A 54,563-nucleotide genomic window follows, 5' to 3' on the forward strand; every position below is an offset into this window, starting at 1 on the left:
GTCGTGGCACTGACCAGCACGGCCAGCGGCATGCACTGGCTCTGCACGCTTCTGGCGATCTAGGGGAGAGACGATGGAGATCAAAGAACTGCTGGCGCGGATCCGCCGGCTGACCGCTCCCGGTGCCGAGGCCGACCCGGCCGTGCTCGGCGACCTGGCCGCGCTGACCGACCTCCCGGCGTTGCTCGAGGCGGGCCGGCTGCTCGCCAAGGTACCCGCGGAGCTGCTCGGCACGCTCAAGCCGCTGAAGGTCGCGATCACCGGCACCTTCACCGCGTCCGGCGTGGCGCCGCTGCTGCGGGTCGCCCTGCTGGGCAAGGGGATCGCGCCGCAGATCCACGTGTCCGGCTTCGACCAGCTGGCCGTCGACCTCAGCAGCCCGGACTCGCCGCTCGCGTCGTTCGAGCCGCAGGTGACGCTCTGCCTGCTGCACGACGACTGGTTCGTCCCGGCGGAGTGGGACGACGCGGAGGCATTCGAGAGCGCCGTTCGCGGCCGTTGGGGCATGTTCGACACCCTCGTCGGCGCCTTCACCGAACGCTCCGGCAGCGCGGTCCTCGTGCACACCGTGCCCCTGTCGCCGGTCGAGATGCGCGGCGTCGTGGCGTTCGACGGCAGGGCGGCGCTGGGCCGCGCGTGGCGCGAGCTGAACAGCGACCTGCTCGGCATGGCGCTGCGCCGCGACCAGGTGCACGCCCTGGACCTGGAGGCGTACCTGGTCGACGCGCCGGCCCGGCTGCGCGACGAGAGGCTCTACCGGTTCGCGAGCGCCGCCTGGACGCCCGAGGTCGAGCAGGTCTACGCGACCGAGGCCGCGCACTTCTGCCGCGCGTTCCTCGGCCTGGCCAAGAAGGTCCTCGTGCTCGACCTGGACAACACGCTGTGGGGCGGCGTCGTCGGCGACGACGGCCCGAGCGGCATCCAGATCGGCTCGATGTACCCCGGCAACGCCTTCCGCGAGATGCAGCGCCGTGCCGTGCAGTTGCGCAAGCAGGGCGTGGTCCTCGCGCTGGCCAGCAAGAACGAGGCGGCGATCGTCGACGAGGTCCTGAACGACCACCCGGACCTGGTGATCCGCCCGGCCGACATCGCGGCCCGCGCGGTCAACTGGCAGCCCAAGGACCACAACATCCGCGGGCTCGCGGCCCAGCTCAACCTCGGCCTCGACAGCTTCGTCTTCGCCGACGACAGCACGTTCGAGACCCAGCTCGTGCGCGGCTCGATCCCCGAGGTCACCGTGGTGCACCTCGACGGCGACCCGGCCGACCACGTCACGGCGTTGCAGCGCGGCGGTTCCTTCGACGTGCTGACGACCACGGCGACCGACCGCGAGCGCACCAGGCTCTACAAGGCCCGCGCCGAACGCACCGAGTTCGCCGACTCGTTCAGCTCGGTGCAGGACTACCTGCGCAGCCTGGAGATCACCGTGTCGGTGCGGGAGGCCGACGAGTTCAGCCTGCCGCGGCTCGTGCAGCTCGGGCAGCGCACCAACCAGTTCAACATGATCGGCACCTCCCACGCGGAGGCCCGCACGCGGGAGATGGCCGCGTCCGGCGACCACGTCGTGCTGGTCTTCGAGGTCGCGGACCGGTTCGGCGCCGAGGGGATCGTCGGCGGCGTCTGGGTGTCGAAGCACGACGACCACTGGCTCGTCGAGAACTTCGTGATGAGCTGCCGCGTCTTCACCCGCGGCGTCGAGCACACCGTCGTCCAGCACCTCGCCGACCGGGCCCTCTCGGCGGGTGCCGTGCGGCTGGAGGCCGACTTCAGGGCCACCGACCGCAACAAGGCCGCCGCCGCGTTCTACCCCGACGCCGGGTTCGAGCAGGTGTCGGAAGGCCGCTTCACCCTGCCGCTGCTGCCGCGGCCGCAGATCAGTCCCGAGTGGACCACACTCGTCGTGGAAAGGGAGTCCGCCGATGTCTGAGGTTTTCGTCGACGTGGTCGACCTGGTCGGTCAGGTGACGGACCTGCCGGCCGAGGACATCTCGGCCGACGCGCGGTTCGAGGCGCTCGGCAACTGGACGAGCTACGACGCGCTGCGCCTGCTCACCGGCATCGAGCAGAAGTTCGCGGTGCGCCTCGACCTGCAGGAGTACTTCGCCATCAAGGACGTCGGCGGCCTCGTCGCCGCCGTGGCGACCGCGCAGGGGAAGTCGGGATGATCCTGCGCATCGACCACGTCGGTGTCGTCACCGGCGACCTCGCCGCCGCCGGGATCGGCCTCGGCCTGATGGACATGAAGAACACCTACGCCGACGACGTGAACGCCTACGGCGTGGCCACCTCGTTCTGGCAGTGCCCCGGTGACACGACCTCGATCGAGCTCGTGGCTCCGGTGCGCCCCGACGCCGCCGTGCACGGGCACCTCGCGCGGCTGGGGCCGGGCCTCAACCACGTGGCGTTCGAGGTCGACGACATCGACGCGGACCTGCTGGCGTTGCAGGACCGCGGCGCGGTCCTCGTCGACGAGAAGCCCTGCCAGGGCGGACGGCCCGGTCTGCGGGTGGCGTTCGCCCACCTCGGGCCGGCGACGGGACTGCTGGTCGAGCTCGTGGACTACGGCAACCGCGCCTGAGTCGGCTGGGAGGCCCCCGGCGCCGCCTGGGGCCTCTCGCTCTTGCGGCGGGTCAGCACGAGCGGCCCGTCCTCGGTGATCGCGACGGTGTGCTCGGAGTGGGCGGTGCGCGAGCCGTCGGCCGAGCGCAGCGTCCAGCCGTCCTCGTCGTAGATGATCTTGTCCGTCGTCGCGGCGAGCCACGGTTCGATGGCGATGGTCAGGCCGGGCTTGAGCTTCATGCCGTGACGGCGGCGGCCGTTGTTCGACACGTGCGGCGCCTCGTGCATGGTGCGGCCGATGCCGTGGCCGCCGAACTCCAGGTTGGGCGTGTAGCCGAGCTCGGTGCAGACCTCGCCGATCGCCGCCGAGATGTCCCCGATGCGGTTGCCCGGCTGCGCGGCCTCGATCGCGGCCGCCAGCGCGACCTCGGTGGCCCTGACCAGGCGCAGGTCCTCCTCGCGGGGCGTGCCGACGATGACCGTCATGGCCGAGTCGGCCGCCCAGCCGTCGATGAGCGCCGCGATGTCCATCGTCAGCACGTCGCCGTCCTGCAGCACGTAGCTCTTCGGCAGGCCGTGCAGCACCGCGTCGTTGACCGCGAGGCACGTGACGTTGCGGAACGGGCCGCGGCCGAACGACGGCGAGTAGTCCCAGTAGCAGGACACCGCGCCGCGCTCCTCGAGCATGCGCCGGGCGTGGTGCTCGAGGTCGAGCAGGTTCACCCCCACGGCGGCCCGGGAGGAGAGCTCGTCGAGCACCTCCGCGATGAACTGGCCGGTGACGTGCATGCGCTCGATCTCGGCGGGGGACTTGAGCTCGATCAACGTGTTCCTCCATCAGCGGGTGCCGGTATAACTATACCGGCTTCGCGGAGACGGCTGAACAACACCACCCAGGAGGGGGACGGGCGTTGCGCTCCCGGGATCGCGCAACCACAGTGCGTGGTCATGAAGCAGGTGCTGCAGCACAGGATCGACTCGACCTTCGCCCACTACGACGTCAACCGCAACGGCGTCATCGAACTGGCGGACGTCTACGCGCTGGCCAACCGGCTGCTGCGGGCGTACGGCGAGCCCGCGTCCTCCGAGCGGGGCCGCGAGCTGGTCGAGGCCTACGACAGGTTCTGGGAGATGCTCGCCGGGCACTGCGACACCGACCGCGACGGCAAGATCGGGCCTGCGGAGTACCGCGAGGCGATGATCGAGGCGTTCGTCGAGGGCGGCCCGATCAACATGGACTTCCTCGAGGTCGTCCACTCGCTGCTCGAGATCATGGACACCAACTCCGACGGCCGGGTCGACGCCTCCGAGTTCGCGGTGCTGCTGAAGGCGCGCGGGCTGTCCGAGCAGGAGTGCGGGACGGCGTTCGCGCACCTCGACACCGACGGTGACGGGGCGATCAGCGTGCACGAGTACATCACGGCCGTGCGGGACTTCTACACGAACCCGGCGGAGGACACCCCCGGCAGCTGGCTGTACCCCAGCGCTCTGCAGCGCACCTGACCTGCGCGGATGGTCCTCGAGGCCGACCGGCCGGGAATCCGCTGTCACATTCTCGCCGGCTGCGCTGTCATGTCTGCAGCAGCCGACGAACAGGGGAACAGCACATGTCCTACCCGGAAGAGGTCTACTCCGGCGACTCGGGCGAGGTCAGCGCCCGGTACCGCCCGGTGACCACCGCGCCTGAGCTCGGCCGAGAGGGCGACGGCATCCACTACCTCGCCACCACCGAGACCACGCGCGGCGAGTTCGGGCTCTACCGCGTGATGATGCGGCCGAAGGCGCCCGGTCCGAGCACGCACTTCCACCGCACGATCTCGGAGTCGTTCTTCATCCTCGACGGCGTCGTCAGCCTCTTCGACGGCGAGAGGTGGATCGAGGCGGGGAAGGGCGACTTCCTGCACGTGCCGCAGGGCGGGCTGCACGCCTTCCACAACGCCTCCGACGAGCCGGCGGAGATGCTGCTGCTCTTCACGCCCGGCGCGCCGCGCGAGGAGTACTTCGAGAAGCTCGGTGAGGTCGCGAAGGAGGACCTCACCGCGTTCCGCGTCAAGCACGACTCGTACTTCGTCTGACGGGCCGGGGGTGCCGGAACGGTCCGGCACCCCCGGGAGGTCACTCCTCGACCGTGATGGCCGAGGCCGGGCACACCGCCGCCGCGTGCCGCACGTCCGCCAGCCGCTCGGCGGGCGGGTTCGCGTCGAGCAGGTCCACCAGGCCGTCGTCGTCGCGCTGGTCGAACACGTCGTCCGCGGCCAGCACGCACTGCCCGGCGCCGACGCACCTCCCCTGGTCCACCACGACCTTCACGCCGACCTCCAGGTGACGGGCAGCTCCGCGACGCCGCCGGTGAGGGTGGCGCGGACCTGCAGCTGGTCGAGCTCCTTGGCCAGGCGCAGTCCCGGCAGGCGCTTGGCCAGGGCGGCGAAGACCACGCGCAGCTCGGTGCGGGCGAGCGACGCGCCGATGCAGAAGTGCGCGCCGTGGCCGAAACCGAGGTGTGTCCTCTCGGGACGGTCGGGGTCGAACTCCTCGGCGTTGCCGTAGACGTCCGCGTCGCGGTTGGCCGCGTTGATCGAGAGCACGAGCGCGTCCCCGGCGCGGATGGTGACGCCCGCGAGCTCGACGTCCTCCTTCGCGTACCGGAGCAGGCCGAGGTCGCCGGGCGCGCCCAGGCGCATGACCTCCTCGACCACCGCGTCGACGCGGCCGTCCGGGTCGGCGACGAGGGCGTCCCAGCGCGAGCGCTCGGTGAGCAGGAACAGCACGCCGAGACCGATGCGGTTCACCGTCGTCTCGTGGCCCGCGAACAGCAGCCCGACGCACAGCCGGACCATCTGGACGTAGTCGAACGCCTCGTCCTCGGCCTGCGCGCGCACGAGGTCGGAGATCACGTCCTCCCCGAGCGCCCCGCGCTTCGACTCGACGAGCCCGACCATGTAGTGGAAGAACTCCTCGCGCGCCCTGTGCGCGTCCTCGCCGATCTCCGTGCCCGCCATGCGCTCCGACAGCGACGCGAACTTCTCGTTGTCCTCGTGCGGCACGCCCAGCAGCCGGCAGATCATCGCCACCGGCAGTGGGAACGCGAGTCCGTGGTGCAGGTCGACGACGCCGGTCTTCTCGTGCTCGGCGATCAACCGGTCGATGCAGTCGTCGACCAGTTCCTCCATGCTGTCGCCCAGCATCCGCATCCGCTTGGCGGAGAACGCGGGCGTCAGCAGGCGCCGCATGCGCGCGTGGTCGGCCTCCTCCGTGGCGTACTCGCCGGTCGGGCCGTCCTGCACGGCGGAGGTCGAGATGCGGGACGCCTTGTCCGGTTCCGGGTGCGACCGGCCGAAGCGCTTGTCGCCCAGCAGCAGGCGGACCTCGTCGTACCGGGTCACCAGCCAGGCGGGATCTCCCGCGGGTGTCGTCACGGGCGCGATCGGCGCCTCGCGCCGCAGCACCTCGTAGAGCGGAGCGAGATCGAGGACGTTCGGCCTCGGCAGCGGCAGCTTCAGGCGCTCTGCGTCAATGCTCATGCACCGACCGTAGCGCTTGTTGGCAGACGGTGCCAATAAATCTTTCCAGGTGGGTGACGTGCTTAAATCGGCCGATGACGGACGTAGCGACCGAAAAGCCGCGCCGGGGCCGGCCGCCGGTGAGCGACGAGCAGCGCCGCCGCCAGCGGCTCGACATCTCGCGCCACGCCGTCCGCCTGTTCGCCGAGCAGGGCGTCGCCGCGACGTCGGGGGAGCAGATCGCCCAGGCCGCGGGCGTGTCCGAACGGACGTTCTGGCGCCACTTCCCGCACAAGGAGAGCTGCGTCGAGCCGCTGCTCACCAAGATGGTCGACGCCTTCTGCGCCGTGCTGCGCGCCTGGCCGTCCGAACTCGAGCTGATCGAACACCTGCGCGGGGCCTACACCCCGCTGCTCGACGCGGCCACCGACGACGACATCGAGGCGGTCCTCGCCGTCGTGCGCCTGACCCACGGCGAACGGGCGCTGCGCGCCGCGTACCTGATGCTCCGCGAACGGGCGGAGGAGGCGATGGCCGAGGTCCTCGCCGCCCGCATGCGCCTGCCGCAGGACACCATCGAGATCCGCGTGCAGGCCGCGGCCATGAGCGCCGTGCTCAAGGTGGCCACGGACGACGTGGCCAGGGCGGCGGCCGGCGGGGTCACGCGGGCGACGCTGGACGGGCACCGCGAGCAGATCGCCGCGGCGTTGCGCGGCCTGTCGCGGATGCTCTAGACCGGCAGGGTCGACAGCGCCCGGACGAACGCCACGGCGCGGACGGCCACCTCGACCACGACGCCGGCGAGGGCCGAGCCCAGGGCGGTCCGGACGAACGAGCAGGCGGGTTCGCCGCCCCGCCGGCCGAACGGCTCCAGGACGTCGCCGAGGAACGCGACGACGGTCAGCACGGGCAGGACGGCGGTGGCGAACCCGGCCGGTGCGGCGAGGCGGCCACGGTCGATCCCGGTCCCACGTCGAGGGTGCTCCCGGCCCCGCGGGGTGGCATCGGTACGACTGCTCACGTTCACGCCCGCAGCAGCGCCACCCTGTCCACCAGGGCGTGGGCCACCGAGTCGAAGCCCTTCTTCACGTACTCGCCCTGCGCCGCGAAGACCGCGCCGGCGTACTCGCCCGTGAAGGTCTCGAAGGTGCGGTAGCTGCACCGTCGCGCGCCCAGCGGCGTGATCAGCTGGTCGCGCACGCCGAGCAGACCGGGGAACGTGTCCCCGGTGTCGTAGCGCAGCAGGCGCGGCGGCTCGACCACGCGGACGAACTCGCGGCTCACGAACGTCCCCTCGGAACCGTCGGGTCGCGGCAGCGTGAGGTCGATCGGCGAGCCGACGGCCAGCGTCGTGGCCACCGCCAGCGTGTAGGGGTTCCACTGCGGATAGTGCGGGTAGTCGAGCAGGACGTCCCACACGAACGCGGCGGGCGCGTCGACCTCCACGACCACGGACTCGATCACGTGTGCGCTCATGCCGGCATGTACTCCCCGCCGTTGACGTCCAGCACGGCTCCGGTCACCTCGGAGGCGTGGCGGGACAACAGGAACAGCACCGCGCCCGCGCACGCGTCGTCGGCCGGGATGCGGCGCAGCGGGTTGCGGGCGGCGATCTCGTCGTAGACGTCCTGCTCGGTGACGCCCCGCGCCTCGGCGGTCATCTTGAGGTAGAAGCGGACGCCCGGTCCGTCCAGCCAGCCCATCACCGCCTGGTTCGCGCGGATGCCGTGCTCGCCCAGTTCCAGGGCCAGGAACTGCGTTGCCGTCGCCATCGCGGCCTTCGCCGCCGCGTACCCGCCCTCGCCGCGCATCGGCTTGCGGGTCGTCATCGTGCCGATGTTCACGATCGAGCCCCGGCCGGCGGCCTTCATGTGCGGCACGACCTCGCGGGTCACGTTCAGGGCGCCGAACAGGACGATGTCGATCGACCGCCGGATCGCCTTCTCCGGCGTGTCCAGCAGGTCGGCGAAGCCCGCGTGCCCGAACGCCGAGTTCACGAGACCGGTGATCGTGCCGAACCGGTCGGCGGCGGTGGCGACCAGGCGCGCCACCTCGTCGGGCCTGCGCACGTCGCACCGCACGCCGACGGCCTCGCCACCGGCGGCGGCGACGTCCTGCTCCACCCGCTTCATCACGTCGGCGGACCGGGCGGCCATCACGACCTTCGCGCCCTCGGCGGCCGCCCGCAGGGCGAGCTTCGAGCCGAGGCCGGGGCCGACGCCGGTGATCAGCACGACCTCGTCACGCAGCATCACAGGTAGACCTCCGCGTAGAAGGCGAAGTCGCGGCGCAGCTGCTCCTCGGACAGGCCGAAGTCCTGGGGCGCGTAGGAGTGCGAGCCGTGCCGCTCGGTGCGGTTGCGCTCCAGGTAGGCCTCGAACGCCGCGTCGTCGGCGGGACCGGGCGGCAGGCCGAGGGCGTCGAGGACCCGGCGGGCGACCTCGGCGGGTCTGCTCACGGTGTCGGCGAACCGCACGTCCACGAACCGGTCGGGGCGCGCGGACCTCGCCGCGGCGAACCCCCGCAGCGTCTCGGAGAACCGGCCGGACCAGTACCGTCCGATCCGGACCGGATCGACGTCCTCGCTGTACTGCGCGGACATCGTGCTCACCATCGAGGCGTACGACGGCACCGCCTGGACCGGGGACCGGTGCGTCATCACGATCCTGCAGCCGGCGAACTCGTCCAGCACGGTGTCGACGGCGGTCAGGTGGTGCGGTGACTTGAGCACCCACGGCAGCGAGCGCGACTCGTTCTGCCACTGCAGCACCTGCAGCCACTCCCGCAGCTCGCGGTAGGCGGGGCGCTGGTCGGCCGAACGCAGCCAGTCGCCGTAGGACGGGACCCGGTAGAACGAGTCGAAGCTCATCGACACGAACGTCCGGTCGAGCAGGATCACGTCCTCCTCCGGTCCGTCCCACACGACGGTGTGCAGGTCGCCGAAGTCGGGGGAGAGCTGCGAGAACACCTGCATGCGTTCCCGCGCGCGGCGTTTGCGCACCGCGGCGTCCGGGCCCTCGCCGGGGAACGGCAGCGGGTAGGCGACCTCCCACGACAGCGTGGACGTGACCTGGGGCGAGGCCGCGAGGAGGCGGTGCAGCAGCGTCGACCCGGTGCGCGGCAGGCCGCAGATCTCCGCGGCCACCCGCACCTCGACGTCGAGCACCTCGGGGTGCGTGCGTTGCAGCTCGCGCAGCCGCAACCGGTCGCACAGCAGTGCCGTGAGCCGGTGCCGGGTGAGCTCGAAGCCCAGCGGGGAGAGCGCCGCCTCGGTGTTGAGGCTGTGGACGAGCACGTCGAGCGGTTCGCGGAACCAGTCGTCGCCGAAGTCGGCCAGGCCGGTCTTCGCGCGGGCCTTCTCCAGCAGTTCCGGCACGTCCAGCGCCGTCGTGACCGTCATCGGACCTCCCCCAGGGGCACCACGCGGCACTTCGGGATCGGATGGGTGCGCGCGCCGAGCCAGCGCAGCAACGCGGTGCCGGAGCTGTGGCCGCAGGTGTCGATCCAGTTGCCCGCACCGGGATCCGCGGCGGCCACGACGATCGTCAGGCGCCCGTCGGGGGACAGCGTCGCGGTGTGCTTGTTGACGGTGGTCCGGCGCCGGTGGTCGAGCGACTCCATCCACCAGTTGTCCAGCTGGAAGTTCCAGTACGGGCAGTCCGGCACGTCGGTCTCGACGACCCACGCCTCGCCGGGGCGCAGCGTCCAGTACCCGTGCAGGTAGAAGATCCCGGGATCGCCGCCCGCCCGCTGGAACACCTCCTGGCCGAAGTCCGGCAGCTCGTTGGGACGTGCCATGAACGTCCGCGTCCAGTGCGCGAACGTGGCCGCGGTGCCGTGCACGGACAAGGCCGCGCGCTGCAACGCTTTCGCGACGAACTCCGGTGTCAGCGCAGCGGGCTCGGCCGGTCCGCCGACCCGCTCGACGGACCACCGCCCCGGCACCTCGCGGGACCGGTCGAGGTAGGTCTGGCGCACCACCAGGCCGGTGGAGTCGGGCGCGAGCGGCAGCCAGTTCCCCGGCTGCTCGGCGGCGCTCGCGATGATCTCGACCGTGCCGTCCGGCGCGACCTCCAGGTCGGCGTCGGACAGCTCGCCGGTCGACGCCATGGTGCCGTCCTTGGCGTACCGGTTGGCCTTGGAGCCGATGCTGAAGTACGAGATGGTGCCGCGGGTCCCGGTGATCCGGTAGGTGCGGTCACCGCGGATGTTCGCGGACAGGTAGACGTTGTCGGGGTTGTCCGCGCCGATCTTCACGAGGTCGAGCTCGTGGAACCGCGGGAAGTCGGGATCGGCGTTGTCGAGGCAGGAGTAGAGCATCTCGCGGGTCAGCCGGGCGAGGTAGCGGTAGCCCTCCGCGCGGTCGAGCGGGGTGTCCGGCGCGCGATCGGACAGGACCACCTCACCGGCCTTCTCCAGCGCCCGGCAGAACTGCGTCCACGTCTGGTCCCGCACGGAAAGCCTCCCCGGATCTAGAACGTGTTCTAGTCGAAGCTACACCATTCCGAACAACGTTCAACAGACCCCGAGAGTGCGGAGCCGGTCCAGCACCACCTCGGCGGCGGCCTGCGGGCTCAGCGCCGTCGTGTCGAGCCTGACCTCCGGGGCGACCGGCGGTTCGTAGGGGGAGTCGATGCCGGTGAAGTTCGCGAGCTCGCCCCGCCTGGCCCTGCGGTACAGGCCTTTCGGGTCGCGCTGCTCGGCCACGGCCAGCGGTGTGTCCACGAAGACCTCGCAGAACTCGTCCTCGCCCACCAGGTCGCGCGCCAGCGCCCGTTCCGCCCGGAACGGCGAGATGAACGAGACCAGCACGATCAGCCCCGCGTCGACCATCAGTGCCGCGACCTCGGCGATGCGCCGGATGTTCTCGACCCGGTCGGCGTCGGTGAACCCGAGGTCGGAGTTCAGCCCGTGCCGCACGTTGTCGCCGTCCAGCAGGAACGTGTGCCTGCCTTCGGCGTGCAGCGCCTTCTCGACCAGGTCGGCGATCGTGGACTTGCCCGCGCCGGACAGCCCGGTCAGCCACACCACGCACGGCCGGTGCCCGTTGCGGGCGATCCGCGCCTGCTTGTCGACGGTCATCGTCCGCCAGCGCACGTCGTTCGGGCTCAGCGCGAAGTCGATCATCCCGGCGCCGACGGTGGCGTTGGAGAGCCGGTCGAGCACCACGAACGAGCCGAGGTCCCGGTTCGTGCGGTAGGCCTCGAACGGCACGGGCGTGTCGAAGTGCACGTTGTCGACGCCGATCTCGTTGAGCCGCAACGCCTTCGTTGCGGTGAACCCGACCGTGCGCGCCCCGATCTTGGCGAGGTACTGCCTGCCCGGCAGCAACCCGTTCTCGTGCAACCAGACCAGCCGGGCCTGGAACGAGCGGGCGAGCACCGGCGGGTTCCCGGCGGCGCCCAGCACGTCACCGCGGCTCGCGTCCACCTCGTCGGCGAGCACGACCGTGACCGACGCGCCGTCCGGCGCCTCGTCCAGGTCGCCGTCCATCGTGACGATCCTCGCCACGGTGGTGGTGCGGCTTCCGAGGCTGACGGCCTCGCCCCTCTCCAGCGTCCCGCCCAGCACGCGTCCGGACAGGCCGCGGAACGTCGCGTCCGGCCGGTTGACCCACTGCACGAGGAAGCGGGACGGACCTTCCCGCCTCGTCGGCGGGGAGACGGTCTCCAGCCATCGCAACACAGTCGGTCCGCCGTACCAGGGCGTCAGCTCGCTGCGCCCGACGACGTTGACGCCCTCGGTGGCCGACATCGGCACGCAGGTGATCTCGTCGAAGTCGAGCTCCGCCGCGAACCGGGTGAACGACGAGGCGACCGAGTCGAACGCCTCCCGCGACCAGCCCAGGAGGTCGAGCTTGTTGACCGCCACGGCCACGTGGCGGATCCCCAGCAACGACACGATCCGCGCATGCCGCCGCGTCTGCGCGAGCACGCCCTTGCGGGCGTCGAGCAGGATCACCGCGGCATCGGCGGTGGAGGCGCCGGTGACCATGTTGCGGGTGTACTGCTCGTGCCCCGGGGTGTCCGCGACGATGAACCGCCGCGCCTCGGTCGCGAAGAACCGGTACGCCACGTCGATCGTGATGCCCTGCTCGCGTTCCGCCGCCAGCCCGTCCACCAGCAGCGCGAAGTCCAGCTCGCCGCCCCGCGTCCCCACGCGCCGGGAGTCGGCCTCCAGGGCCGCGAGGTGGTCGGCGTAGAGCAGTTTCGACTCGTACAGCAGCCGGCCGATCAGCGTGCTCTTGCCGTCGTCGACGCTGCCGCAGGTGATGAACCGCAGGAGCTCCATCAGAAGTACCCCTCCCGCTTCTTGCGCTCCATCGACCCGCTGCGGTCGTGGTCGATCACCCGCCCCTGCCGCTCGGACGTCGTCGCCGTCCGCATCTCCTCGACGACCTCCGCCACCGTCCGCGCCTCGCTGCGCACCGCGCCGGTCAGCGGGTAGCAGCCCAGCGTCCGGAACCGCACCAGCTCGTGCCGCGGCTTGTCGTGCAACGGCATCCGCCCGTCGTCGACCATGATCAGCATGCCGTCGCGGTCGACCACCGGACGCGGCGCGGCGAAGTACAGCGGCACCACGGGAATCCGCTCGCGCTCGACGTAGCGCCACACGTCGAGCTCGGTCCAGTTCGACAGCGGGAAGACCCGGATGCTCTCGCCGGGCGCGACCCGCGTGTTGTAGAGCCGCCACAGCTCCGGCCGCTGGTCCTTCGGGTCCCACCGGTGCTGCGCGGTCCGGAACGAGAACACCCTTTCCTTGGCGCGCGAGGCTTCCTCGTCCCGGCGCGCGCCGCCGAACGCCACGTCGAACCGGTGCTCGTCGAGCGCCTGCCGCAGGCCCTGGGTCTTCCACAGGTCGGTGTGCCGCGCCGAACCGTGGTCGAACGGGTTGATGCCCGCGGCCACGCAGTCGGGGTTGCGGTGCACGATCAGCTCCAGGCCGAGCTCGGCGGCCGTGCGGTCGCGGAACTCGATCATCTCCCGGAACTTCCACGTGGTGTCGACGTGCAGCAGCGGGAACGGCGGCTTCGACGGGAAGAAGGCCTTGCGCGCCAGGTGGAGCAGCACCGAGCTGTCCTTGCCGATCGAGTACAGCAGCACCGGGCGCTCGCTCTCGGCGACGGCCTCGCGGAAGATGTCGATGCTGTCGGCTTCCAGCCGGTCGAGGTGGTTCACGTGAGTACCCCCGCGAGCTCCGGGCGGCAGATCAGCAGGTCGGGCAGCCACGGGTCGGGCTGGTTGTAGTGCAACGGCCGCCCGTCGGCGCGCGAGGCGTGCAGCCCGGCCGCGCGGGCCACGTGGACGGGCGCGGCCGAGTCCCACTCGTACATCCCGCCCGCGTGCAGGTAGGCGTCCGCCTCGCCGCGCACGACGGCCATCGCCTTCGCGCCGGCGCTGCCCATCGGCACCAGCACGCCGCCGATCGCCTCGGCCACCTGCCGCGCGAACGCCGGTGGTCTAGTGCGGCTCACGACGATCCGGGGCCGGCGGTGCGACGTCCTGGGCGCCGGCCGGTGCGCGGGCAACGCGACCGCACCCGCGACCAGTTCGCCGCGTTCCCAGAGCGCGACGTGCACGGCCCAGTCCGTGCGGCCGGGCTCGGCGTACTCGCGGCTGCCGTCCAGCGGGTCGATGATCCACACCCGGTCGGCGGTGAGCCTGCGCGGGTCGTCGGGCGCCTCCTCCGACAGCACCGCGTCGTCCGGCCGGTGCTCCGCGAGCTGCGCGGCCAGGAAGATCTGCGCGGTCCGGTCGCCGTTCCCCGGTCGCACGCGGACCAGCAGCCGGCCGGTCTCGGTGGCCAGGCGTCTCGCGAGCTCGCTGTCGGTGTCCGCCACGCACCCGAGGGTAGGAGCAAACCGAACAACGTTCAACATGCTTCTGAACGTTGTTCAAGTTAAGCTGGACGGCGTGAGCACCGAGCAAACGGCCTGGGGTGACGCGGAAGGCAGGCGGCGCGACATCCTGTCGTCCGCCGAGCTGATCCTCGAGCAGCAGGGCTACGCGGGCCTGACCATGCGCGCGATCGCGGTCGGCGCCGGCGTCAGCCCCGGCACCGTGTACCAGTACTTCTCCGGCAAGGAGGACGTGTTCGCGGCGCTGATGCAACGCCGCCTGGCCGAGCTGCGGCACACCCTCGCCACCGTCGACAGGAGTCTGGGCGTCGCGGGCGTCCTGAAGGAGGTCGAGCCCCAGGTCACCGAGTTCTGGCGGCGCTTCGGCCGTTCGGCGGCGCAGTGGGAGGCCAAGGTGCTCTCCGGTGGCCGCCGCGGCAAGGAGGTCACGGGGTCGGCGTCGGACTACCGCAAGACGCTCAAGGCGCTCGCGAAGGCGTTGCGCGAGACCGCGGAGGCGTCCGGGCAGACGCTGCTCGACGATCCCGCGCTGCCGCACTGGGTCTGGGACTCGCTGATCGGCCTCGCCGACGACCTGCTGCTGCAGGGCGCGCGGACCAACCGGGTCAAGCCCGCTCAGCTGGTCGAGTTCGCCACCGGCGCCATCGAGCGCGGCATCACCGCTCGCTGACCGGGAGGTCGTAGCGGCGCCGGATGCTCGTGCCCAGCACGCTCACGTCGGCGCCGTAGACGTGGATCGAGATCGCGACGGAGCTGGAGTTGTTGCACACCTTGTGGATGTCGCCGGGCGGCACGAGGTACGACGCCACGCCCTCCGGCGTCTTGTTGACGCGCAACGGGACCAGTCGATCGCCCTCCAGCCGGTAGGTGGTCTCTTCCTCCTCGCCGACGTACGTGCCGACGACGCACCACGAGACGTGGTCGTGGATGCACGTCTCCTGGCCCGGCAGCCACACCAGGGCGACGACCGAGAAGCTGCCGTCCGGCTCGACGTGCAGGACGTGCTGGCGGTAGGCGGCCGGGTCGGGCTCGCGCTGCGCCGCGCTCAGCAGGAACGGGTCGGTCAGGTGGCCGGCGAGCGTCGCCGACACCCGTGCGGCGACGGTCTCGTCGTCGCCGCCGCGCGCGATGGCGGCCCGGAGGGAGCTCACCAGGAGCGTGGCCGTGGGGGAGAGCAGGCTGTGCGTCACGAGCGGGTCCTCCTCGGAGGTCAGCTGATCAACACCGTCCCCGTCAGCACCAGGACGACGATCAGCACGGTCGAGAGCAGGCCCAGCAGCAGCACCGCGGGGCCGGAGCGGATCAGGGAGCGCAGGCGCACCGCGGTGCCGAGCGCGAACATGCCGGCCGCCAGCAGCACGTTGTCCACGAACGTCGCCACCGACAGCACGGTCTCGGGCAGCAGGCCGGTCGCCCGGACCGCCGCCATGGTCAGGAAGCCGAGCACGAACAACGGCACGAGCGGCGGGCGTTGCCCGCTCGCCGGGTACTTGAGGCGCTCGGCGAAGCTCACCGCGGCGAGCATCGGCGCGAGCAGCACGACCCGCGTCAGCTTCACCGCCACCGCGATGGCCAGCGCGCCGGAGACGGGTCCCGCGGCCGCCACTACCTGCGCGACCTCGTGCACGCTGCCGCCCGCCCACACCCCGTACTGCGCCGGTGTGAGGCTGGTGAGCCCGAACAGCGCGGGAAGGCCGAACATCGCGACCGTGCCGAAGAGCGTCACGAGGCCGAGCGCCTTGGCGACGTCCTCCTCGTCCTGCTGCCGCACGCTGTTCATCGCGGCCACGGCCGAGGCGCCGCAGATCGAGAACCCGGTCGCGATGAGCAGCGACAGGCCCTCGCCCACCCCGAGCACCCGCCCGAGCCAGCGCGTCGTCACGAACGTCACCACGACCGCGACGACCGCGAGCGCCAGGACCTCGTAACCGAGTTTCAGCACGTCGTGGAAGACCAGCTTCAGCCCGAGCAGCACGACGCCCAGGCGCAGCAGGCGGCGCCCGGCGAGCTTCATGCCGGGAGCGACCGACGGCGGCAGCGTCACGACGTTGGCGACGACGGCGCCGAGCAGCACCGCGACCGTCAGCGCGCTGATCGAGGGCTGCAGCCAGGACACGACCATCGCGACCGCGACCCCGCCCGCCACCACGGCGAGGCCGGGTAGCACGGAGTCGGTGCGCGGCGTGGTCCTGACGGTCCCCATGACCATGACGATGGCGAGTGGGACCTATCAGCAGTAGATGGCCATTTCTTGGGGGCCTATAAGACGCGCTTATGCCCTGGCCGAAGCGGAGATCAACGCGTCCACCGTCGCGCGCATGATCGGCAGCCGGATCAGGTCCGGCCACGTGTAGAGCGAGGTGAGCCGTTGCGCCGCCGACTCCACGCGGACGGCGGTCAGCCCGGGGTGCTGCAGGAACGACAGCAGCAGCCTGGGCACGAGCGCGACGCCCAGACCTGCGGTGACGAGGCTCTGGATGGCCAGGTTGTCGTCGGTCGAGCAGGTGATGTCCGGCACGAACCCCGCCGCTCCGCACGCCTGGTGCAACGCGCGCTGGCACCGCACGCAACCGGCGATCCAGCGTTCCTCCGCCGCCTCGGACAGCGACACCCGCTCCCGGCCGGCCAGCCGGTGCCCCGAGGGCACGAGCAGCGCGAGCGGCTCGCGCAGCAGGGGCACGCTCAGCATGCCGTTGACGGTGGCCCCGTCCTGCGGTTCGTCCAGGTAGCTGAAGCTCAGCACCAGGTCGACCTCACCGCGCCGCAGCAGCGCGAACGAGTCCGGCGGCTCCTGCTCGACCAGCTCCAGCCGCAGGTGGGGGCGTTCCTCGGCCAGGATCGCCGCCGCGGCGGGCACGAGCGAGACGTTGGCGCTCGGGAACGCGCAGATCCGGATGGTGCCGATGTCGTGCGTCGCGATCGCACTGACCTGCTGGTGCGTGGTCGCGAGCCGGTCGAGCAGGTCCGACCCGCGTTCGGCGAGGATCCGCCCGGCCTCGGTGAGGTGCAGGCCCCGGCCGGTGCGCACGAACAGCGGCCCGCCCACCTGCCGTTCCAGGGCGCGCATCTGCTGGCTCACCGCCGGCTGCGAGCAGTGCAGCAGCCGGGCGGCGGCGCTGAACGAGCCGGTCCTGGCGACCGTCGCGAAGACCTCTAGCTGGCGGGTGTCGAACACTCCCGCACTGTAGGGCTCATTTCCCGGTGACGAGCGAGTCGAGCGTCGCCCCGTTGTTCTCACCGCAGTGCTTGCGGGACGCGTCGAGCGTGACCGACTTGTCCGCCTCACCCGGCCGGCCTGCCTGCCCGAAGAGCCGCCGGAGCAGCTCGACCTGTTCGTCGAGGCCCGCGCGGAGGAAGTCGCCGCAGCTCGACTTCACGGTGAGCCGGTCGTCGGCGGGCATGAGGTCGACCGGGCCGAACGCGAACAGCACCGCGAGCACGATCGCGAGCCCGAAGCCGATGACCGCGCCGCTCGTGGAGCTCTTGCGCGGGGCGAGCCAGATCTCCGCCTGCTCCACGAACGGCTCGGCGGGGGAGAGGTCGGTGTCGATCCAGAACTCGAGGCTGTCGCCGCCGGTCAGGTCGAACTGGACGTGACCGGCGGCGAGGATGATCCGCGCCATCTCCCCGCGGTCGTACGAGCCCGTCCAGAACGGCTCGGGCCGCACGAGCACCAGCCGATCGGGCAGCAGGAACACGACGTCGCGCTCACCCCTGGCGAGCCGCGCGGTCTGGCCGGGCTGCACGACGGTGCCCGCCAGCCGCGCCATCACCAGGGCGTGCTCGTCCTCGTCGAGGGCCTCGGCGGCCACCGACCACAGATCCGGTTCCACGTCACTGCTATCGCTGCAGGCGGGGACCGGGGTTAGCCGCGGCCGCCGAGGTTCGTCCGTTTGCCGATCAGAAGGTGAGCTTCCAGGAGTCGATGTAGCCGGTGTCGGCCCGTGCCACGTCCTGGACCCGCAGCTTCCACGTGCCGTTCGCGACCTCGCCGGAGGCGTTGACCGTGTAGGTCGTCACCACGTTGTCGGCGGAGTCGTTGCCCGAGCCCTTGAGCCGGAACGCCGTGCCGTCCGGGGCGATCAGGTCGATGACCAGGTCACCGCGGTAGGTGTGCACGATGTTGACGTCGACCTTCAGCGTCGCCGGGGCGTTGCCGGTGATGCCGGAGACCGTGACGGAGCTGGTCACGGCCGCGCCGGCGTCCGGGATGGCCACGTCGTTCGTGTTCTCGAACGAGCCACCGCCGGGAGGCGTGCCGGTGCCGACCGCGGCCAGCGCGTCGACGCGGCCCTCGCCGAAGAAGTTGTTCTTCGCCGTGGTGCCGCTGCACCGGGTGTCGGAGCAGGTCAGGTCGTCCGCCTGGGTGGCGAGCAGCGTGCGCAGCTGCGCCGGGGTGGCGGTGGGGTCGACCGACTTGAGCAGTGCGGCGACGCCCGCGACGTGCGGGGACGCCATCGACGTGCCCGACTTCGTGCCGTAGCGGCCGCCGGGGACAGTGGAGTAGACGCTGTCGCCGGGCGCCGCGATGTGGATCTTGTCGGTGCCGTAGTTGGAGAACGACGACTTGACGTTCGACGAGGTGATCGACGCGACGCTGACGACGCCGGAGACCTCGGTCGGGACGCTCAGGCAGGAGTTGGTGACGGTGCGCGTCGCGGGGGTGGAGTCGTTCGGGCTCGTCGCGTCACGGGACTTGCTCGCGAGGTTGTAGTTCTCGTTGCCGGCGGCGGCGACGTTGAGCACGCCCTTGCCCTCGGCGTAGGCCACCGCGCGCTTCACGCCCTCCAGGATCGCGTCCTGGTCGGCGTTGTCCGGGCAGTTGAACAGCCACGGGTCGGTGTAGTAGCTGTTGTTGGTCACCTCGAAGCCGCGGTCACCGGAGAAGACCATGGCGCAGATGGTGTTCTCGGGGAAGAACAGGCCGGACGGCTTCTCGGCGATGCGCACGCTGGCGATCTTCACGCCCGGCGCCACACCGACCATGCCGCGGCCGTTCTTCGCCGCCGCGATCGTGCCGGCGACGTGCGTGCCGTGGGTGTCCGTGTCACGCCACGAACCCGCACGCGTGTCGAGCTTGCCGTAGGCGCACGACGCGGAGTTGGCGGCGTCGAAGTTCGCCCTGAGGTCGTCGTGCAGGTCGTCGACGCCCGTGTCGAGCACACCGACCGTGACGGCGGCCGAGCCGGTGTTGACCGCCCACGCCTTGTCGGCGCCGATCTGGGTCATGTCCGTGCGCAGCGGTTCCGTGGTCGCGGGCGTGGCCTGCGCGGGAGCGGCGGGGATCGGCGGGGTGGCCGCCTCGGCGGGGACGTCGCTGGTGCGCGTGGCACCGACCTTCTGCACACCGGAGACGGCGCGCATCCTCGCGGCGAAGTCGGCCGCGCCCGAGTGCGCGACGATGACACCGATCGCGTCGTAGGTGGACCAAACCGTGCCGCTGTTGCTCGCGACGGCCGACGCGGCACCGGCGGTGGCACCGGGCGCCGTGATGACCAGGTACGAGCGCGTGCCCGCGAGAGGCGCCGCGGCGGCGGGAGTCGCCGCCGTGAGGACGCCTGCGCCCACGACCGCGGCGATGGCCGCGGTGCGCAGGCGAGAACGTGAACGCAAGAACACTGTTCCTCCAACACTCCCTAGCGGGCGATGCCCGCGCATGCCGCGCGGGTGCAGGGGCCCGTCACGCCGATTAGAGGAGGCCGGACGGCGTTCGGGACGCGCCGTTGTGAAAATGCCCCGTTCGGCTCACTTCGAACGTCGCACGTCAGGCATGGCGCGTGAGGCGCCCGGCGAAGTGCTCGGGGGTGAGGAACCCGGGTGCTGCTCACCCGCCGGGCTTGGTGAGGCTCGCCGGCAGCCGTTCGAAGCCGCGCAGGACGCGGGTCGGGCGGCGGCGCGCGCCGGGGAGCGGTGCGAGGCCGGGGAAGCGCTCGAAGATCGTCCGCAGGCCGATCTCGCCTTCCATGCGGGCGAGCTGGGCACCCAGGCAGTAGTGGCGGCCCGCGCCGAACGAGACGTGGTCGCGGGCGTTCGGGCGGCTCACGTCGAACGCGTGCGGGTCCTCGAAGACCGACGGGTCGCGGTTCGCGCCGGCGAGGACGGTCGTGACGAGCCGGCCGCGGCGGACCCCCACGCCCGCGACCGTCGTGTCGCGTGCGCACATGCGGCCGGTCAGCAGCACCGGCGGGTCGTACCGCAGCACCTCGTCGACGGCGTTGCCCCACAGCTCCGGGCGGGCGCGGAGGGCTTCGAGCTGCTCCGGGTGCCGGGTGAGCAACGAGATCCCGTTGCCCAGCAGGTTCACCGTCGTCTCGAAGCCGGCGGCCAGCACGAGCCCGGCGGTGGCCTTGAGCTCGCGTTCGGTGAGGCCCTCGCCGTCCTCGCGGGCGGCGATCAGACGGCTCAGCAGGGTGTCGCCGGGGTTCTCGCGCAGGGCGTCGAGGTGCCGCGTGAGCCAGGTGTCGAACGACGTGAGCGTGGACTCGACGTCGCGGAACACCCGCCACGACAGGCCCAGGTCGAGGCTCGGGGCGGCGGCCGCGCCGAGGGCGAGGACCGTCGCGCGCTCGCCCGGTGGCACGCCGAGGATCTCGCTGATCACGGTCACGGGCAGCAGGCCGCAGTACGTCTCGATCAGGTCGACCGGGTTCGCGGGGTCGAGGCCGTCGAGCAGGTCGTCGGCGATCTCCTGGGTGCGGACGCGCAGCTGTTCGACCGCACGGGCGGTGAACACGCGTGTGACGAGCTTGCGGTAACGGGTGTGCGCGGGCGGTTCGACGGCCAGCAGCGACGGCGGCTGCACGGGGTGCATGACGTCCGTGGCGGACCAGGCCGCCAGCTTGCCGAGGATGCCGGCGCCGAACCGCGGGCGTGCCGTGACGAACGCGTCGTCCGACAGCACCGCCTTCACGACCTCGTGCCGGGTCGTGGTGTGGCCGACCTTCGTGGCGGCGAGCGGGCCGCGGGCGCGGATCTCGTCGAACAGGCCCGTCAGATCGGCGCCGGTGGAGGCCTCGACGGTGATGCGGCCCTGCAGGTCACCGCGGCGGGCGGCCAGCCGCAGCACGGCACGCGGCAGCGCGTGGCCGATGCCCCAGCGCACCGCCGGTTTGACGTGCTCCTCAGCCAGGCTCGTCACGGTTCGCAGCGTGCCCAGCCGGTCGCTCCGAGTCAAGGTTCCGGCCGTCCGCGGCGAACCGGGCACCCACTTGGGACGCTGGGCCGCCGGAGAAACCGCCGGACCCGCGGATCAGCACCTGATGACCGGCACCTCCAAGGCGTCCACGACGTCGTTGTCCGCGTCCGTGATCACCCCGGCGACCTCCCCGAACGGCAGCACGGAGAACCGCGAGGCCGTGCCGATCTTCTCCGAACTGGCCAGCACGTAGGTGTCCGCGGCCTGGTGGGCGAGCGCGCGCTTCATCGCGGCCTCGTCCGCGTCACCCGTCGTGAGGCCCGTTTCGGGGTGCACGCCCGTGACGCCGAGGAAGAAGAGGTCCGCGTGCACGCCCCGTGCGGCTTCCACGGCAGCGGCACCGCACGCGACCATCGAGTGCTTGAACAGCCGCCCTCCGATCACGTAGACGTCCACGTTCCCGTGCTCCTCCAACGCGCTCGCGATCGTCGGACTGTGCGTGACGACCGTGGCTTCGAGGTCGAGCGGCAACGCGCGCACCACCGCGAGAGTCGTCGTGCCGCCGTCGAGGATCACGGTGCTGCCGGGTTCGACCAACGCCGCCGCCGCTCGTGCGACCCGTTGCTTGCCGTCGACCTCGACGCCCTGGCGCGTGGCGTAGTCGGCGATAGCGGGAGAAACGGGCAGAGCGCCGCCGTACACGCGTTGGCAGAGGCCCGCGGCCGCGAGATCGCGCAGGTCGCGGCGGATCGTGTCCTCGGAGAGGCCGACTTCGGCGGCCAGGTCCTTGGCGACGATCCGGCCGTCGGTGCGCAGTCGTTCGAGCAGCAGGTCACGGCGCTGGGCGGCAAGCATGCACGTTTCTCCTTGTTTTTGCCGAGTCTTGCACATTATGGTCGGGTCATGCTGATTCTGATCGCAGGCCCCTACCGCTCGGGCACCGGGGACGACCCCGCACTGATGGCGCGCAACCTCGAACGGCTGGAGGAGGCGGCGTGGCCGATCTTCCGCAGCGGCCACGTGCCGATGATCGGCGAATGGGTCGCCCTGCCGGTGCTGCGCGGCGCCGGCGGAACCTCACCGGCCGACCCGGTCGCCTCCGAGATCATGTACCCGACGGCGGAACGCCTGCTCCGGCACTGCGACGCCGTGCTGCGGCTGCCCGGAGAGTCGACGGGCGCGGACGAGGACGTGCGCATCGCCCGTGAGCGCGGTCTGCCGGTGTACGACCGCGTGGAGGACATCCCCGGCTACAGCGCCGCCTAGCTCCGCGCGGCGGCGACGAACTCGCGCATCCGGCCGTGGTCCTTCACGCCCCGGCTCGACTCGATGCCGCTGGACACGTCGACGCCCCACGGCCGCGCGACGCCGATCGCGCCGGCGACGGTCTCCGGCGACAACCCGCCCGCGAGCACCCAGTGCCCGGTGGGCGGGTTGCCGGCGAGCCGCGCGATGTCCCACTGCTCGCCCGACCCCGCCACCGGCGAGTCGATCAGGAGCAGTTCCTCGCCGAACACCCCGGTGCGCACGTCGGTTTCCGGACCGAGCGCGGTGGCCCTGACGAGCTGGAGCGGGAGGTCCGCCAGCTCGTCGAAGGCTTCCTTCGGGTAGTCGCCGTGCAGCTGCAACGCGCGCACGCCTGTCTTGAGCGCCATCTCACCGGCTTCGGTGGCCGTGATCCCGCGCACGACGGCGACCGTCAGCACGTGCGACGGCACACCCGCGACCAGCTCGCGGGCGAGGCCGACGTCGATGCGGCGAGGGCTGTCGGTGAGCACGAAGCCCACGGCGTCGGCTCCCGTGTCGACTGCCACGGTGACGTCGGACTCGGTGCGCAGACCGCAGAGCTTCACGAACACACCACCGATTCTAGTGAAGTGACAGCCGACGCATGTCGTGCTGCTAACAGTCACACACCTCGGCCCTGTCCGGTCCTCATAGTGGAAGTACGGGCAACGGAGGCCGTGATGACACATCGAGAAGTCCAGACAGCAACTTCGGTACTGGTGATCGGCAGCGGCGGCGCGGGGTTGCGCGCCGCGATCGAGCTCGCCGAGCGCGGAGTCGACGTCATCGTCGTCGGCAAGCGGCCCAAGGCCGACGCGCACACCGCCCTCGCCGCCGGCGGGATCAACGCGGCGCTGGCGACGATGGACCCCGCCGACACCTGGCAGCAGCACGCCGCGGACACCATCAAGGAGAGCTACCACCTCGCCAACCCGGAGATCGTCCGGGTCGTGGCCGAGCAGGCGCCGCGCGGCATCGAGGACCTCGAACGCTGGGGCATGCCGTTCGCGCGGGAGACCGACGGGCGCATCTCGCAGCGGTTCTTCGGCGCGCACACGTTCCGCCGCACGTCGTTCGCGGGCGACTACACCGGGCTGGAGATCCAGCGCACCCTCGTGAACCGCGCCGCGCAGCTCGGCATCCCCATCCACGACACCTGCTACATCACGCGGATCCTGGTGCGGGACAACGTGGTGTTCGGCGCCTACGGGTTCGACCTCGGCGACGGCACGCGGTACGTGTTCCACGCCGACGCCGTGGTCCTCGCCGCGGGCGGGCACACCCGCATCTGGCGCCGCACGTCGAGCCGCCGCGACGAGAACACCGGCGACTCGTTCCGGCTGGCGCTGCTCGCGGGCGGGCGCATCCGCGACCCCGAACTGGTGCAGTTCCACCCGTCCGGACTGATCGAACCGGAGAACGCGGCCGGCACGCTCGTCTCGGAAGCGGCGCGCGGTGAGGGCGGCGTCCTCACGAACGCCGCGGGCGAGCGGTTCATGGCCAGGTACGACCCGCGGCGCATGGAACTGTCCACACGCGACCGAGTGGCGCTCGCCGCGTACACCGAGATCAAGGAGGGCCGCGGCACCCCGAACGGGGGCGTGTGGCTCGACGTGTCGCACCTGCCGCGCGAGCAGATCATGAGCCGCCTGCCGAGGGTGTACCAGACGCTGCTCGAACTGCAGATGAAGGACATCACCCGGGAGGCCGTGGAGATCGCTCCCACCGCGCACTACTCGATGGGCGGCGTGTGGGTGTCGCCGTCCGACCACTCGACGGGCGTCGACGGCCTCTACGCCATCGGTGAGGCGTCCAGCGGCCTGCACGGCGCGAACCGGCTCGGCGGCAACTCGCTCATCGAACTGCTGGTGTACGGCCGGATCGTCGGCGAGGCCGCGGCCTCGTACTCCGCTTCCCTGGACGCGCAACGACGTTCACGCGACGCCGTGGACGAGGCGCGGTCCGAGGTCGACGACCTGCTCACCGCGGACGGGCCGGAGAACGTCCGCGCCCTGCAACGGTCGCTGCGCGACACCATGACCGAGCACGCGGGCGTCGTGCGCGACGAAGCCGGTCTGCGCAAGGGACTCGCGGAGCTCGACGAGCTGGAGGAGCGCATCCGCCACGTCGGCGTGCACCCGGACCTCGCCGGTTTCGGGGACCTCGCGCACGCGTTCGACCTGAAGTCGTCGGCGATCTCCGCCCGCGCGACCCTGGAGTGCGCGCTGGAACGGCGCGAGACCCGCGGCTGCCACAACCGGTCGGACTTCCCGGACCTCGACCCCGCGCAGCAGGTGAACCTCGTCTGGTCGGGTCCCGGCCGGGTCGAACGCGAGGAGATCCCACCGGTCCCGGCGGAGATCACGGCGTTGATGAGGGACGTCGACACGGCCGGCAAGCTGGTCGAATGACGCGGTGAGGGGGCGGAGCTCCCACCCCCTCCCTCCACGGCCGCGGCGCCCTCGGCGCCCGCGCGCCTCCAGCACGTCGTGGACCATGTCGATCAGCCCGGACAGCGCCCCGCTTTGTGACACCGTGGCACCCGGACGCAAAGGGGGCGTGGGTGCACGACGACAGGTGGCCGGAGTCGGTCGGGGGCTGGGAGCTGTACCGGGAGGACCGGCGCGAGCACTACCGCAAGCGCATGTCCAACGGGCTGACCGTGTTCGCCACGTGGGACGGCGACCGGCGCGGGGGAACGGTCGAGGCCCGCGTCGAGCCGCTCGGCACCGGCCGCACGCTCACGGCAGGCCACAGGGAGTTCCGCAGCAGGAACGACCTCCTCACCGCGGCCCGGCTCGTCGTCGACGTGGCGGCGAACCTGCCGTCGTTGCGCATGGGCCGGGAGACGACAGCCGACCCGCTGCGCGCGGGGGAGGTGGCCGGGAACCCCGAGGCGGTGCCCGGCTCCGGCGACGTGCCCGAGGTCGAGCTGACGTTCACGCTCACCGACGGGCGCTCGATCACGCTGGTCATGACCGAGGAGCAGACCGACGCGATGAGCTCCGCCATCCACTCGGTCGGCAGGCACGTCTGGTCCCGGTACCACGACGAGGAGGACCTCGGGGACGACGGGGAACCGGCGGAGGAGGCCGAGGTGCCCGACGTGAGCGAGGTCGACGCGGGCCCGAGCACCGGCCACGAGCTGATGGTGGTGCTGGAGCAGAGGTTCGGCGTCACCCAGGACCACCTGCTGGCGTGCGTGGACTGGTCGGCGGTGGTCGTCATCGGCGAGCCCGCGGTCACCACGTTGCTGGAGCGCTCGGACGAGCTCGCCGACGCCGTCGCGCCGGGCTGGTTCCCCGGCGCGGTCGAACGGCCCGGCGAGGTCTGGGTGGTCCTGCACCGGGCGTTCGCGAGCTGACCGTCACGGCTTGAACGGCAGCAGCTCCTCCTCCACACCGGTCCTGACGACGACGCACGTCGACTCCGGCACCTCCTGCCAGGCACCGACCAGGTCAGCCAGCGGTTCGGACACGACGAGCCGCGAGTCGTCCGCGAGGTCGTGCAGCGCGGGGTTGTCCGGGTACTGGCGGCGCAACGTCGACACGTCGGTGCTGTGGAACAGCGTGCGCGACTTGCCGCGGCTCGAGTACCGGAACGCCCAGGTCGTCGACCCGTCGGTGACCGCGACCGTCATCTGGACCGGGTACTCGACGCCCGCGCGCCGGCCGACCTCCTCGACGAACTCGACCATGCGCGCCACCCCGGCGGGCGGGTCCTGCTCCATCCCGAAGCTGAGCGCCAGGTAGAACATGACCTCCGAGTCGGTCGACCCCTCGACCAGCGGGAACAGCGCGGGGTCGATCGCCAGCACGAGCTCGCGCCGCACCAGCGGGAACTGCGAGATCAGGCCGTTGTGCATCCACAGCCAGCTGCCGTGGCGGAACGGGTGGCAGTTCGACCGCTGCACCGCGCCGCCCGTCGAGGCCCGCACGTGCGCGAAGACCCGGTCGGCGGTGATCTGCGCGGCCAGTTCGCGCAGGTTCCGGTCGTTCCACGCGGGTTCCGTGCTCAGGAAGAGCCCCGGCGTGCTCGCGCTGCCGTACCAGCCGATGCCGAACCCGTCGCCGTTCACCGCCGTCGCGCCGAGCCGCGCGTGCTTGGACTGCATGACGAGCGAGTTCTCCGGTGCGTAGAGCAGTTCCTCCAACAACACCGGCGAACCGGAATACGCGAGCCACCGGCACATGACGGACCTCCTCGAACCCAGCGCTGCACGGGAACACGTAGTAAACGCGGAACGCGAGGTTTGCGGCGACGCGCCCTCCTCGGGCAGCATGGCCGGGGTGACGGTCCCTCCCGGTCTACGGCCCCCGCCCTACGAACAACCCCGGGGGAACTTCGAGACGATCGAGGTCCAGGCCCCGGCCGCGCCGCCGGCGGAACCCGCCGCGGAGCCCGAGGAGCGCTCGGACATCGCCGTGATCGGCCCGATCGCCGCTCTCGTGCTCGCCCTCACGATCTGCACGCTGATCCTGGAGCACCCCGCCGCGCGTGTCTCCGCGGCCGGTCTGGCCACGGTCGGGCTCGTCGTGGCCGTCGTGCTGATGCTGATGGGCAAGAAGCCGAAGCCGGGACGCCACGTGGCCCGGCACGTGATCGACCCGGAGGCGACGGAGCGGATCCCGCCGGGGTGGAGCGCCACCGACCGGCGCCGCTGAGGCACCGGCCGGTTCCGGCTCACCTCAGGGTCGCGAGACCCGCCTTCGCGTACTTCTCGTCCAGGTCACCGCTGGGCGCCCCGCCCACGCCGATGCCCGCCACGGACGTGCCGTCGACCGCCACCGGCACGCCGCCGCCCAGGAACAGCGTGCCCGGGATGTCCCGCAGCGTCGCGCCCTGGCCCGTGACGCGGCCGGCGAGTTCCGAGGTCGGGGCGTTGAACGAGACGGCGGTGAACGCCTTGCGCCGTGCGGACTCCTCGGTCTGCGGGCCGGCGCCGTCGCCCGCGAGCAGCACGACCAGGTCGCCGCTGCGGTCGACGACGGCCACGGTGACGCGCTGGTTCTCCTTCTCCGCGGCGTCGAGGGTGGCCTGGGCCGCGCGGACGGCCGCGTCGACGGTCAGCACCTTCTCGGTGCGGGTGGTGGTGCGCTGGTCTGCGGCCGCGTAGCCGCCGCCGGCGCTCAGCACGACGAGGGTGGCGACTGCGATCTTCTTGAGGTCCATGGCCACCACGATCGTCCCGCCGCGGGCGTTCGGCGTGGTGGTGACGGTTGAACTCCGGTTCAACCCATCGGTTGACCCGCGGCGCCGGGGTGCTCGCCTACAGTCGCCGGCGTGTGGCTGCACCGGGCGATGCACGCGGGCTTCTACGTGCTGCTGACGGCGTCGGCGGCGCGGTACGTCGCGTACCACGGCGCCGATCCCGTCGTGCTCGGCCTGGCCGGGGCGCTGGGGCTCGCCTACCCCGCGAGCGTGCGGTGGACGCGGGCGTTGCCGGTCGTGCTCGCCGTGTGGCTGGTGCTGGTGTGGCTCGCGCCGAGCTTCGGCTGGTGCGCCATCCCGTTGTTCTTCCAGTGCCTGCGGCAGCTCCGGCCTCGGGTGGCGCTGCCGATCGCGGCCGTGCTGACGGCGGCGGTGGTGCTGGCCCAGGTCCGGCTGGCGGCGGCGTTCGACTGGTCGCTGGTGCTCGGGCCCGTCGGCGTCGCGGTGCTGACGGCGGCGGTGTTCTTCGACCGCGCACGGCTGTTGCACGAGGCCGGGGTGCTGCAGGAACGCCAGCGGCTCGCCCGCGAGATCCACGACACGCTCGCGCAGGGCTTCTCCAGCATCACCCTGCTGCTGTCGCTCGGCGAGACGGCGAAGGCGGCCGAGGTCGCGCGCGAGAACCTGGGCGAGGCGCGGCGGTTCGTGCGCGACCTGGCGCCGATCCACGGATCGCTGGTCGACGCCCTGCGCCGGCTCTGCGCGCGCGTCGAGGTGGACGGCGAGCCCTACCCGCTGACGGTGCAGACCGAGGTGGCGCTGCTCCGGGTCGCCCAGGGCGCCGTGGCCAACGCCTCCGAGCACGCCGCCGCCTCGCGGATCGCGATCACGTTGTCGTACCTGGGAGACGCGGTGACACTGGACGTCGTGGACGACGGACGCGGCTTCGACCCGGCGGCGGTGGGCGCGGCCGGTGGACGGGGCTACGGGCTCGCGTCGATCCGGGGCCGCATCGCCGAGCTGGGGGGAACGGTGTCCGTCGAGAGCGCGCCGGGGGAGGGGACCGCCGTGGCCGTGACGGTGCCGACGCCGTGAGGGTGCTGGTGGTGGACGACCACCCGGTGGTCCGGTTCGGACTGGCCGGGCTGCTCTCGCGCGACTTCGAGGTGGTGCAGGCCGCGACCGGCGAGGAGGCCGTGACCCGGGCGTCCGCCGTGGACGTCGTGCTGATGGACCTGCAGCTGGGCAAGGGCATGGACGGCGTGGAGGCCACCCGCCGCATCCGGGCGCTCGCCCCGGCGCCCCAGGTCGTCGTGCTCACGACCTACGACTCCGACGCCGACATCGTCCGCGCGGTCGAGGCCGGCGCGATCGGCTACCTGCTCAAGGACTGCGCGCCGGAGACGCTCGCCGAGGCCGTGCGCACGGCCTCGACCGGCCAGACCGTGCTGTCCCCGGACATCGCGCAACGGCTGCTGCGCCAGGTCCGCGGACCGGCGCCGAAGCCCAGCGGGCGCGAGGTGCAGATCCTCGAGAAGCTCGCCCAGGGCCTGTCGAACCGGGAGATCGCCAAGGCGCTGTTCATCAGCGAGGCCACGGTGAAGACGCACCTGGTGCGGATCTTCGCGAAGCTCGGCGTGGAGACGCGGACGGCGGCCGTGCGGACCGCCGTCGAACGCAAGCTCATCCGGATCTAGTGCCGCGCCACTAGTCGAGCTCCGGCGGGGTCGTGGCGGTCAGCCGCGGATCCGGCCGGCCTCCCGCCATCGCGAGCATGCCCCGCACCACCCGCAGCAGCGTGCGCAGCCCGCTCGGCTTCCTCCGGTCGATCCCGCTGACCACCTGCTTCAGCACGGACAGCTGGTCGAAGTAGACGCGCTCGGTGACGAGGTTCTCGTCCTCGTCGAAGACGAAGTACGCGGTCATCCGCGTGCGGTGCTTCCCGCCGGTCGCCGGGATCTTGCCCAGCGGCCCGAGGTGCGTGCCCGTCAGCCAGAACTCGACGATCACGGCGTCGACGCTGTGCCGGAGCGCGATCAGCTCGTGGTTCTGGTCGGGGAACGCCACGCGCGTGTCGGTGTAGTACTGCCGAACGGCCTGTTCGCCGTCGTGGACGACCATCTGCGCGATGAGCTCGTAGTGCGGGTGCGGGAACGTCGACAGCGTGGCGTCCCAGTCGTGCGCCACCTCGTCGTGGAAGTGGTCCAGCACGAGCTTCTCTCGCGCGCGCAGGACTTCCTCGGAGGGCAGCACGAAGCGGGATGACATCAACACTCCTCAGTGGACCGTCCGGCCGTGGCCGAGCGCGGGTCTGGCGCCGGGCTCGACAAGACATCGATACCCACAGTGTGGGTTATTTCGAAGGCTAAACCCACACCGTGGGCATCCGCAAGGCACAATGGCCGCGTGACCGAACCCCGCCGAGGCCGCCCGCGCACGCCCCTGCTGTCCCGCGAGTCGATCGTCACCGCGACGCTGCGGGTCATCGACGCGGACGGCGTGGCCGCGGTCGGCATGCGCTCGGTGGCGAGGGCGCTGGGGGTGGACGCGAAGAGCCTCTACAACCACGTCGACGGCAAGGACGGCCTTCTCGACGCCGTCGCCGAGCAGCTGCTGGGCGGCCTGGCCCTGCCGGAGCCCACCGGCGACCCCCGCCACGACCTGCGCGCCATCGCCCGGGCGTTCCGGGACCGCGCGCTCGCCCACCCCGGCGCGGCGCCGCTCGTGCTGACCCGTCAGCTGTCGTCGCTGGAGGGCCTCGCCCCCGTCGACGCGGTGCTGGCGGTGCTGCTGGCCGCAGGGGCGTCCCCGGACGAGGCCGTGCACCTGCTGCGGATGCTGCTCGCCACGGTGATCGGCACGCTGCTGCGCGAGGTGTCGGCGGCTCCGGCGTTCGGGGGTGACGACGGGGCGCGGCACGAGGTCCTGCGGGGCTCGGGGCTGCCGGCGGTGGTCGCGACGGCGGCGCACCTCGCCGCGTTCGACCGCGAGGCCGAGTTCGAGTACACCGTCGACCTCGCGATCACGGCGGTGCTGGATCGGCTGCGCCGGGCCCGTTGATCTTCATCCAGCGCGTGGGGCCGAATGGCGGCACACTGGCGCAGCGTGAAGCATCGGCGGTGGCCCGTGGTCGCGGCGGCGGGGTTCGTGTTCGCGGCGCTCGTGTACGTCCTCGCGGTCTGGACGAGAGCCGGTCAGACCATCGAGAACGCGGCCCTGCGCGGTGCCGACCAGGACGACGTGTCCGAGACGGACGCCGCCTGGCAGGCGCTCGGCCAGATCACCGTCTACTCCCTCGCCGCCGCGGTGGCCGCCGTCGCCCTGGTCGGTGTGCTCAGGAAGCGCTGGGACCTCACGATCGCGGCCGTCGGTGTGATCGTCGCGGGCCAGGTCGTCGTGCAGGTGCTCAAGCGGTTCGTCCTGCCGCGGCCCGCGCTCGTCGAGGTCACCGGCGACTACGCGCACAACAGCCTCCCCAGCGGACACACGACCATCGCGATGACGGTGCTGTTCGCGGCGGTCATCGTGGTGCCGTGGAAGTGGCGCGGCGTGATGCTGTTCTTCGTGCTGCCGTGGGCCACGGCGATCGGGCAGTACACGCTGACGGCGAAGTGGCACCGCCTCAGCGACACCCTCGCCGCCGACGGCATCGCGCTCGCCGTCGCCGCGCTCGCCGCCTGGTGGTTGCAGCGCAACGGATCCCTGCGGCCCTGCACCGGGCCGCGCCGGGTCGGGCGGGTCGTGCTCGTGGTGTTCTGGTCCGTCGTCGCCGCCGGCACCCTCGCGATGGGGGGCGTCCTCTGGGGGGTTCCGCTGGCCGGGGAGGGGCTGAACGCCGACGAGTGGGTGATCTACCTCGGTGCCGGGGCGTTCGCGTCGGCGGGGTCTCTGATCGCCGCGCTCACGTACCTGGCGTGCTGGCGCCGGATCGGGTGAACAACCAGTTGATCTCCCGCGCGTCCTGTCCTGTGGAGAGGTTTCCGGGAGAAGGGGGCAGGACGTTGGGTGTCAACCGACGAGCGGTGCTGGCACTGGGCGCCGGAGCGGCGCTGGCCGTGGCCGTGCCGGCTCAGGCGCAGGCCTCGACGGTCACCGGCAGGCTGCGCGAACTCGAGCGGCGGCACAACGCGCGCCTGGGCGTGTTCGCGACGGACACCGGCACCGGCCGCACGGTGCTGCACCGCGCCGACGAGCTCTTCCCGATGTGCTCGACGTTCAAGACCATCGCCGCGGCGGCGATCCTGCGCCGCGACCGCGACGGGTCGTTGCTGCGCAAGGTGATCACCTACACGCGGTCCGATGTGGACAAGTCGGGGTACGGCCCGGTCACCGGGAGGCCGGAGAACCTGGCGAACGGCATGACCGTCGCGGCCCTGTGCGAGGCGACCATCACCCACAGCGACAACTGCGCGGCGAACCTGCTGCTCAGGGAACTCGGCGGCCCCACGGCGATCACCCGCTTCAGCCGCTCGATCGGCGACCCGGTGACGCGCCTCGACCGCTGGGAGCCGGAGCTCAACTCGGCCGAGCCGGGCCGCGTCACCGACACGACGTCACCGCGCGCCATCGGGCAGAGCTACGCGCGCCTGACGCTGGGCCACGCCCTCAACCCCAACGACTCCGACCAGCTCACGAACTGGCTGCTGGCCAACACGACCGGGGGCAACCGCATCCGCGCCGGCCTGCCGTCGGCGTGGCGCTGGGGCGACAAGACCGGCACCGGCAGCTACGGCACGACCAACGACGCCGGCATCGCGTTCCCGCCCGGCCGCGCGCCGATCGTGATCGCCGTGCTGTCGACGCGCAAGGACGAGCCGACCGGCGGCGCCGACGAACCGCTGCTCGCCGAGACCGCCGAGCTCGTGGCGGCGACGCTCGGCTGATCCCGGGACCGGGGAGGGGCCGTGCTCCTCCCCGGTGACCGCATTGCGCGAAGCGGACCTGTCCCGGCCCGTCCCCACCCGCTACCGTTCGATGCGAATCTCGTTCACGTTCCCAGAGGCGGCGGCGATGCGGCGAGCGGTTCTCCTGGTGGTCCTCTTCCTGTCCTCCCTGCTCGTGGCCCCGGCCAGAGCGGAGTTCGACGGCTCCGAGCTGCAGGTGTCTGGCGGGGTCTTCCGCGACGAGCACGGCCGCGAGGTGGTGCTGCGCGGCTTCAACGTCTCCGGCACGGCCAAGCTCGCCGAACACCGCGGCCTCCCGTTCGCCTCCACGCAGGACGCGCGGAGGTCGGCGCAGGCGATGAAGGAGCTGACCGGCGCCAACGCCGTGCGGTTCCTGCTCACGTGGGCGTGGATCGAACCGCAGCGCGGCCGGATCGACCACACCTACCTCGACGGCGTGACCGCGCAGCTCAGAGCGTTCACCGGCCTCGGGATCCGCGTCTACCTCGACTTCCACCAGGACCTCTACTCGCGGCACCTGTTCGACCAGGACAGCTGGTACACCGGCGACGGCGCCCCGGCGTGGGCGGCGAGCGGGTACCCCAAGGAGTCGTGCGGCCTCTGCTTCCACTGGGGCCAGAACATGAAGAACAACAACGCCGTCACCGCCGCCACCTACGACTTCTGGCACAACCGCGACGGCGTTCAGGACTCTTTCGTCGACGCCGCCGGCGAGGCGCTCCGGCACGTCAAGGAGGCGTTGCCCGCCAACGAGTTCAAGCTCGTCGTCGGCGTCGACCCGCTCAACGAGCCCTACGCCGGCAAGTACGACGCCGGGCAGACGTCGCAGACGTGGGAGCGCGACCTGCTGATGCCGTTCTACCAGCGCTTCCGCGCCAAGATGGATGAAGTGGGCTGGGCGGCCAAGCCCGCGTTCGTGGAGCCGCTGGTGTTCTGGAACCAGAACGTGGACTTCTTCGCCGAACCCGGCGGGCTCGCGCTCGTGCCGTCGCTGGGGGAGCGGTTCGTGTTCAACGCGCACTTCTACGACGGCAAGGCCCAGTCGGGCGTCCTGATGCCGGGCAAGGCGGCGGACGGCCAGTACACGCAGGCGTTCGGCACGATCCGCGACCGCGCGAGGGCACTCGGCACCACCGCGATCGTCTCCGAGTTCGGCCACCCGGTCTCGGGCTTCACCTCCGACAAGACGCCGTCCGTGCTCAAGGCCATCTACCAGGGCCTCGACTCCGCCGCGCCCGGCGCCCGCTGGTGGTCGGCGCCGCGCGGCAGCGTGCTCTCGGGCAGCCAGTGGCATTGGGACACCAACTACGGCCGCCACCGCGAGCTGATGAACGACAACCCGGCCAAGGTCAAGACCGACGGCGACGCCATGAACGACGAGCACTTCTCGGCCGTGAGGCTGGACGCGGCCGGCACCCCCGTGCTCACCGTCGACCGCGCGATCGTCGACCGCGTCTACCCGCGGGCCGTCGCGGGCACCACGCTCGCGTTCACCTACGAGGACCGCGCGTACCAGAGCTGGCAGCAGATCCCGCTGGCGAACGTCCGGTCCGTGGTCGGCTCGGCGCCGTTCGCCGTGCTCGTCTGGGACTCGGACGGCGGCACCGCGCCGACCGAGCTGCACCTGCCGCAGTCGCTGCGTTCGCCCTTGGTGATCAGCTCCGCGGCGGCGTCGGTGCAGGGCGACAGGCTGCTGCTCCGCGGAGGGCCCGGACGGCAGTTCGCGCTGGTCACGGCCCCCTCCGGCGGCGACGTGGCGGCGGCGGAGGCCGAGCTGGGGCGGTGGTTCACCAGCTGGTGACTTGCCGCTGTTCCGTAAGCTGGTGAAGTGCGAACAAGGCCCACTCTGACCTGGTCGAACCCGGGCCCGTCGCTGCCGCGCACCTCCACCCTGACCGAGGTCGTCCCGATCGTCGAGCGGGGCGGGGTGCTGGTGCTCAGCGGTGCGGGCCTCTCCACGGAGTCCGGCATCCCCGACTACCGCGGTGAGGGCGGGTCCCTGCGCAAGCACACCCCGATGACCTACGAGGAGTTCACCACCAGCGAGGCCGGCCGGCAGCGCTACTGGGCGCGCAGCCACGTCGGCTGGCGCACCATCGCCCGCGCGCACCCGAACGCGGGCCACCACGCCGTCGCGCGGCTCTCGGGCAAGCTCCGCGGCGTCATCACCCAGAACGTCGACGGCCTGCACCAGGCCGCGGGCTCCGCGGACGTCGTGGAGCTGCACGGCGGCCTCGACCGCGTGATCTGCCTCGGCTGCGGGCTGCTCTCGCCGCGCATCGACCTCGACCGCCGCCTGCGCGAGGCCAACCCGGACTTCCACGCGACGACGGACGAGATCAACCCCGACGGCGACGTCTTCCTGCCCGAGGAGACCGTCCGCGGCTTCCGGGTCGTGCCCTGCGGGGCGTGCGGCGGCGTGCTGAAGCCGGACGTCGTGTTCTTCGGCGAGAACGTGCCCCGCCCCCGCGTCGAGCACTGCTACTCGCTAGTGGACGGCGCACGGTCGTTGCTCGTCCTCGGATCCTCGCTGACGGTCATGTCCGGCCTGAGGTTCGTGCGCCGCGCCGCCACCGCCGGAATCCCCGTCGTGATCATCAACCGCGGCGAGACGCGAGGCGACGCGCACGCGTCGCTGAGGGTCGACCTGCCGCTCGGGAAATCGCTCTCGGAGCTGGCAGAAGTCGTCGTGGGGTGAGGAATGGTGACATTCGCGGTCGACGACGTGACGCCGGTGACCGACCCGCTGCCCACCTCCGCGACCGCCGACCTGTTCCCCGGCGCGCTCGCCACCGGGGGCGACGCGCGGGTGCTGGAGCCCAACGGCGTGCACCCGTTGCTGCACGCGGTGGCCAAGGCGTTCGCGGAGCACCGGCCGCTGGTCCTGTCACCCGACGCGGTGTGGCTGACGATCGCGCGCGGCATCTCCGAGCACGTGAAGCTCAACGCCGAGGAACTGCGCCCGGTCCTCGCGGGCCATGCCGGCAAGGAGGTCCTGAGCGTCAACCACGGCCCCGCCGGCACCTGGGACTCCGTGGTCGAGAGGCTGGCCGGGGAGGTCGGCGACCCGCTCTTCGAGTGCGACTTCAGCACGAGCACCGACGTCGAACGCCTGGCGGGGCGCGTAGCGGTGCTCGACACCCACTCGCCGTACTACAGCTACTGGATGGTCGCGGTCTGCGGCATCCCGTCGATCACCCTGACGGGAACGCCGGACGACTGGCGCCGGATCCGCGCCCGCGTCGGCGACCTGCCGAGGTTCGGGCTGGAGCACTGGTGCCGCTCGCTGGTGCCGATCACCGACGAGTTCGTGCGTGCCGCCGAGGGCGACGCCGACAGGGCGTTCTGGCAGCGCATCCACAACCCCGTCGACGCCTACGGGGGCGAGTTCGTCACGGGCTGGATCACGCGCTTTTACCCGTACCTGGACTACGACCGGGGAGAAGCGGTCCCGAACCCGATGCTGGACCTGCCGATCGGTGAACCGCGGGACGGCACCAGCCCGGCCGTCTCGACGGACGGCGTCCGCGCGACCCTGTGCCGTGCGCTGATCAACGTGAACGACTTCGGCGACATCAGCGCCGTGGCCGTGGACGCGGGCCTGGTGGGCGTGACCCAGCACGAGGACGGCGCCCTGGAGCCGGTGGCGGGCTGGGCGGTGCTCCCGGCGCAGCCGGAGATCACGCTCCTGCTGGACCGCCTCGTCGCCGAGCACGAGTGGACGCCTCCGCCGCCGGTCGAGCAGGAGTCCCCGCTCGGCGAGGACTGGATCGTCACGCACATGCCCGTGCAGGGCAGCGGTGAGCTGATCGCGCTGTACCAGCGCGTCGGAACGGCCGCGGCGCGCGAGGGCACCTGGCGGGTGCGCGCCTACGCGGAGACGAGGAGGGAGAGGGTTGGCCGCCACTTCGTCCGGCCCGTGTTCGACCTCGCCGACGGCCGGATCGCGGGCGAGGTCGTGGACTTCGGGAGCGGGCGCAGCCACTGGGTGCTCTTGCGCCCCGGCGACCGCCCGGAGGACGCCGCGGTGCTCGGTTCCTCCCTGCTGCCGCTGCTCCAAGCGCTGCTGGACCACGGTGACGTGACCCGCCTGGCGACGAAGAGGCTCTCGGACCTGGACGGCTAGGACTGCTGCGAGCGGAACCTCTCGAGCTCGCGCCGTTCCCGCTTGGTCGGCCGCCCCGCACCCCGGTCGCGGCGGGCGATCGGGATCTCCGGCGGCGGCTTGGGCGTGCGGTCGATGAAGCACGTGGCCGCGGCCTCCGCGCCGACCCGCTTCTGGATCACCCGGACGACCTCGACGACTTTGGTCTTGTCACCGACTCGGGCGCGCACCTGGTCACCGGGCACGACGGTGGCGGAGGGCTTCGCGGGTTTGTCGTTGATGCGCACGTGGCCGCCCCGGCACGCCTGGGCGGCGTCCGGGCGGGTCTTCGTCAGCCTGACCGCCCACAGCCAGCGGTCGATGCGCGTGGACTCCACCCCGCCATCATGACACCCCCGGAGGCGCCGACGGGTAGGGGCGGTGTGAACGGGCTAGTGGACGGCCTCGGGCTCCACTGTGGACCTGAGGCCGAGCATCCTCGCCAGGCCCGACAGTTCGAGCACCCGCGTCACCTGTTCGGAGGCCGCGGAGAGCCTCAGCCCGCCCGCCGTGGCCGAGGCGCGGGCGTGGCCGCGCACGAGGGCGCTGATCCCGCTGGAGTCGCAGAAGGTGACCGCGGAGAGGTCCAGCACCACGTAGCGGTGGCCCTGGTCGAGCAGGCGGTCGAGCCGCGAGAGCAGTCGTTCCGCGCCGGAGCCGGCGAGTTCGCCGGACACGGCCAGCAGGGTGGAGGCAGGCGACGACTCGGTCACCGTGACTTCGAGCATTTCGCAGTGGTACCCGCTCCCGGCCGTCTGCAAACCTCGGCTTGCAAGTTGCTATTCGCCGGTCCTCAGGAATATTTCCGCGGACCTCGTATCCGTTCGGTGAGCACATTTTGGTCGTGGGCAAAAGCTTCGACGTGTTTTTCCTCCGTCTGGAGACTGGCGGTGGGCAGGGACTTGTTGGGGAGAACAGGTTGCCCGCACAGGGGAAACACAGGGGGATACATGAAAAGGCACGTGCGCGACAGTTTCTTCGTCGTGGGCGAGGGTGTTCTGGAAATCGACGACAAAGGTGAGGCGATCACGCGTCAGCCCTCCACGGCGGAGGAGCTGCGCAGGTTCCGGTTCTCACGGCTGGGGCCGAAGGGCCCGCGGACGGACGAGGAGACGCGGACCGCCCTCGCGACCGCGATGACCGCGAACGTCCCGCAGCCCGACTCGGCGGACCCGGTCGTCCCGGCGGGGTTCACCTACCTCGGCCAGTTCGTCGACCACGACCTCACGATGGACCGCACCGAGTCGCAGCTCGGGCAGGACGTGAACCTCGACGAGCTGACGCAGGGCCGGTCGCCGGCGCTCGACCTCGACTCGGTCTACGGCCGCGGCCCGCGCGACAAGGACGACCAGGCCTTCTACGCCCAGGACGGCGTGAAGCTCAAGGTCGGCACCACCACGCCGGTGCCGTTCCCGGACGAGGGCACGAACATCCCGTTCGAGGGCTTCGACCTGCCGCGCCGCGGCGGGACGGCCGGCACGGCGGCGGACCGGCGGCTGCCGCTGATCCCGGACGCCCGCAACGACGAGAACCTCGTGGTGGCGCAGACGCACCTCGCGTTCATCCGCTTCCACAACCGCGTGGTCGACGAGCTCGCTCTCACCGGTCTGACCGGCGAACGGCTCTTCCGCGCCGCGAAGGAGCTCGTGGTGCGGCACTACCAGTGGATGCTCAGGACCGACCACCTGCCGCGGATCATCGACCCGGCGATCGTCGAGGACGTCTTCACCAACGGGCGCAAGTTCTTCGAGGTGCCCGGGAAGCACTACCGCCGCGACAACTCGCCGACGATGCCGATCGAGTTCTCGGTCGCCTCGTACCGCTTCGGGCACAGCCAGGTCCGCGGCGCGTACGAGTGGAACCGCGTGTTCCGCACCGGCGGCCCGTCCGTGCGGCCCGCGTCGTTGTTCCAGCTCTTCACCTTCACCGGGGTGAGCGGCAACTTCGACCCGTCGTCGGCGCTGCCCGGCGACCTCGACGACGTGACGCGGGGCGACATCTTCACGTTGCCCAGCAACTGGATCGCGGACTTCCGCAGGCTCTACGACTTCACCGAGGCGGGCCGGGACGACCTGGCGGCCCCGGCGGAGTTCAGCGGGGGCAACGTCACCAAGCGGATCGACACGCTGCTGGTCGACCCGCTGACGAAGCTGCCGGCCGGCACGTTCGGCGGCCGCGGCACGCAGTTCCGCGAGATCGAGCGCAACCTCGCGTTCCGCAACCTCACCAGGGCCTCGATGATGGAACTGGCCACGGGCCAGCAGCTCGCCGAGCTCTTCGGGGTCGCGCCGCTGACGGCCGAGCAGATCCTGGTCGGCAACGGCGGCGCCGTCGTCGAAGGCCTGTCCGAGCAGCAGAGGTCGCAGCTCGTCGAGGCGACGCCGCTGTGGTTCTACGTCCTGCGGGAGGCCGAGGTCGGTGGCGGGCTCATGGGCCCGGTCGGCGGACGCCTCACCGCGGAGGTCTTCCACCGCGCGATGGAGGGCAGCCGGATCTCGATCGTGCGCTCGCCGTACTGGCGGCCCACGCTCGGACCGGACTCCAGCACGTTCCGCATGGTCGACCTGCTGCTGTTCGCCTTCGAGGGCAAGGCCGACCTGCTGAACCCGCTGGGCGACCCGATCGCCTGATCCCCTCCGCACGTCCCGTCCGGCCGGGTGGTGGCAGCCGGACAGGAGAGGGAGATCAGATGTCACGTCCAGGAACCACGCGCGGAGAAGGCACGCGGGATCGACTGACTCGACTTGCGCGGGAGTCCGGAGTTCCACTGCTGCGCATCGGACTGGGGGTCGTGTACCTCTGGTTCGGCGCGCTGAAGCTCTTCCCCGGTGGCAGTCCCGCCGAAGACCTCGTCGAACGCACGGTGTCCGCGCTGACGTTCGGGATCGTCGGCGGAGACCTCGCCAGGGTGGGCGCCGCGATCAGCGAGATCGGGATCGCGGTGGTGCTGCTGAGCTTCCGCGTGCCGCGGTGGTGCGCGGTGCTGCTGATCGGCCACGTCGTGCTGGTGTCGACACCGCTGGTGCTGTTCCCCGGCGAGATGTGGTCCGGTCCGCTGCGGGCGTCCTTCGAAGCCCAGTACATCCTGAAGAACCTGGTGACCGTCGCCGCCGCGGTGGTCATCGCCTCATCGCACCCCAGGGTGCGGTGACCGGGAGCCGCTGCGCCGCACAGGCGGGGCGGCTCCCGGCCTTGTAGGTTGCGGCGCATGGGGGAATCACCGGCGCCCATGGCGCATCCTGCTTTCCGATGGCTGCTCGCGGCACGGGTCACGACCGTCGCCGGCAACGCGATGGCACCGATCGCACTGGCCTTCGCCGTTCTCGACCTCACGTCGTCGGTCACCTCGCTCGGCGTCGTCGTCGCCGCGCGGTCGCTGACCAACGTCGTGTTCCTGCTGTGGGGCGGGGTGGTCGCGGACCGGCTGCCGCGCCAGTTCGTGCTGGCCGGGTCGTGCGCGGTCAGCTTCGCGAGCCAGGCCGCGATCGCGGTGCTCGTCCTGACCGGCACGGCCTCGGTGACGTGGTTCGTCGTGCTCGCGGCGGTGAACGGCATGTCGAGCGCGTTCTCGCTGCCCGCCTCGTCGTCGCTGGTGCCGCAGACGGTGCCGGCCGAGGTCCGGCTGCGGGCGAACGCGCTGCTGCGGCTGGGCGTGCACTCCGCCACCATCGGCGGCGCGTCGCTCGGCGGCCTGCTGATCGCGGTCACCGGACCCGGCTGGGGGCTCGCCGTGGACGCGCTCTCGTTCGCGCTGGCCGGGGTGTTCTTCGCGCTCGTGCGAGTGCCGGCCACCGCCCGGGCCGGGCGCGAGCCGTCGGTGCTGTCCGAGCTGAAGGTCGGCTGGACGGAGTTCGTGTCACGCCAATGGGTGTGGGTCGTCGTCCTGGCCTTCACCTTCGTCAACGCCGCACTGGTCGGCGGGGTGATGGTGCTCGGCCCGGTGCTCGCCGACTCCACGTTCGGGCGCGGGACCTGGGGCCTCGTCCTCGCGGCGCAGACCGCGGGCATGGTGGCGGGCGCCTTCCTGGTCATGCGGATCGAGGTGCGCCGCCGCCTGCTGTTCGGCGTCTCGTGCGTGCCGGTGATGGCGGGCCTGCCGCTGGTCATGGTGCTGTACCCGGAGCCCTGGCTGCTGGTCGTCACCTCCTTCGTCTGCGGGCTGGGCATCGAGCAGTTCGGGGTGGCGTGGGAGACGACGCTGCAGCACCACGTGCCGCAGGACCGCCTGGCCCGGGTCTACTCCTACGACATGCTCGGGTCGTTCGTGGCGATCCCGCTGGCCCAGCTCGCGATCGGTCCCGTCTCGCACGCGTTCGGCACCACCGCCGCACTGCTCGGGTGCGTCGCGGTCCACCTGGTCGCGTGCGCGGGGATGCTCGCGTCCCGGTCCGTGTGGACGGTGGTGAACGAGCCCGTCGGCGAGGCGGATCGCCCGGTCGTGCAACGCGGGCGGCGCCGCGCGCGTGCAAGATCATGAACCGGGGTCGTGGGATCACCGGCGTACCGATAGGTTTCGAATGGTGTTGGATTCCACTCGGCTGGGGGAGTGAATGAGACTCAAACGGATCATCGTGCTCGGCACGGCTCTCGCGTTGCTCGGCGCGGCCGTCACACCGGCGGCTTCGGCCGCCGGGGACGTGAACGCGCTGGCGGAGCGCCTGCGCCAGGCGATCGTCGCGCAGAACTTCAAGGACGTCGTCGACCTGACGCCGCCGGACCTGTCCGCACCGGCCTCGGCCACGCGGACGGCCGGTCAGCGGGAGAAGTACGACGCTTCACCGGCGGAGCTGCAGAACCGCGCGCGGCTGCGGCTGGCGCAGGCGGGCAAGCCGCTGCACCAGACGCCGAACATGGACGCGGCGATCATCGAGCTCGACCTGTACGGACGCCCGAAGTCCGTGGCGAACGTGCTGCTCAGCCCGCAGCACCCGAACGGCGTCGTCGTACCGGTGGCGAAGGCGGGCCTGTCCACCGACCAGGTGCGCTACCGCTGGTGGGACGACACCGAATGGGACGTCAACGGCGGCAAGGGCACCCGTGACGTGCTGCCGGGCCGGGAGAACGCGCCGATCGACTTCTCCTCGCCGTACCCGGCGTCGGTGCTGAAGCTGATGGTGGGCTTCGGCGTCCTGCGCCTGGCCGACCAGGGCAAGGTCGACCTCGACGCCGACTACGAGTACAACCCGAACCCGGTGAGCGCGGCCTGCGGCGGGGCCTCGGTCAAGAAGGTCCGGCAGCACTTCGACGAGATGATCACGAAGTCGCAGAACGAGTCCACCTGCGCGCTGATCAAGCTGATCCACGACCGGAACGCCTGGGACGCGGTCAACGCCACGTTCGCCGAGCTCGGCATGCCGACCCTCATGGTCACCGGCACCAACCCCGGCAACGGCGCCCGCTGGATCGGCTCGAACATGAGCGGTCTCGACACCGCGAAGCTCCTGCTGCTGGTCAACGGCGGCCCGGACGTCCTGTGGACGACCGGCGCGGGCAAGCAGGTCACCCGCGACGAGCTGTCCCACTCCTCGAGGAAGTTCTTCCAGGCGACGCTCGCGGGCCAGGGCCACAACGAGATGCTCTCCACGCCGAACTGGTGCGGGCGCGACTACCCGGTCCAGGGCATCCCGCAGAAGGTGCCGGCGCGCTGGATCAAGGCGGACGGCACCGTGACCGTCGGCGACGCCGTGTACGACCGCGACGTCCGCCCGTGCAACGACGCCGCCGAGGTGACGTTCGCGCACAAGACCGGCTGGGTCGACACCACGGGCTCCGACGCGGGCATCGTGAAGTCCTTGCGCGGCAAGGGCAACCGCCAGTACGTCGTGGTCGTGTTCTGCAACCTCGGCACCGACTACGTCGACGCGGCGCGCCCGGCGGATCCGCCCGGCGTGTTCCCGGTGCTGTACACGCAGAAGTACGCACAGCTCGGCAAGGCGATCGACACCATCATGAAGGGCCTGTAGGCCCCGGACGGGGCGCCGCGGCCGTGCAGGCCGCGGCGCCCCACCCGCGTCACACCGCCGCCGTGCCGATCAAGCCGTTGCGCGTCACCAGACCGGCCAGCTCCGCCTCGCCCAGCCCGTCCGTCCCCTCGGGCCGGCGGGGCAGCACCATGTACCGCGACTCGGCGTTCGCGTCCCAGACCTCGATCTTCGTGGTCCCGGGCAGCGTCAGGCCGAACTGCTCCAGCACCTCCCGCGGGTGGCTCACCACCCTCGAGCGGTAGGCCGGGCTCTTGTACCAGGTGGGCGACGGCCCGAGCAGCGACAGCGGGTAGCAGCTGCAGAGGGTGCAGACGATGACGTTGTGCACGTCCTCGGTGTTCTCGACGACGTGCAACCGCTGCACCTGCAGCCCGCCGCCCATCGACAGGCCGAGCTCGGGCAGCGCCGCGTTCGCGTCCCGCAGCAGGCGGGCGCGGAAGCCGTCGTCGACCCAGGCCCGCGCCACCACCCGGAAGCCGTTGGCCGGGGAGGCCTTGTGCGCGAACGCCTCCAGCACCTGGTCCAGCTCGGCCGGGTCCAGCAGACCCTTCTCCTCGAGGACCGCTTCCAGTTCCCGGACGCGCGCGGCGATCGGGGAGTCGTCGTGGTCGTCACTCATCGCTGAGGTACTCCTCCCAAAGGGACAGCGTCACGTTGTGGTCGCCGTGCCCGAAAAGGTCGCGTGCGGAGAACCGCACCAGGTAGACCTGCTGCGGCACCTGAACTCCCTGCGCGCTCAGGTCCGCGAGCGGGTGCACGCCGTCGCTGCCGACGACCGTGCCGACGTGGCCGCGGGCGTAGTGCGGCAGTCGCGTGTGGTGGTCGGGATCCACAGTGGACGTCCGGACGCGGTCGCCGGTGCGGTAGCGCTCAGACAACGCCCTTCTCCTCCAGGAGCGTCCGGATGGCGCGGAACCAGTTCTCGTAGTAGGAGGACTCGTGCGACATCGTCCGTTCGACGGCGTCCCGGAACTCGTCCAGGTTGTAGACCTCCCGCCTGATCAGCGCCCGGTTCACGGCCATCACGTGGGCCTCCCAGTCGGCGTGGAAGGGCGGTTCGTCCAGCTCCTCCTGAACCGGGCCGAAGCCGTCCTGGCCGCCGACGTCGTTGATCCTCGGCATCTCACCTCCTGCGCTCGACCAGATTCTGCGCCGCCGCGCGCCAGTTCGGGAAGTGGAAGCCGAACCCGGCCTCGACGAGCCTGCCCGGGGTGACCCGGCGGCTCTTGAGCAGCAGTTCGGTGTCGCTGCGGAGAGCGAACGCCCCGATCCCGGCCATCAGCCTGGTCGCGGGCAGTCCCACCGGGACGCGCCAGGCCCTGCGCAGCTCGCGCATGAAGTCCCGGTGCGGCAACGGGTGCGGTGCCGCCAGGTTGACCGCGCCGGAGATCGGCTCGCTGATCAGCAGGGCGACCGCCCGCACGAAGTCGTCGTCGTGGATCCACGAGACGTACTGGCGCCCACCCGCCACCGGGCCGCCCAGGCCGAGCCGGGCGAGCCACGACAGGTGGTCGAACACGCCGCCGCGGTCCGGGCTCATCACCATCGCGCTGCGCAGCGCGACCTTGCGGGTGGCCGGCGTGTCGGCCTCGTCGAGCTCGGCCTCCCAGCGCTTGGCGATCTCGACGCTGTAGGTCCAGTACCCCGGCACGTCCTCCTCGCGGCCGCCGAGGATGCCCGACCTCTCGTCGTTGGCGGCGTCGAACCGGTGCGCGTAGATCGTCGCCGTGCTCATCTGCAACCAGACGCGCGGCGGGTTCTCGGACCGTGCGATGGCTTCACCGACGACACGTGCCGAGTCCACTCGCGAGCGCATCATCTGCTGGAGGTTCTCGGCGTTGTAGCGGCAGCTCACGCTGCGTCCGGCCAGGTTGACGACGACGTCGGCGCCGTCGATCTCGCGGGCCCACGGCCCGAGCGTGCGCCCGTCCCACCGCACGCCGCCGCCGCGGCTGATGACCACCACCTCGTGGCCCGCCGCCCTCAGCGCGCGGCTCAGCACGCCGCCGACCTGCCCGGTGCCACCTGGAATCACGATCTTCATTCCGCCCCCCTTCGCGCCCGAAGCTAGCCGCCGTTCGCTGAGAGCCCGCTCAGCTGAGCGCCGGGACCGGGGTAACGCGGTGGCGGCGGGACCGCGATGTAGGGGTGTGCGCCCCACCCTCCTCGCCGCCACCGCGTTCCTGCTCGCCGCCTGCACCTCCGCCCCGCAGGCCGCGCCGGCGCGGGCACCGGAGACGCCCACCACCGTCGAGCAGCCCGCCGGCACCGGCCCGAACTGCGCGAACGCCAACTCGTCCGTGGTGGGCAAGGCACTCGGCCTGAGGCTGCAGGGCCAGCGCGAGAGCGTCGAGAAGGCCGTCACGACCTGCACGTACGTCGGTTCGGGCATGCCGGTCGAGGTGAGGTTCACGACGAACGCGACGGCCGCGACGTTCGCGAAGGGCAGGCCCGAGAAGGCCAAGGCCGTCGAGGGCCTGTTCGACGAGGCCTACGAGACGACGGCCGGCGGCGCGGAGACCGCCCAGCACACCGTGGCCGCGCGCAGGGGCAGGACGCAGATCGAGGTGATGTCGCCCGCGGGCGTCGAGCCGTCGAAGAAGCTGATCACCGACCTGTTCGGCCGCGTCTAAACGCGGCTGCGCACGGGTTCGTCGAAGAACGAGAGCACGCGGCCACCGGGCGCGAGCCACGGCCGCACCAGCTCGCGCGCCCGGTCCGGATCGCGGTGGAACAGCCCGACCCGCACCGCGAACACCAGGTCGAACCGCCGGTCGCCGAGGTTCATGTCCTCGAGCGACGCGATGAGGAACTCCGCCTTGCCCGACGCCACGTAGACGGCGTTGCGGCGGGTCGCGGCCTCGACCATCTTCGTGGAGCGGTCGACCGCCGTGAGCGTGCCGGTGGACAGCAACCGGCACACCATCGCGGCGGCCACGCCCTGCCCGCAGCCGATCTCCAGCACCCGGTCATCGGGCCGGATCGCGAGTTGGCCGACCACTTCCCGCAGACGCTCGCTCATGGTCCACATGATGCGTCAGGGCGGCGGGCGGGGCCACCACGGCGAGGCCCGCGGTCCCGGTCCAGCGCGCAGGCCGGACCGCCACCCTCCCGCCGGAAAGGCCTCACCGCCCGGTCCGCGTCACCCCAGCCCGCCGAGGTTCACCATCCAGTTCACGCCGAACCTGTCCACGAGGTCGCCGTACTCGTCGCCCCACATCTGCTTCTCCAGGGGCGTCCCGACCTCGCCGCCCTCCGCGAGGGCGGCGAAGTACTCCCGCAGCTTCTCCTCGTCGCCGGACAGCGACACCGTGATCCGCGAGCCCGCCCGGTACTGCACGCCGGGCGGGGTGTCGGAGGCCATGATCGTGTAGCCGGCCTCGGTCTCCAGCTGGGCGTGCATGATCTGGTCGGCCTGCGGCGTGTCCTGCATGCCGAACTCACCGAACGTGCTCATCTTCAGCTCGCCGCCGAAGACCGACTGGTAGAACTCCATCGCCTGGCGGGCCTGGCCGTCGAAGCTGATGTACGGGTTGAGGCGAGTGGCCACCGGAATCACTCCTTCGCGGGAGATGGGACCGCATACTCGCAAAGCCTTGGCACGCCTACAACCGGAACCTATTCCGTGACTCCCGGGTCACCCTGTGCGACCTTGCCCGCGTAGACGAGCGTGGCCTCCGGGGTGAGCGGGTGGAACGTTCCGGCGCGCACGTCGCGGTAGGCGCGTTCCAGCGGTGAGCGCTTGAAGAACGACCGTCCACCGAGGACCTCCATCGCCGTGTTCACGACCTCGACGGCCTCCACGACGGCGTGCCGCTTGGCCAGCATCACGGTCGTGACGGCCTCGGCGCCGGCCGTGTAGTCGTCGCCCAGCTCCTCGATCGAGCCCATCAGCGACCACCACGCGGTGCGCAGCTTGTAGTCCATCAGCCCGATCTGGCGCACCGCGTTCTTCGAGGTCGACCGCACGGCCACGTCCCGCGCGCCCGCCGCGATGCCGTAGTAAGTCGCGCCGCACACCGGTGCGAAGTGGACCACCGCGGCGAACAGGGGTGCGCCGAACTCGCCGTACGGGCGGCGGGCCGCGATCTTGTCCGCCGGGATGAACACGTCCTCCAGCACGACGTCGTGGCTGGCCGTGCCGCGCATGCCGAGCGTGTCCCACGTTTCCTCGATGCGCACGCCGTCGGCGCTCAGGGGTGCGCTGAAGTGCAGCACCTCCTCACCGAGCACGGCGCACGTGGCCACGACGTTCGCGCGCGGCGACTGGCTGCAGAACGACTTGCGGCCGGAGACCAGGAACCCGCCGTCCACCGGGGTGGCCGTGGTCGTGGGCCAGAGCCAGTCCGATCCGCCGCTGGTGGCGATGACCAGGCCTTCCGCCGCCACGCGCCGCAGCACGCCCTCCGCGTCCGGCGCGCCCTTGCGCCTGCGGTAGCACTGCGTCAGCGTCAGGTACAGGTGCATGGTGACGGCCAGGGCGGTGGCGCCGTCGTGCCGGGCGAGCTCGGCCTGGGCGTAGCAGACCTGGCGCATCGTGGCGCCGAGCCCGCCCAGCTCCTCGGGTACGGCCAACGCCAGGTAGCCCTCCTCGCGCATGGCCTCGTACGCCTCGCTCACGAACGTGGCGTCGCGGTCGTGCTCGGAGGCGTGGCGGGCCGCGATCGCGCCGATGCGGGCGGCCATGTCGGCGAACTTGGCGTCGCCGTCCCTGGTGACGGTCGGGAACGTGCTGGTCACGGGTCGTGTCTCAAGAGTTGTCATAGGACGAACGTAAGAACGCGCGAGGCCCGCGGGTAGTTCTGGAAGTGAACCGGGAGGCGGTAACGAAACCACCTCCGCGGCGGAGACTCCCAGTGTGAGGACCTATGCGCAGTACTGCCCGATCGTCCGCGCCGTGGAGGTGCTGGGCGACCGGTGGACGTTGCTGATCGTGCGGGACATGCTCGTCGGTGCCTCGCGCTTCAACGAGATCTCCCGCGGCCTGCCGGGCCTGTCGAGGGCGCTGCTGTCACGGCGGCTGCGGCAGCTCGTCACCGCCGGCCTGGTGCGGCGCACCGGCGACGGCTACGCGCTCACGCAGGCGGGGGAGGCGCTGCGGCCGCTGGTGTTCAGCCTCGCCGACTGGGGCGCCCGGTACGCGTTCGGCGACCCGCGTGCCGACGAGCTCGACCCCGAGGTGCTGATGTGGTGGATGCACGGCCGCATCGACACCGGGACGCTGAGCAAGCGCGCGACCGTCGAGATCCGCGTCAACGACCGGCGCCGGACGTTCTGGCTCGTCCTCGAACCCGGTGACGTCTCGGTCTGCTACACCCATCCCGGCCTGGAGGTCGACGCCGTGCTCACGGCCGACATCGCCACGCTCTACCGGATGTGGGAGGGCGAGTTCGCACTGCTCGACGCGGTGCGGGCGGGCACGATCGAGCTGACGGGCTCGCGCTGGGTGGTGCGCGGGCTGCCGCGGTGGCTCGAGCTCAGCCCCGTCGCGGAGCACGTGCGGGCGGCGAAGGTGCACGCCTAGGGCTCTGACCAGGGCGAACGAAGAACTTCCGAACTTCCTGGGTCGTCGTGTCGATCCGGGCCGGTGCCCGTTCGACGCATGAGTGGAAGGACACGACAGCCCAGGAGGAACCCCGACATGACCGCGACCGTCACCACCACCGCCCCCACCCGCGTCCGCAGGTCCGCGTTCGCCCGCCACCTCACGCTCGTGACCCGCGTGGTGACCGGCCTGCTGTTCACCGCGACCGGCCTGAACGGGTTTCTGAACTTCATGCCCGCGCCCGATCCCGGCACGATGGCGCCGGCCGGGGTCGCGTTCACGACCGCGCTCCACGCCACCGGCTACATGCTGCAGCTGTCCTCGGGCGTCCAGGTCGTCGCGGGCGCCCTGCTGCTCGCCGGCCGGTTCGTCCCGCTGGCGCTCGCGGTCCTCGCTCCGCTGGTGGTCAACATCTTCCTCGTCCACCTCTTCCTGGAACCCGCCGGCACGGGCATGGCGCTGTTCGTCGTCGCCGCCGAGATCGGCCTCGCGTGGGCCTACCGCGACAAGTTCCGCCCGATCTGCGGGCCCGCTAGGAGCGGCGGCCACAGTCCCCCGGAGGCCAGCGGCCGCCGGGGGATTTTCGTTGCGGGACAGGGTTTTCAGCCTTCGGATGTCGATCCGGCGCGTGCTCGTTCGACGTAGGTGTGAAGGCGAAGTCCTGCGAAGGGAAAGGAAATGTCCACCACCCGCTGCGCCGCCGTCGTCCTGCGAGTGCTGACGCACGGCCGGGTCGTGCCCGGTCTCCTGACCGTGCTGGACGTCCTGCTCGACACCGGTCACGTCGTCACCGCGATCGCCGTCGGCCTGGCCGAGCTCGCCGCCGCGATCGGCGCGCAGGTCCTACCGGGACACGAAGGCGGCCAGCAGCGCCTGCACCTCGTAGACGTCGACGCCCTTGCCGAACTGCTTGGCGATCGGCACGTCGTGGCTGGAGACCCAGATCTTGAGCTCCGCGTCGAGGTCGAAGTGGCCGGCCGTCTCGACTGAGAACTGCGTGATCGCCTTGTAGGGCACCGAGTGGTACTCGACCTTCTTGCCCGTCACGCCCTGCTTGTCGACCAGGATCAGCCTCCGGTCGGTGAACAGGAACGAGTCGCGCAGCAACTGGTACGCCGCGTGGATCTGCTCGCCGTGCGCCAGCAGGCGGCCGAACTCCTTCGCGGCGTCCCGCGGGTCGAGCTTCGACGCGTTCCCCATCATTCCGCTGAGAAGTCCCATACCCCCACGTTTACCAGGGTTCGCGGCAGCTCGTCCGGGTGCTCGGGCAAGGATCATCCCGCCGGCCGCGGCCGGGCGTTGCGCAACCGGATGCCGCTGTGCTCCAGCGGACCCGCCACCACCTCGTCCCAGAACGCCCAGAGGTTCGCGAGCACGCGCAGCTCGATCCCGGCCTCCTCGTGCAGCGCGAACAGGTCGCCGACGCGGTCGGCGGGGCCGAGCGGCACCACCGGCTCGGTCGCCACCACCGCGGAACCGGCCCCCTCACCGCTCTCGGGGAACGGCCGGAACGGCGCCGCGTCGAACCGGTACGCGTACAGCTCCACGGTCCGCATCCGGTCGAGCCACCCGTACTCGACGGCGTGCACCCCGGTCGTGCCGGCGGTGTCCCACGCCAGCACCCGCGGGCATTGCCGCGGGAACCAGTAGTCGGGGGAGCGCGCGGCGTCCACCGCCCACACGTACTCGCCGGGCTGCCGCGCGGTCGCCGCGAGGTGCGGGACGAAGCGGGTGATCGCCGGATCTTCCGAGAAGTGCAGCACCTGACCTGGTTCCGGCCTCATGTGGTCATACTGGCCCGCATGCGGAGGCTGACGCTCGCTGTTCTGCTGGTCCTCGCCGGCTGCTCCTCCGGCGGCGAGCCGGGCGCGACCGGGTTCACCGCCGTGGACCTCCCGGCGACCCCGGAAGCGTTGGCGGTGCACGGGGACATGCTGGCCATCGGCACGCGCACGCCGGACCACCCGGAGCTCGTCCTGAGGTCCGCCGACGGGACGCTGGCCAACGCCCGGCTCACCCCGGCGACCCCGTACGGCAGGGAAGCGCACTGGTACGGCGTCACCTCCGACGGCACCACGATCACCGGCGTCGGCGGCGAACGCGGTGGCGCGCACGGCAACGTCCGCTGGAGCGCCTGGACCGGCGACGCCCGCGTCATCACCGAGAAACCGCAGGCCTTCAGCACGTTCGGCGGCTACGGCGCCGGTGAGCTGATCGGCCCGGTCCGCACCGCGCGGGGCCCGTTGATCATCGGCACGTGGCAGAGCGCCCAGGCGGGCCTCGACATCGCGGCCTGGACCTACGCCGCCGACACCTGGACCCGCCAGCCCTCCGCCGGCACCGTCCTGGAGAGCTCGCAGGAGCTGCTGCGGTTCCCGCTGTCGGTCACCCCGGACGGCGACGGCGCGCTGGTCGTCGGCTGGCAGATCGCGAAGGGCCAGGTGAGCGCGGCGGTCTGGCGGTTCGACGGCACGACCTGGACCACCGCCACCCTGCCCGGCGGTGACGCCGCGCTGGCCGCCCGCTGCTGGGACGGCACGTGCCACGTCGTGGGCCGCGCCGGGGGAAGGCTCGCCTGGTGGTCGGGCCCGGAGTGGAAGAAGCTCGCGACTCCGGACGTCCCCGTCGGTGACGACCAGACCCTCACCGCGCCGGTTCCGGTCAACGGCACTCCGACGCTGGTCGTCGACCACGGCGGGGTCACACTCGTGTCCGAAAAGGACGAGCGTCGCGCGGAGGGGCCGTCGGGCGCGGTGGCGGCGGTGGAGAAGGTCGGCGACCAGGTGTTCGTGATCGCGGGCGGCCGTCTGTGGCGCCTCGGCTAGGTCGTGAGCCATCCGGCCCCGTCCCGCTGTGACGCAGTTCACGCCGTTCGGTCCAGTCCGCGGTGGGCCGCTCGGACGTCCGCCCTGCTCCGCGACGGTCCAGTCACGGTGCCGTCACGAAGCGCTTCACAGCGTGATGCCCGGTTTACGATCACATTGCGCTGCTTGTCCCACGACTTCCGGTCATTGCATTCACCCGGATGCGTCACATCCATCCGTGGTGAGACAGAACTTCACGCTGAATACAGCGATCCGGACGCACAATGGTCACGCTTGAGCACACAATTCGCGAGAGTCAACTGTTGATGTGGCTGTTCCACCGGCTTTTCCCCTGCCCATGGGTGACTATGGCCCGGTCAGCGGGCCTCCGCCGCAATGGGTGGGGGTGGGCAGCGGTCCGTCACATCGGCGGTTAACCTCTTGCAACTCGTCCACTGCAATCCAGTGAGCCGATGTCGCAACCACCGGGGAGAGGACTGAACACGGGTGGCCGGATTTCTGTTGCGGCGGTTGGTCAACTACGTGGTGCTCGCCCTCGTGGCGACGTTCCTCGCGTTCACGTTGGCCTCCGCCACCTTTGACCCGATCGGGGTGTTGCAACAACGCAACCCACCGCCCCCGGCGGCCTCGATCGAGGCGAAGAAGAGGGACCTCCACCTCGACCAGCCGATCCCGCAGCGGTTCGTCACCTGGATGGGCGGGGTCGTCCAGGGCGACTTCGGTCGCACGATCACCGACCGCCCCATCACCGACGAGCTCGGCCGGCGCATCGGCGTGAGCCTGAGGCTGTTCCTGCTCGGCATCACGATCGGCATCCTCTTCGGCGTGCTGCTCGGCGTGGTGAGCGCGATCCGGCAGTACAAGTTCAGCGACTACTTCGCGACCCTGTTCAGCTTCATACTGCTGTCCACGCCGGTGTTCGTGCTGGGCACGCTGCTGAAGATGGGCGCGCAGGGGATCAACGACTCGATCGGCTCGAACGTGCTGATCTTCGTCGGCGAGACGACACCGGGCTTCCAGGGCAACTGGTTCGAGCACCTCGGCGACCGGCTGCAGCACCTCGTCATCCCGACGCTCGCGATCGCGCTCGGCCAGATCGCCTACTACAGCCGCTACCAGCGCTCGTCGATGCTCGACGTGCTCGGCAGCGACTTCCTGCGCACCGCCCAGGCCAAGGGCCTGACGCGCCGCAAGGCGTTGTTCAAGCACGGCCTGCGCACCGCGCTCATCCCGATGGCGACGCTGTTCGCGTTCGGGTTCGGCCTGCTCGTCGTCGGTGGCACGTTCACCGAGCGGATCTTCGGCTGGTTCGGCATGGGTGACTGGCTCGTCACCGGCATCTCGGCGCAGGACACGAACATCACCGCCACGGTGACGCTCTTCGTCGCGGTGTGCGTGCTGTTCTCCGGCTGGCTCGCCGACGTGCTGTACGCCGCGCTCGACCCCCGAATCCGCGTGAACTAGGCAAGGTGACGACGACGTGACCGTGATCCTCAACGAGGGCGACTCGGCGGGAACCACCGGCGCCGCCTCCGGCAGCCCCGTCGACGCCGCGCCCGACCCGGGCAAGGCGATGACGCGCGGCAGGCTCGTGCTCATCCGCTTCGCGCGCAACAAGCTGGCGCTGGTCGGCCTGGTGATCATCGTCGGGATGTACCTGATGGCGTTCGTCGGCCCGCTGCTGTCGAAGTGGACCTACGACCAGCAGGACTACTCGGCGTTCCTCGAGCCCCCCTACGCCGACCACATCTTCGGCACCGACAAGATCGGTACCGACATGTTCGCGCTCACCATGCGCGGACTGCAGAAGTCGTTGGTCATCGGCTTGCTCGTGGCGCTGATCTCGACCACCGTCGCGGCGATCGTCGGCGCGGCGGCGGGCTACTTCCTCGGCGTCGCCGACAAGGCGCTCATGTGGGTCGTCGACCTGCTGCTGGTGCTGCCGTCGTTCCTGATCATCGCGATCCTGAGCCCCTGGTTCCGCGGCAAGTCGTGGTTCCTGCTGGTGCTCATGCTCGCGGCGTTCCAATGGATGATCACCGCCCGGATCGTGCGCGGCATGACGCTGACGCTGAAGGAGCGCGAGTTCGTCAAGGCGGCCAAGTTCATGGGCCAGCCCGCGCGCAAGATCATCGCCAAGCACATCGTGCCGAACATGGCCTCGCTGCTCATCATCGACGCGACCATCAACGTCGGGTCCGCCGTGCTCGCCGAGACGGGCCTGAGCTACTTCGGGTTCGGCGTCCAGTCGCCCGACGTCTCGCTCGGCACGCTGATCGGCGGCAACGCCGAGTCGGCGACCACCTTCCCGTGGCTGTTCCTGTTCCCGGCGGGCTTCCTCGTCGTGTTCGTGCTGGCGGTGAACTGGGTGGGCGACGGGCTCCGCGACGCGCTCGACCCCACCTCCACGCGCGTGCGCCGCAAGGAGAAGAAGAACACCAAGGAGAAGGCCGCCTGATGACCACCTCGGAGCTCCAGTTCGACACGCCTTCCGACCGTGTCGTCGAGGGACCGGTTCTGCAGGTCGAAGACCTCCACGTGTCCTTCCCCAGCGAGGCCGGCCGGGTCCAGGCCGTGCGGGGCCTGAGCTACTCGGTCTCGCCCGGCGAGGTCCTCGGCATCGTGGGCGAGTCCGGTTCGGGCAAGTCCGTGTCGTCGCTCGCGGTCATGGGCCTGCTGCCGTCCTCGGCGCGCATCACCGGGTCCATCAGGTTCCAGGGCCGCGAGCTCATCGGCCAGAGCGACACCGAGCTGTCGAAGATCCGCGGCCGCCGCATCTCGATGGTGTTCCAGGACCCGCTGTCCGCGCTGACGCCGGTCTACACCGTCGGCGACCAGATCGCCGAGGCGATCCTGGTCCACAAGAAGGGCTCGGTGTCCAAGGCCGCCGCGGCCAAGCGGGCGGTCGAGCTGCTCGACCTCGTCGGCATCCCGAACGCCGCCGAGCGCGCCAAGGCGTTCCCGCACGAGTTCTCGGGCGGCATGCGGCAGCGCGCGGTGATCGCGATGGCGATCGCCAACGACCCGGACCTGATCATCGCCGACGAGCCGACCACCGCGCTCGACGTGACGGTGCAGGCGCAGGTGCTGCAGCTGCTCGAGACCGCGCAGGAGGTCACCGGCGCGGGCATCGTGATCATCACCCACGACCTCGGCGTCGTCGCCGGGTTCGCGGACCGGCTGATGGTCATGTACGCGGGCCGCGCCGTCGAGACCGGCCTGGTCGACGACATCTACCAGCAGCCGCGCATGCCCTACACGCTCGGACTGCTCGGCTCGATCCCGCGCCTCGACGTCAGCGAGAAGCAGGCGCTGGTGCCGATCAAGGGCCAGCCGCCGTCGCTCACGGACCTGCCCCCCGGCTGCCCGTTCGCGCCGCGCTGCCCGATGGTCGTCGACGCCTGCCACACCGCGGAGCCGCCGCTCTTCGACGTGGACGGCTCGGCCGAGCACCGCGCCGCGTGCATCCGCACCAACGAGATCGCCGCGACCGACGCCGAGGGCGCCGAGGCCGCGGTCGAGATCTTCGGTGCCGAGGTGGCGGACGACCCCGAGGTCGCGAAGATCCCGCGCGAGCAGCGCGAGACCGTGCTCGAGCTCGACCAGCTCGTCAAGGAGTACGCCGTCAACAAGGGCGTGGTGTTCAAGCGCCGCGTCGGCACGGTGCACGC

Annotated in this window: 64 protein-coding genes (2 of these 64 running past the window's edge); 31 read left to right on the forward strand and 33 right to left on the reverse strand. The window is 71.3% G+C overall.

Features of this window, described 5'->3' with window-relative positions; all coding sequences use genetic code 11:
* The 4 genes in view from L6E10_RS12710 to L6E10_RS12725 are tightly spaced (at most 10 nt apart) and all read left to right on the forward strand, a layout consistent with a single transcriptional unit that may run on beyond the window.
* Positions 1-63, forward strand: the end of a protein-coding gene (locus L6E10_RS12710) for a 3-oxoacyl-[acyl-carrier-protein] synthase III C-terminal domain-containing protein (RefSeq protein ID WP_236219707.1). 954 nt of this gene lie to the left of the window's left edge; only the last 63 of its 1,017 coding nucleotides appear in the window; the start codon falls outside the window, past its left edge; its stop codon occupies positions 61-63.
* A gap of 10 nt (positions 64-73) precedes the next feature.
* A complete protein-coding gene (locus tag L6E10_RS12715) occupies positions 74-1,927 on the forward strand; it encodes an HAD family hydrolase (protein WP_236219708.1) in 1,854 nt (617 codons plus the stop codon).
* The gene (locus L6E10_RS12720; protein WP_236219709.1) at positions 1,920-2,165 is read left to right on the forward strand and encodes an acyl carrier protein; all 246 of its coding nucleotides are present in this window, start codon (positions 1,920-1,922) and stop codon (positions 2,163-2,165) included. The genes L6E10_RS12715 and L6E10_RS12720 overlap by 8 nt, the downstream gene beginning before the upstream one ends.
* Complete coding sequence (locus L6E10_RS12725) at positions 2,162-2,578, forward strand: VOC family protein (protein WP_236219710.1); 417 nt, start codon at positions 2,162-2,164, stop codon at positions 2,576-2,578. Before L6E10_RS12720 ends, L6E10_RS12725 begins: the two co-directional genes overlap by 4 nt.
* Here L6E10_RS12725 and map read toward each other — a convergent pair.
* Complete coding sequence (map, locus tag L6E10_RS12730; protein ID WP_236219711.1) at positions 2,560-3,384, reverse strand: type I methionyl aminopeptidase; 825 nt, start codon at positions 3,382-3,384, stop codon at positions 2,560-2,562. The two genes, L6E10_RS12725 and map, sit on opposite strands and share 19 nt — an antisense overlap.
* 123 nt (positions 3,385-3,507) lie before the next feature.
* Between map and L6E10_RS12735 the strand changes: the two genes are divergently transcribed.
* The gene (locus L6E10_RS12735) at positions 3,508-4,062 is read left to right on the forward strand and encodes an EF-hand domain-containing protein (protein ID WP_236219712.1); all 555 of its coding nucleotides are present in this window, start codon (positions 3,508-3,510) and stop codon (positions 4,060-4,062) included.
* 104 nt (positions 4,063-4,166) lie between these two features.
* A complete protein-coding gene (locus L6E10_RS12740; protein ID WP_236219713.1) occupies positions 4,167-4,634 on the forward strand; it encodes a cupin domain-containing protein in 468 nt (155 codons plus the stop codon).
* 40 nt (positions 4,635-4,674) lie between these two features.
* On the opposite strand, the gene L6E10_RS12745 is transcribed toward L6E10_RS12740, so the two are convergent.
* On the reverse strand, positions 4,675-4,869 hold the full coding sequence (locus tag L6E10_RS12745) for a ferredoxin (protein ID WP_236219714.1): 195 nt from the start codon (positions 4,867-4,869) through the stop codon (positions 4,675-4,677).
* Entirely contained in the window at positions 4,866-6,080 is a 1,215-nt protein-coding gene (locus L6E10_RS12750) for a cytochrome P450 (protein WP_236219715.1), read from the reverse strand. Before L6E10_RS12750 ends, L6E10_RS12745 begins: the two co-directional genes overlap by 4 nt.
* A gap of 74 nt (positions 6,081-6,154) precedes the next feature.
* Here L6E10_RS12750 and L6E10_RS12755 point away from each other — a divergent pair, with 74 nt between their 5' ends.
* Complete coding sequence (locus L6E10_RS12755; protein ID WP_236219716.1) at positions 6,155-6,793, forward strand: TetR/AcrR family transcriptional regulator; 639 nt, start codon at positions 6,155-6,157, stop codon at positions 6,791-6,793.
* On the opposite strand, the gene L6E10_RS12760 is transcribed toward L6E10_RS12755, so the two are convergent.
* Genes L6E10_RS12760 through L6E10_RS12795 form a run of 8 tightly spaced genes read right to left on the reverse strand, consistent with a single transcriptional unit; the run spans position 6,790 to position 13,899 of the window.
* Positions 6,790-7,080, reverse strand: a complete 291-nt coding sequence (locus tag L6E10_RS12760; RefSeq protein ID WP_236219717.1) for a hypothetical protein — start codon at positions 7,078-7,080, stop codon at positions 6,790-6,792. The two genes, L6E10_RS12755 and L6E10_RS12760, sit on opposite strands and share 4 nt — an antisense overlap.
* Before the next feature lie 2 nt (positions 7,081-7,082).
* The gene (locus L6E10_RS12765) at positions 7,083-7,535 is read right to left on the reverse strand and encodes an SRPBCC domain-containing protein (RefSeq protein WP_236219718.1); all 453 of its coding nucleotides are present in this window, start codon (positions 7,533-7,535) and stop codon (positions 7,083-7,085) included.
* The gene (locus tag L6E10_RS12770; RefSeq protein ID WP_236219719.1) at positions 7,532-8,311 is read right to left on the reverse strand and encodes an SDR family oxidoreductase; all 780 of its coding nucleotides are present in this window, start codon (positions 8,309-8,311) and stop codon (positions 7,532-7,534) included. Before L6E10_RS12770 ends, L6E10_RS12765 begins: the two co-directional genes overlap by 4 nt.
* Positions 8,311-9,459 (reverse strand): sulfotransferase, encoded by a 1,149-nt coding sequence (locus L6E10_RS12775; RefSeq protein ID WP_236219720.1) that lies wholly within the window; start codon positions 9,457-9,459, stop codon positions 8,311-8,313. The genes L6E10_RS12770 and L6E10_RS12775 overlap by 1 nt, the downstream gene beginning before the upstream one ends.
* Entirely contained in the window at positions 9,456-10,514 is a 1,059-nt protein-coding gene (locus L6E10_RS12780; protein ID WP_236219721.1) for a DUF1214 domain-containing protein, read from the reverse strand. Before L6E10_RS12780 ends, L6E10_RS12775 begins: the two co-directional genes overlap by 4 nt.
* Before the next feature lie 60 nt (positions 10,515-10,574).
* A complete protein-coding gene (gene cysC / locus L6E10_RS12785; protein WP_236219722.1) occupies positions 10,575-12,350 on the reverse strand; it encodes an adenylyl-sulfate kinase in 1,776 nt (591 codons plus the stop codon).
* Positions 12,350-13,237, reverse strand: a complete 888-nt coding sequence (gene cysD, locus L6E10_RS12790) for a sulfate adenylyltransferase subunit CysD (protein ID WP_236219723.1) — start codon at positions 13,235-13,237, stop codon at positions 12,350-12,352. The genes cysC and cysD overlap by 1 nt, the downstream gene beginning before the upstream one ends.
* Entirely contained in the window at positions 13,234-13,899 is a 666-nt protein-coding gene (locus L6E10_RS12795; RefSeq protein ID WP_236219724.1) for a 3'(2'),5'-bisphosphate nucleotidase CysQ, read from the reverse strand. The genes cysD and L6E10_RS12795 overlap by 4 nt, the downstream gene beginning before the upstream one ends.
* 73 nt (positions 13,900-13,972) lie before the next feature.
* Between L6E10_RS12795 and L6E10_RS12800 the strand changes: the two genes are divergently transcribed.
* Positions 13,973-14,587, forward strand: coding sequence for a TetR/AcrR family transcriptional regulator (locus tag L6E10_RS12800; RefSeq protein WP_236219725.1), 615 nt, complete (start codon positions 13,973-13,975; stop codon positions 14,585-14,587).
* Here the strand turns inward: L6E10_RS12800 and L6E10_RS12805 are convergent.
* The 7 genes from L6E10_RS12805 to L6E10_RS12835 form a co-directional block, all read right to left on the reverse strand.
* Entirely contained in the window at positions 14,574-15,107 is a 534-nt protein-coding gene (locus L6E10_RS12805) for a cysteine dioxygenase family protein (RefSeq protein WP_236219726.1), read from the reverse strand. The genes L6E10_RS12800 and L6E10_RS12805 overlap by 14 nt on opposite strands.
* 20 nt (positions 15,108-15,127) lie before the next feature.
* Positions 15,128-16,120 carry a YeiH family protein gene (locus L6E10_RS12810; protein ID WP_236219727.1) on the reverse strand — a complete coding sequence of 331 codons (993 nt, stop codon included), beginning with the start codon at positions 16,118-16,120 and terminating at the stop codon, positions 15,128-15,130.
* A gap of 69 nt (positions 16,121-16,189) precedes the next feature.
* Positions 16,190-17,092 carry a LysR family transcriptional regulator gene (locus L6E10_RS12815; RefSeq protein WP_236219728.1) on the reverse strand — a complete coding sequence of 301 codons (903 nt, stop codon included), beginning with the start codon at positions 17,090-17,092 and terminating at the stop codon, positions 16,190-16,192.
* A gap of 16 nt (positions 17,093-17,108) precedes the next feature.
* Positions 17,109-17,750 carry a hypothetical protein gene (locus L6E10_RS12820; RefSeq protein ID WP_236219729.1) on the reverse strand — a complete coding sequence of 214 codons (642 nt, stop codon included), beginning with the start codon at positions 17,748-17,750 and terminating at the stop codon, positions 17,109-17,111.
* 67 nt (positions 17,751-17,817) lie between these two features.
* The gene (locus L6E10_RS12825; RefSeq protein ID WP_374236475.1) at positions 17,818-19,536 is read right to left on the reverse strand and encodes a S8 family serine peptidase; all 1,719 of its coding nucleotides are present in this window, start codon (positions 19,534-19,536) and stop codon (positions 17,818-17,820) included.
* A gap of 205 nt (positions 19,537-19,741) precedes the next feature.
* Positions 19,742-21,055, reverse strand: coding sequence for a cytochrome P450 (locus L6E10_RS12830; RefSeq protein ID WP_236219731.1), 1,314 nt, complete (start codon positions 21,053-21,055; stop codon positions 19,742-19,744).
* 111 nt (positions 21,056-21,166) lie between these two features.
* Positions 21,167-21,907, reverse strand: coding sequence for a DeoR/GlpR family DNA-binding transcription regulator (locus tag L6E10_RS12835; protein WP_236219732.1), 741 nt, complete (start codon positions 21,905-21,907; stop codon positions 21,167-21,169).
* Positions 21,908-21,955: 48 nt separating this feature from the next.
* Here L6E10_RS12835 and L6E10_RS12840 point away from each other — a divergent pair, with 48 nt between their 5' ends.
* Positions 21,956-22,318 (forward strand): DUF4406 domain-containing protein, encoded by a 363-nt coding sequence (locus tag L6E10_RS12840; RefSeq protein ID WP_236219733.1) that lies wholly within the window; start codon positions 21,956-21,958, stop codon positions 22,316-22,318.
* Here L6E10_RS12840 and L6E10_RS12845 read toward each other — a convergent pair.
* Complete coding sequence (locus tag L6E10_RS12845; protein WP_236219734.1) at positions 22,315-22,911, reverse strand: phosphoribosylanthranilate isomerase; 597 nt, start codon at positions 22,909-22,911, stop codon at positions 22,315-22,317. The genes L6E10_RS12840 and L6E10_RS12845 overlap by 4 nt on opposite strands.
* Positions 22,912-23,019: 108 nt before the next feature.
* Between L6E10_RS12845 and L6E10_RS12850 the strand changes: the two genes are divergently transcribed.
* Complete coding sequence (locus L6E10_RS12850; protein ID WP_236219735.1) at positions 23,020-24,750, forward strand: L-aspartate oxidase; 1,731 nt, start codon at positions 23,020-23,022, stop codon at positions 24,748-24,750.
* A gap of 152 nt (positions 24,751-24,902) precedes the next feature.
* Positions 24,903-25,703: a hypothetical protein gene (locus tag L6E10_RS12855; protein WP_236219736.1), complete on the forward strand. Its 801-nt coding sequence runs from the start codon at positions 24,903-24,905 to the stop codon at positions 25,701-25,703.
* Between the two features lie 3 nt (positions 25,704-25,706).
* On the opposite strand, the gene L6E10_RS12860 is transcribed toward L6E10_RS12855, so the two are convergent.
* On the reverse strand, positions 25,707-26,531 hold the full coding sequence (locus L6E10_RS12860) for a class II glutamine amidotransferase (RefSeq protein ID WP_236219737.1): 825 nt from the start codon (positions 26,529-26,531) through the stop codon (positions 25,707-25,709).
* Between the two features lie 97 nt (positions 26,532-26,628).
* On the opposite strand from L6E10_RS12860, the gene L6E10_RS12865 reads away from it, so the two are divergent.
* The gene (locus tag L6E10_RS12865; RefSeq protein WP_236219738.1) at positions 26,629-27,003 is read left to right on the forward strand and encodes a hypothetical protein; all 375 of its coding nucleotides are present in this window, start codon (positions 26,629-26,631) and stop codon (positions 27,001-27,003) included.
* 19 nt (positions 27,004-27,022) lie between these two features.
* Here the strand turns inward: L6E10_RS12865 and L6E10_RS12870 are convergent, their stop codons facing one another.
* Positions 27,023-27,511 carry a heme-binding protein gene (locus L6E10_RS12870; RefSeq protein WP_236219739.1) on the reverse strand — a complete coding sequence of 163 codons (489 nt, stop codon included), beginning with the start codon at positions 27,509-27,511 and terminating at the stop codon, positions 27,023-27,025.
* Between the two features lie 111 nt (positions 27,512-27,622).
* Between L6E10_RS12870 and L6E10_RS12875 the strand changes: the two genes are divergently transcribed.
* A complete protein-coding gene (locus tag L6E10_RS12875) occupies positions 27,623-28,585 on the forward strand; it encodes a sensor histidine kinase (protein ID WP_236219740.1) in 963 nt (320 codons plus the stop codon).
* Positions 28,582-29,187: a response regulator transcription factor gene (locus tag L6E10_RS12880; protein WP_236219741.1), complete on the forward strand. Its 606-nt coding sequence runs from the start codon at positions 28,582-28,584 to the stop codon at positions 29,185-29,187. Before L6E10_RS12875 ends, L6E10_RS12880 begins: the two co-directional genes overlap by 4 nt.
* Before the next feature lie 10 nt (positions 29,188-29,197).
* Here the strand turns inward: L6E10_RS12880 and L6E10_RS12885 are convergent, their stop codons facing one another.
* Entirely contained in the window at positions 29,198-29,758 is a 561-nt protein-coding gene (locus L6E10_RS12885; RefSeq protein ID WP_236219742.1) for an ester cyclase, read from the reverse strand.
* Positions 29,759-29,896: 138 nt separating this feature from the next.
* Here L6E10_RS12885 and L6E10_RS12890 point away from each other — a divergent pair, with 138 nt between their 5' ends.
* From L6E10_RS12890 to L6E10_RS12915, 6 genes are all read left to right on the forward strand, one after another.
* A complete protein-coding gene (locus tag L6E10_RS12890) occupies positions 29,897-30,550 on the forward strand; it encodes a TetR/AcrR family transcriptional regulator (protein WP_236219743.1) in 654 nt (217 codons plus the stop codon).
* Between the two features lie 45 nt (positions 30,551-30,595).
* Entirely contained in the window at positions 30,596-31,426 is an 831-nt protein-coding gene (locus L6E10_RS12895) for a phosphatase PAP2 family protein (RefSeq protein ID WP_236219744.1), read from the forward strand.
* A gap of 65 nt (positions 31,427-31,491) precedes the next feature.
* A complete protein-coding gene (bla, locus tag L6E10_RS12900) occupies positions 31,492-32,373 on the forward strand; it encodes a class A beta-lactamase (protein WP_236219745.1) in 882 nt (293 codons plus the stop codon).
* A 91-nt stretch (positions 32,374-32,464) separates the two neighbouring features.
* Positions 32,465-34,195, forward strand: a complete 1,731-nt coding sequence (locus L6E10_RS12905; protein WP_236219746.1) for a cellulase family glycosylhydrolase — start codon at positions 32,465-32,467, stop codon at positions 34,193-34,195.
* Positions 34,196-34,222: 27 nt separating this feature from the next.
* The gene (locus tag L6E10_RS12910) at positions 34,223-35,092 is read left to right on the forward strand and encodes an NAD-dependent protein deacetylase (protein ID WP_236219747.1); all 870 of its coding nucleotides are present in this window, start codon (positions 34,223-34,225) and stop codon (positions 35,090-35,092) included.
* A 3-nt stretch (positions 35,093-35,095) separates the two neighbouring features.
* Positions 35,096-36,520, forward strand: coding sequence for a DUF4419 domain-containing protein (locus tag L6E10_RS12915; protein ID WP_236219748.1), 1,425 nt, complete (start codon positions 35,096-35,098; stop codon positions 36,518-36,520).
* Here the strand turns inward: L6E10_RS12915 and L6E10_RS12920 are convergent.
* Together L6E10_RS12920 and L6E10_RS12925 are read right to left on the reverse strand one after the other, a co-directional pair.
* On the reverse strand, positions 36,517-36,876 hold the full coding sequence (locus L6E10_RS12920; protein WP_236219749.1) for an RNA-binding S4 domain-containing protein: 360 nt from the start codon (positions 36,874-36,876) through the stop codon (positions 36,517-36,519). The two genes, L6E10_RS12915 and L6E10_RS12920, sit on opposite strands and share 4 nt — an antisense overlap.
* Positions 36,877-36,930: 54 nt before the next feature.
* Complete coding sequence (locus tag L6E10_RS12925) at positions 36,931-37,266, reverse strand: STAS domain-containing protein (RefSeq protein ID WP_236219750.1); 336 nt, start codon at positions 37,264-37,266, stop codon at positions 36,931-36,933.
* Positions 37,267-37,488: 222 nt separating this feature from the next.
* On the opposite strand from L6E10_RS12925, the gene L6E10_RS12930 reads away from it, so the two are divergent.
* The 4 genes from L6E10_RS12930 to L6E10_RS12945 all read left to right on the forward strand — a co-directional run bounded on the left by L6E10_RS12930 (position 37,489) and on the right by L6E10_RS12945 (position 42,501).
* On the forward strand, positions 37,489-39,168 hold the full coding sequence (locus L6E10_RS12930; protein WP_236219751.1) for a heme peroxidase family protein: 1,680 nt from the start codon (positions 37,489-37,491) through the stop codon (positions 39,166-39,168).
* A gap of 59 nt (positions 39,169-39,227) precedes the next feature.
* A complete protein-coding gene (locus L6E10_RS12935; protein WP_236219752.1) occupies positions 39,228-39,689 on the forward strand; it encodes a DoxX family protein in 462 nt (153 codons plus the stop codon).
* Positions 39,690-39,746: 57 nt separating this feature from the next.
* The gene (locus L6E10_RS12940; protein WP_236219753.1) at positions 39,747-41,015 is read left to right on the forward strand and encodes an MFS transporter; all 1,269 of its coding nucleotides are present in this window, start codon (positions 39,747-39,749) and stop codon (positions 41,013-41,015) included.
* Positions 41,016-41,088: 73 nt separating this feature from the next.
* Complete coding sequence (locus tag L6E10_RS12945; RefSeq protein WP_236219754.1) at positions 41,089-42,501, forward strand: serine hydrolase; 1,413 nt, start codon at positions 41,089-41,091, stop codon at positions 42,499-42,501.
* Between the two features lie 49 nt (positions 42,502-42,550).
* On the opposite strand, the gene L6E10_RS12950 is transcribed toward L6E10_RS12945, so the two are convergent.
* Genes L6E10_RS12950 through L6E10_RS12960 form a run of 4 tightly spaced genes read right to left on the reverse strand, consistent with a single transcriptional unit; the run spans position 42,551 to position 44,566 of the window.
* Entirely contained in the window at positions 42,551-43,141 is a 591-nt protein-coding gene (locus L6E10_RS12950) for a nitrile hydratase subunit alpha (protein WP_236219755.1), read from the reverse strand.
* Positions 43,134-43,400: an SH3-like domain-containing protein gene (locus L6E10_RS41180; RefSeq protein WP_090097818.1), complete on the reverse strand. Its 267-nt coding sequence runs from the start codon at positions 43,398-43,400 to the stop codon at positions 43,134-43,136. The genes L6E10_RS12950 and L6E10_RS41180 overlap by 8 nt, the downstream gene beginning before the upstream one ends.
* Positions 43,393-43,644, reverse strand: a complete 252-nt coding sequence (locus tag L6E10_RS41185) for a hypothetical protein (protein WP_374236486.1) — start codon at positions 43,642-43,644, stop codon at positions 43,393-43,395. The genes L6E10_RS41180 and L6E10_RS41185 overlap by 8 nt, the downstream gene beginning before the upstream one ends.
* Position 43,645: 1 nt before the next feature.
* Positions 43,646-44,566: an epimerase gene (locus L6E10_RS12960; RefSeq protein WP_236219756.1), complete on the reverse strand. Its 921-nt coding sequence runs from the start codon at positions 44,564-44,566 to the stop codon at positions 43,646-43,648.
* A gap of 106 nt (positions 44,567-44,672) precedes the next feature.
* On the opposite strand from L6E10_RS12960, the gene L6E10_RS12965 reads away from it, so the two are divergent.
* Complete coding sequence (locus L6E10_RS12965) at positions 44,673-45,155, forward strand: hypothetical protein (protein WP_236219757.1); 483 nt, start codon at positions 44,673-44,675, stop codon at positions 45,153-45,155.
* Here the strand turns inward: L6E10_RS12965 and L6E10_RS12970 are convergent.
* From L6E10_RS12970 to L6E10_RS12980, 3 genes are all read right to left on the reverse strand, one after another.
* Positions 45,152-45,544, reverse strand: a complete 393-nt coding sequence (locus L6E10_RS12970; RefSeq protein ID WP_236219758.1) for a class I SAM-dependent methyltransferase — start codon at positions 45,542-45,544, stop codon at positions 45,152-45,154. The genes L6E10_RS12965 and L6E10_RS12970 overlap by 4 nt on opposite strands.
* A gap of 120 nt (positions 45,545-45,664) precedes the next feature.
* Positions 45,665-46,072 carry a VOC family protein gene (locus tag L6E10_RS12975; RefSeq protein ID WP_236219759.1) on the reverse strand — a complete coding sequence of 136 codons (408 nt, stop codon included), beginning with the start codon at positions 46,070-46,072 and terminating at the stop codon, positions 45,665-45,667.
* Positions 46,073-46,140: 68 nt separating this feature from the next.
* Positions 46,141-47,286 (reverse strand): acyl-CoA dehydrogenase family protein, encoded by a 1,146-nt coding sequence (locus L6E10_RS12980; RefSeq protein WP_236219760.1) that lies wholly within the window; start codon positions 47,284-47,286, stop codon positions 46,141-46,143.
* A gap of 94 nt (positions 47,287-47,380) precedes the next feature.
* On the opposite strand from L6E10_RS12980, the gene L6E10_RS12985 reads away from it, so the two are divergent.
* Together L6E10_RS12985 and L6E10_RS12990 are read left to right on the forward strand one after the other, a co-directional pair.
* Positions 47,381-48,046 (forward strand): helix-turn-helix domain-containing protein, encoded by a 666-nt coding sequence (locus L6E10_RS12985; RefSeq protein ID WP_236219761.1) that lies wholly within the window; start codon positions 47,381-47,383, stop codon positions 48,044-48,046.
* A gap of 117 nt (positions 48,047-48,163) precedes the next feature.
* On the forward strand, positions 48,164-48,712 hold the full coding sequence (locus L6E10_RS12990; RefSeq protein ID WP_236219762.1) for a DoxX family protein: 549 nt from the start codon (positions 48,164-48,166) through the stop codon (positions 48,710-48,712).
* A gap of 198 nt (positions 48,713-48,910) precedes the next feature.
* Here the strand turns inward: L6E10_RS12990 and L6E10_RS12995 are convergent, their stop codons facing one another.
* Both L6E10_RS12995 and L6E10_RS13000 read right to left on the reverse strand, forming a co-directional pair.
* Positions 48,911-49,288, reverse strand: a complete 378-nt coding sequence (locus L6E10_RS12995; RefSeq protein ID WP_236219763.1) for a PH domain-containing protein — start codon at positions 49,286-49,288, stop codon at positions 48,911-48,913.
* 53 nt (positions 49,289-49,341) lie between these two features.
* Positions 49,342-49,851, reverse strand: coding sequence for a DUF6886 family protein (locus L6E10_RS13000; protein WP_236219764.1), 510 nt, complete (start codon positions 49,849-49,851; stop codon positions 49,342-49,344).
* A gap of 18 nt (positions 49,852-49,869) precedes the next feature.
* Between L6E10_RS13000 and L6E10_RS13005 the strand changes: the two genes are divergently transcribed.
* The 4 genes from L6E10_RS13005 to L6E10_RS13020 form a co-directional block, all read left to right on the forward strand.
* Complete coding sequence (locus tag L6E10_RS13005; RefSeq protein ID WP_236219765.1) at positions 49,870-50,892, forward strand: hypothetical protein; 1,023 nt, start codon at positions 49,870-49,872, stop codon at positions 50,890-50,892.
* 486 nt (positions 50,893-51,378) lie between these two features.
* Positions 51,379-52,356, forward strand: coding sequence for an ABC transporter permease (locus L6E10_RS13010; RefSeq protein ID WP_090097828.1), 978 nt, complete (start codon positions 51,379-51,381; stop codon positions 52,354-52,356).
* Between the two features lie 16 nt (positions 52,357-52,372).
* Positions 52,373-53,350, forward strand: a complete 978-nt coding sequence (locus L6E10_RS13015) for an ABC transporter permease (RefSeq protein WP_236219766.1) — start codon at positions 52,373-52,375, stop codon at positions 53,348-53,350.
* Positions 53,350-54,563 carry the 5' portion of an ABC transporter ATP-binding protein gene (locus L6E10_RS13020; RefSeq protein ID WP_236219767.1) on the forward strand. Its footprint extends 916 nt past the window's final position, so only the first 1,214 of its 2,130 coding nucleotides appear in the window; the start codon lies at positions 53,350-53,352; the stop codon falls past the right edge of the window. The genes L6E10_RS13015 and L6E10_RS13020 overlap by 1 nt, the downstream gene beginning before the upstream one ends.

The sequence above is a fragment of the Lentzea sp. CC55 genome (genome assembly GCF_021056325.1).
Lineage (GTDB): Bacteria > Actinomycetota > Actinomycetes > Mycobacteriales > Pseudonocardiaceae > Lentzea > Lentzea jiangxiensis.

Excerpts from the sequence above, each read along its gene's own strand:
- L6E10_RS12715 (WP_236219708.1), top strand. The coding sequence starts at position 74 with ATGGAGATCAAAGAACTGCTGGCGCGGATCCGCCGGCTGACCGCTCCC.
- L6E10_RS12720 (WP_236219709.1), top strand. The coding sequence starts at position 1,920 with ATGTCTGAGGTTTTCGTCGACGTGGTCGACCTGGTCGGTCAGGTGACG.
- L6E10_RS12725 (WP_236219710.1), top strand. The coding sequence starts at position 2,162 with ATGATCCTGCGCATCGACCACGTCGGTGTCGTCACCGGCGACCTCGCC.
- L6E10_RS12735 (WP_236219712.1), top strand. The coding sequence starts at position 3,508 with ATGAAGCAGGTGCTGCAGCACAGGATCGACTCGACCTTCGCCCACTAC.
- L6E10_RS12740 (WP_236219713.1), top strand. The coding sequence starts at position 4,167 with ATGTCCTACCCGGAAGAGGTCTACTCCGGCGACTCGGGCGAGGTCAGC.
- L6E10_RS12750 (WP_236219715.1), bottom strand. The coding sequence starts at position 6,080 with ATGAGCATTGACGCAGAGCGCCTGAAGCTGCCGCTGCCGAGGCCGAAC.
- L6E10_RS12755 (WP_236219716.1), top strand. The coding sequence starts at position 6,155 with ATGACGGACGTAGCGACCGAAAAGCCGCGCCGGGGCCGGCCGCCGGTG.
- L6E10_RS12765 (WP_236219718.1), bottom strand. The coding sequence starts at position 7,535 with ATGAGCGCACACGTGATCGAGTCCGTGGTCGTGGAGGTCGACGCGCCC.
- L6E10_RS12770 (WP_236219719.1), bottom strand. The coding sequence starts at position 8,311 with ATGCTGCGTGACGAGGTCGTGCTGATCACCGGCGTCGGCCCCGGCCTC.
- L6E10_RS12775 (WP_236219720.1), bottom strand. The coding sequence starts at position 9,459 with ATGACGGTCACGACGGCGCTGGACGTGCCGGAACTGCTGGAGAAGGCC.
- cysC (WP_236219722.1), bottom strand. The coding sequence starts at position 12,350 with ATGGAGCTCCTGCGGTTCATCACCTGCGGCAGCGTCGACGACGGCAAG.
- L6E10_RS12810 (WP_236219727.1), bottom strand. The coding sequence starts at position 16,120 with ATGGGGACCGTCAGGACCACGCCGCGCACCGACTCCGTGCTACCCGGC.
- L6E10_RS12835 (WP_236219732.1), bottom strand. The coding sequence starts at position 21,907 with ATGCTTGCCGCCCAGCGCCGTGACCTGCTGCTCGAACGACTGCGCACC.
- L6E10_RS12840 (WP_236219733.1), top strand. The coding sequence starts at position 21,956 with ATGCTGATTCTGATCGCAGGCCCCTACCGCTCGGGCACCGGGGACGAC.
- L6E10_RS12850 (WP_236219735.1), top strand. The coding sequence starts at position 23,020 with ATGACACATCGAGAAGTCCAGACAGCAACTTCGGTACTGGTGATCGGC.
- L6E10_RS12860 (WP_236219737.1), bottom strand. The coding sequence starts at position 26,531 with ATGTGCCGGTGGCTCGCGTATTCCGGTTCGCCGGTGTTGTTGGAGGAA.
- L6E10_RS12870 (WP_236219739.1), bottom strand. The coding sequence starts at position 27,511 with ATGGACCTCAAGAAGATCGCAGTCGCCACCCTCGTCGTGCTGAGCGCC.
- L6E10_RS12885 (WP_236219742.1), bottom strand. The coding sequence starts at position 29,758 with ATGTCATCCCGCTTCGTGCTGCCCTCCGAGGAAGTCCTGCGCGCGCGA.
- L6E10_RS12905 (WP_236219746.1), top strand. The coding sequence starts at position 32,465 with ATGCGAATCTCGTTCACGTTCCCAGAGGCGGCGGCGATGCGGCGAGCG.
- L6E10_RS12915 (WP_236219748.1), top strand. The coding sequence starts at position 35,096 with ATGGTGACATTCGCGGTCGACGACGTGACGCCGGTGACCGACCCGCTG.
- L6E10_RS12925 (WP_236219750.1), bottom strand. The coding sequence starts at position 37,266 with ATGCTCGAAGTCACGGTGACCGAGTCGTCGCCTGCCTCCACCCTGCTG.
- L6E10_RS12930 (WP_236219751.1), top strand. The coding sequence starts at position 37,489 with ATGAAAAGGCACGTGCGCGACAGTTTCTTCGTCGTGGGCGAGGGTGTT.
- L6E10_RS12935 (WP_236219752.1), top strand. The coding sequence starts at position 39,228 with ATGTCACGTCCAGGAACCACGCGCGGAGAAGGCACGCGGGATCGACTG.
- L6E10_RS12940 (WP_236219753.1), top strand. The coding sequence starts at position 39,747 with ATGGGGGAATCACCGGCGCCCATGGCGCATCCTGCTTTCCGATGGCTG.
- L6E10_RS12945 (WP_236219754.1), top strand. The coding sequence starts at position 41,089 with ATGAGACTCAAACGGATCATCGTGCTCGGCACGGCTCTCGCGTTGCTC.
- L6E10_RS12950 (WP_236219755.1), bottom strand. The coding sequence starts at position 43,141 with ATGAGTGACGACCACGACGACTCCCCGATCGCCGCGCGCGTCCGGGAA.
- L6E10_RS41185 (WP_374236486.1), bottom strand. The coding sequence starts at position 43,644 with ATGCCGAGGATCAACGACGTCGGCGGCCAGGACGGCTTCGGCCCGGTT.
- L6E10_RS12960 (WP_236219756.1), bottom strand. The coding sequence starts at position 44,566 with ATGAAGATCGTGATTCCAGGTGGCACCGGGCAGGTCGGCGGCGTGCTG.
- L6E10_RS12970 (WP_236219758.1), bottom strand. The coding sequence starts at position 45,544 with ATGAGCGAGCGTCTGCGGGAAGTGGTCGGCCAACTCGCGATCCGGCCC.
- L6E10_RS12980 (WP_236219760.1), bottom strand. The coding sequence starts at position 47,286 with ATGACAACTCTTGAGACACGACCCGTGACCAGCACGTTCCCGACCGTC.
- L6E10_RS12990 (WP_236219762.1), top strand. The coding sequence starts at position 48,164 with ATGACCGCGACCGTCACCACCACCGCCCCCACCCGCGTCCGCAGGTCC.
- L6E10_RS12995 (WP_236219763.1), bottom strand. The coding sequence starts at position 49,288 with ATGGGACTTCTCAGCGGAATGATGGGGAACGCGTCGAAGCTCGACCCG.
- L6E10_RS13000 (WP_236219764.1), bottom strand. The coding sequence starts at position 49,851 with ATGAGGCCGGAACCAGGTCAGGTGCTGCACTTCTCGGAAGATCCGGCG.
- L6E10_RS13005 (WP_236219765.1), top strand. The coding sequence starts at position 49,870 with ATGCGGAGGCTGACGCTCGCTGTTCTGCTGGTCCTCGCCGGCTGCTCC.